Annotated in this window: 44 protein-coding genes and 2 pseudogenes (2 of these 46 running past the window's edge); 25 read left to right on the top strand and 21 right to left on the bottom strand. The window is 72.2% G+C overall.

The window, feature by feature from the left end; genetic code table 11:
- Positions 1 to 2777: the 3' portion of a putative bifunctional diguanylate cyclase/phosphodiesterase gene (locus tag J421_RS22630; RefSeq protein WP_025413461.1), read on the top strand. It extends 10 nt beyond the left edge of the window; only the last 2777 of its 2787 coding nucleotides appear in the window; its start codon lies beyond the left edge, outside the window; its stop codon occupies positions 2775 to 2777.
- Between the two features lie 16 nt (positions 2778 to 2793).
- Here J421_RS22630 and pdxH read toward each other — a convergent pair whose 3' ends face one another.
- From pdxH to bioF, 5 genes are read right to left on the bottom strand one after another with little or no spacing between them, the layout of a single operon-like run.
- Positions 2794 to 3450, bottom strand: coding sequence for a pyridoxamine 5'-phosphate oxidase (gene pdxH / locus J421_RS22625; RefSeq protein ID WP_025413460.1), 657 nt, complete (start codon positions 3448 to 3450; stop codon positions 2794 to 2796).
- Complete coding sequence (gene bioB, locus J421_RS22620) at positions 3443 to 4498, bottom strand: biotin synthase BioB (protein WP_025413459.1); 1056 nt, start codon at positions 4496 to 4498, stop codon at positions 3443 to 3445. The genes pdxH and bioB overlap by 8 nt, the downstream gene beginning before the upstream one ends.
- A gap of 27 nt (positions 4499 to 4525) precedes the next feature.
- A complete protein-coding gene (gene bioD / locus J421_RS22615) occupies positions 4526 to 5245 on the bottom strand; it encodes a dethiobiotin synthase (protein ID WP_025413458.1) in 720 nt (239 codons plus the stop codon).
- Positions 5242 to 6528 (bottom strand): adenosylmethionine--8-amino-7-oxononanoate transaminase, encoded by a 1287-nt coding sequence (locus J421_RS22610; RefSeq protein ID WP_025413457.1) that lies wholly within the window; start codon positions 6526 to 6528, stop codon positions 5242 to 5244. The genes bioD and J421_RS22610 overlap by 4 nt, the downstream gene beginning before the upstream one ends.
- Positions 6528 to 7754 (bottom strand): 8-amino-7-oxononanoate synthase, encoded by a 1227-nt coding sequence (bioF, locus tag J421_RS22605; protein WP_025413456.1) that lies wholly within the window; start codon positions 7752 to 7754, stop codon positions 6528 to 6530. The genes J421_RS22610 and bioF overlap by 1 nt, the downstream gene beginning before the upstream one ends.
- Before the next feature lie 127 nt (positions 7755 to 7881).
- On the opposite strand from bioF, the gene J421_RS22600 reads away from it, so the two are divergent.
- Positions 7882 to 8955, top strand: a complete 1074-nt coding sequence (locus J421_RS22600) for a DUF4097 family beta strand repeat-containing protein (RefSeq protein WP_025413455.1) — start codon at positions 7882 to 7884, stop codon at positions 8953 to 8955.
- 124 nt (positions 8956 to 9079) lie between these two features.
- Here J421_RS22600 and J421_RS22595 read toward each other — a convergent pair whose 3' ends face one another.
- From J421_RS22595 to J421_RS22585, 3 genes are all read right to left on the bottom strand, one after another.
- Positions 9080 to 9322 (bottom strand): type B 50S ribosomal protein L31, encoded by a 243-nt coding sequence (locus tag J421_RS22595; RefSeq protein ID WP_025413454.1) that lies wholly within the window; start codon positions 9320 to 9322, stop codon positions 9080 to 9082.
- A gap of 164 nt (positions 9323 to 9486) precedes the next feature.
- Positions 9487 to 9951, bottom strand: coding sequence for an OsmC family protein (locus J421_RS22590; RefSeq protein WP_025413453.1), 465 nt, complete (start codon positions 9949 to 9951; stop codon positions 9487 to 9489).
- Entirely contained in the window at positions 9948 to 10835 is an 888-nt protein-coding gene (locus J421_RS22585) for a sulfurtransferase (RefSeq protein WP_025413452.1), read from the bottom strand. Before J421_RS22585 ends, J421_RS22590 begins: the two co-directional genes overlap by 4 nt.
- Positions 10836 to 10909: 74 nt before the next feature.
- Here J421_RS22585 and J421_RS22580 point away from each other — a divergent pair, with 74 nt between their 5' ends.
- Together J421_RS22580 and J421_RS22575 are read left to right on the top strand one after the other, a co-directional pair.
- Entirely contained in the window at positions 10910 to 11227 is a 318-nt protein-coding gene (locus tag J421_RS22580) for a hypothetical protein (protein WP_025413451.1), read from the top strand.
- 26 nt (positions 11228 to 11253) lie between these two features.
- Positions 11254 to 11583 carry a (2Fe-2S) ferredoxin domain-containing protein gene (locus J421_RS22575; RefSeq protein ID WP_025413450.1) on the top strand — a complete coding sequence of 110 codons (330 nt, stop codon included), beginning with the start codon at positions 11254 to 11256 and terminating at the stop codon, positions 11581 to 11583.
- A gap of 52 nt (positions 11584 to 11635) precedes the next feature.
- On the opposite strand, the gene J421_RS22570 is transcribed toward J421_RS22575, so the two are convergent.
- Both J421_RS22570 and J421_RS34685 read right to left on the bottom strand, forming a co-directional pair.
- The gene (locus J421_RS22570) at positions 11636 to 12472 is read right to left on the bottom strand and encodes a zinc metalloprotease HtpX (RefSeq protein WP_025413449.1); all 837 of its coding nucleotides are present in this window, start codon (positions 12470 to 12472) and stop codon (positions 11636 to 11638) included.
- Positions 12473 to 12704: 232 nt separating this feature from the next.
- Complete coding sequence (locus tag J421_RS34685; protein WP_343123359.1) at positions 12705 to 12938, bottom strand: HNH endonuclease; 234 nt, start codon at positions 12936 to 12938, stop codon at positions 12705 to 12707.
- A gap of 285 nt (positions 12939 to 13223) precedes the next feature.
- On the opposite strand from J421_RS34685, the gene J421_RS34680 reads away from it, so the two are divergent.
- From J421_RS34680 to J421_RS22545, 4 genes are all read left to right on the top strand, one after another.
- Complete coding sequence (locus tag J421_RS34680) at positions 13224 to 13403, top strand: hypothetical protein (RefSeq protein ID WP_104022959.1); 180 nt, start codon at positions 13224 to 13226, stop codon at positions 13401 to 13403.
- A gap of 114 nt (positions 13404 to 13517) precedes the next feature.
- Positions 13518 to 15161 (top strand): amidohydrolase, encoded by a 1644-nt coding sequence (locus tag J421_RS22555; RefSeq protein WP_025413446.1) that lies wholly within the window; start codon positions 13518 to 13520, stop codon positions 15159 to 15161.
- The gene (locus J421_RS22550) at positions 15158 to 15826 is read left to right on the top strand and encodes a hypothetical protein (RefSeq protein ID WP_025413445.1); all 669 of its coding nucleotides are present in this window, start codon (positions 15158 to 15160) and stop codon (positions 15824 to 15826) included. The genes J421_RS22555 and J421_RS22550 overlap by 4 nt, the downstream gene beginning before the upstream one ends.
- 26 nt (positions 15827 to 15852) lie before the next feature.
- Complete coding sequence (locus J421_RS22545) at positions 15853 to 16401, top strand: DinB family protein (RefSeq protein ID WP_025413444.1); 549 nt, start codon at positions 15853 to 15855, stop codon at positions 16399 to 16401.
- Here J421_RS22545 and J421_RS22540 read toward each other — a convergent pair.
- On the bottom strand, positions 16398 to 16688 hold the full coding sequence (locus tag J421_RS22540; protein WP_148306472.1) for a hypothetical protein: 291 nt from the start codon (positions 16686 to 16688) through the stop codon (positions 16398 to 16400). The genes J421_RS22545 and J421_RS22540 overlap by 4 nt on opposite strands.
- 58 nt (positions 16689 to 16746) lie before the next feature.
- On the opposite strand from J421_RS22540, the gene J421_RS22535 reads away from it, so the two are divergent.
- The 3 genes from J421_RS22535 to J421_RS22525 all read left to right on the top strand — a co-directional run bounded on the left by J421_RS22535 (position 16747) and on the right by J421_RS22525 (position 19705).
- A complete protein-coding gene (locus tag J421_RS22535) occupies positions 16747 to 17820 on the top strand; it encodes a hypothetical protein (RefSeq protein WP_025413442.1) in 1074 nt (357 codons plus the stop codon).
- Positions 17821 to 18005: 185 nt separating this feature from the next.
- A complete protein-coding gene (locus tag J421_RS22530) occupies positions 18006 to 19031 on the top strand; it encodes a DUF4412 domain-containing protein (protein ID WP_025413441.1) in 1026 nt (341 codons plus the stop codon).
- On the top strand, positions 19031 to 19705 hold the full coding sequence (locus J421_RS22525; RefSeq protein ID WP_025413440.1) for an outer membrane beta-barrel protein: 675 nt from the start codon (positions 19031 to 19033) through the stop codon (positions 19703 to 19705). The genes J421_RS22530 and J421_RS22525 overlap by 1 nt, the downstream gene beginning before the upstream one ends.
- An 83-nt stretch (positions 19706 to 19788) precedes the next feature.
- Here the strand turns inward: J421_RS22525 and J421_RS22520 are convergent, their stop codons facing one another.
- Positions 19789 to 21927 (bottom strand): alpha-ketoacid dehydrogenase subunit alpha/beta, encoded by a 2139-nt coding sequence (locus J421_RS22520; protein WP_025413439.1) that lies wholly within the window; start codon positions 21925 to 21927, stop codon positions 19789 to 19791.
- A gap of 129 nt (positions 21928 to 22056) precedes the next feature.
- Here J421_RS22520 and J421_RS22515 point away from each other — a divergent pair, with 129 nt between their 5' ends.
- The 4 genes from J421_RS22515 to J421_RS22500 all read left to right on the top strand — a co-directional run bounded on the left by J421_RS22515 (position 22057) and on the right by J421_RS22500 (position 27515).
- Entirely contained in the window at positions 22057 to 23508 is a 1452-nt protein-coding gene (locus J421_RS22515; protein WP_025413438.1) for a S41 family peptidase, read from the top strand.
- Positions 23509 to 23738: 230 nt separating this feature from the next.
- Positions 23739 to 26153 (top strand): zinc-dependent metalloprotease, encoded by a 2415-nt coding sequence (locus tag J421_RS22510; protein WP_025413437.1) that lies wholly within the window; start codon positions 23739 to 23741, stop codon positions 26151 to 26153.
- A gap of 99 nt (positions 26154 to 26252) precedes the next feature.
- Positions 26253 to 26753, top strand: coding sequence for an HIT family protein (locus J421_RS22505; protein ID WP_025413436.1), 501 nt, complete (start codon positions 26253 to 26255; stop codon positions 26751 to 26753).
- 348 nt (positions 26754 to 27101) lie between these two features.
- Positions 27102 to 27515 carry an HNH endonuclease gene (locus J421_RS22500; protein WP_104022958.1) on the top strand — a complete coding sequence of 138 codons (414 nt, stop codon included), beginning with the start codon at positions 27102 to 27104 and terminating at the stop codon, positions 27513 to 27515.
- 151 nt (positions 27516 to 27666) lie between these two features.
- Here J421_RS22500 and galK read toward each other — a convergent pair whose 3' ends face one another.
- Both galK and J421_RS22490 read right to left on the bottom strand, forming a co-directional pair.
- Positions 27667 to 28830 (bottom strand): galactokinase, encoded by a 1164-nt coding sequence (gene galK / locus J421_RS22495; protein WP_025413434.1) that lies wholly within the window; start codon positions 28828 to 28830, stop codon positions 27667 to 27669.
- Positions 28831 to 29901 carry a UDP-glucose--hexose-1-phosphate uridylyltransferase gene (locus J421_RS22490; RefSeq protein ID WP_025413433.1) on the bottom strand — a complete coding sequence of 357 codons (1071 nt, stop codon included), beginning with the start codon at positions 29899 to 29901 and terminating at the stop codon, positions 28831 to 28833.
- Between the two features lie 344 nt (positions 29902 to 30245).
- Here J421_RS22490 and J421_RS22485 point away from each other — a divergent pair, with 344 nt between their 5' ends.
- The 7 genes and pseudogenes from J421_RS22485 to J421_RS34675 all read left to right on the top strand — a co-directional run.
- Positions 30246 to 31328: a LacI family DNA-binding transcriptional regulator gene (locus J421_RS22485; RefSeq protein ID WP_025413432.1), complete on the top strand. Its 1083-nt coding sequence runs from the start codon at positions 30246 to 30248 to the stop codon at positions 31326 to 31328.
- A gap of 103 nt (positions 31329 to 31431) precedes the next feature.
- Positions 31432 to 34563, top strand: a complete 3132-nt coding sequence (locus J421_RS22480) for a SusC/RagA family TonB-linked outer membrane protein (RefSeq protein ID WP_025413431.1) — start codon at positions 31432 to 31434, stop codon at positions 34561 to 34563.
- A gap of 19 nt (positions 34564 to 34582) precedes the next feature.
- Positions 34583 to 36094: a RagB/SusD family nutrient uptake outer membrane protein gene (locus tag J421_RS22475; protein WP_025413430.1), complete on the top strand. Its 1512-nt coding sequence runs from the start codon at positions 34583 to 34585 to the stop codon at positions 36092 to 36094.
- Positions 36095 to 36299: 205 nt separating this feature from the next.
- Complete coding sequence (locus tag J421_RS22470) at positions 36300 to 37346, top strand: glycoside hydrolase family 43 protein (protein WP_025413429.1); 1047 nt, start codon at positions 36300 to 36302, stop codon at positions 37344 to 37346.
- Positions 37337 to 38416 (top strand): glycoside hydrolase family 43 protein, encoded by a 1080-nt coding sequence (locus tag J421_RS22465; RefSeq protein ID WP_025413428.1) that lies wholly within the window; start codon positions 37337 to 37339, stop codon positions 38414 to 38416. Before J421_RS22470 ends, J421_RS22465 begins: the two co-directional genes overlap by 10 nt.
- 13 nt (positions 38417 to 38429) lie before the next feature.
- Entirely contained in the window at positions 38430 to 41246 is a 2817-nt protein-coding gene (locus J421_RS22460; protein WP_025413427.1) for a glycoside hydrolase family 2 protein, read from the top strand.
- Between the two features lie 60 nt (positions 41247 to 41306).
- Positions 41307 to 41432: pseudogene (locus tag J421_RS34675) on the top strand (phytanoyl-CoA dioxygenase family protein); the annotation flags it as partial.
- A 176-nt stretch (positions 41433 to 41608) separates the two neighbouring features.
- Here J421_RS34675 and J421_RS22455 read toward each other — a convergent pair.
- From J421_RS22455 to J421_RS34665, 6 genes and pseudogenes are all read right to left on the bottom strand, one after another.
- Positions 41609 to 42727 carry a glycoside hydrolase family 43 protein gene (locus J421_RS22455; protein WP_236646328.1) on the bottom strand — a complete coding sequence of 373 codons (1119 nt, stop codon included), beginning with the start codon at positions 42725 to 42727 and terminating at the stop codon, positions 41609 to 41611.
- A gap of 31 nt (positions 42728 to 42758) precedes the next feature.
- Positions 42759 to 44696, bottom strand: a complete 1938-nt coding sequence (locus tag J421_RS22450; protein WP_025413425.1) for an SGNH/GDSL hydrolase family protein — start codon at positions 44694 to 44696, stop codon at positions 42759 to 42761.
- Between the two features lie 1105 nt (positions 44697 to 45801).
- A complete protein-coding gene (locus J421_RS22445; protein ID WP_201773067.1) occupies positions 45802 to 47916 on the bottom strand; it encodes a VPS10 domain-containing protein in 2115 nt (704 codons plus the stop codon).
- Positions 47917 to 48060: 144 nt separating this feature from the next.
- Positions 48061 to 48864 carry a L,D-transpeptidase family protein gene (locus J421_RS22440; protein ID WP_025413424.1) on the bottom strand — a complete coding sequence of 268 codons (804 nt, stop codon included), beginning with the start codon at positions 48862 to 48864 and terminating at the stop codon, positions 48061 to 48063.
- 186 nt (positions 48865 to 49050) lie between these two features.
- Entirely contained in the window at positions 49051 to 49836 is a 786-nt protein-coding gene (locus J421_RS34670; protein WP_343123358.1) for an NAD+ synthase, read from the bottom strand.
- 396 nt (positions 49837 to 50232) lie between these two features.
- Positions 50233 to 51141: pseudogene (locus J421_RS34665) on the bottom strand (nitrilase-related carbon-nitrogen hydrolase); the annotation flags it as partial.
- A 166-nt stretch (positions 51142 to 51307) separates the two neighbouring features.
- Between J421_RS34665 and J421_RS22430 the strand changes: the two are divergent.
- On the top strand, positions 51308 to 53356 hold the full coding sequence (locus J421_RS22430; RefSeq protein WP_025413422.1) for a transglycosylase domain-containing protein: 2049 nt from the start codon (positions 51308 to 51310) through the stop codon (positions 53354 to 53356).
- 33 nt (positions 53357 to 53389) lie between these two features.
- Positions 53390 to 54001 carry a nucleoside deaminase gene (locus J421_RS22425; protein WP_025413421.1) on the top strand — a complete coding sequence of 204 codons (612 nt, stop codon included), beginning with the start codon at positions 53390 to 53392 and terminating at the stop codon, positions 53999 to 54001.
- A gap of 73 nt (positions 54002 to 54074) precedes the next feature.
- On the opposite strand, the gene lon is transcribed toward J421_RS22425, so the two are convergent.
- Positions 54075 to 56669 carry an endopeptidase La gene (gene lon / locus J421_RS22420; RefSeq protein WP_025413420.1) on the bottom strand — a complete coding sequence of 865 codons (2595 nt, stop codon included), beginning with the start codon at positions 56667 to 56669 and terminating at the stop codon, positions 54075 to 54077.
- A gap of 276 nt (positions 56670 to 56945) precedes the next feature.
- On the opposite strand from lon, the gene J421_RS22415 reads away from it, so the two are divergent.
- Positions 56946 to 57671, top strand: the 5' end (the start) of a protein-coding gene (locus J421_RS22415; RefSeq protein ID WP_025413419.1) for a serine/threonine-protein kinase. It continues 1290 nt past the right edge of the window; the window shows 726 of its 2016 coding nt (coding positions 1–726); it begins with the start codon at positions 56946 to 56948; its stop codon lies off the right edge, out of view.

Below are 57671 nucleotides of genomic sequence, written 5' to 3'. Positions count from 1 at the left end.
TCCCCAACCTGACCCACCGCTACCTCGCGGTCTTCGCGATCGCGTCGGCGGCGACGATCGGGGGGCAGGTGCTCGTGCATGCGGCGCAGGCGCGCCAGCTCGGCCACTACGCGCTCATCGCGCGCTGGAGCCGGGAGCGGCTCGCGTCCGAGCGTCTCGCGGGGGCGGCGACGCTGCTGGAGCAGACGCCGGTCGGCTCCGCCGCCCGCGACGGCGCCCGCCGCACGCTCGCCGCCGCCGCCGCGGAGCTGCGCGACGAGGGGACGCACGACACGCCGGCGGCGCTCGCCACCGCCCCGGCCGGGGTGGCCGACGAGGTACGCGCCCGCTTCGACTCGCTCGTCCCCGTCCGCGTCCGGCTCCTCGCCGACGCCGCGGCCCTCGGCGCGGACGCGCCCGACGCCGCCCTCGGCCACCGCATTGTCGCGGGCCAGCTGACGCTCGCCCGGCTCCTCGCCGCGGCGCGGCGCGACGTGCTCGCCGGATCCGAGGCCGAGATCAGCGCGCTCCGCGTGCAGGAGATCGCGCTCGTCCTCGCGATGCTCGCCGCGCTCGCCGTCGGCGCGGTCGCCGTGGTGCGCCCCGCGTCGCGGCACGCCGACAGTCTGGTGGCCGAGGTGGTCGCGTCGCGCGAGCAGCTCGCGCGCGCCTACGCGACCACGTCGCACGAGCGCGAGTTCGCGACGTCGCTCGTCGCGTCGGTGTCCGACGGGATCTACGCGTTCGACGACGACCAGCGCGTCACCGAGTGGAACCCGTCGATGGAGCGATGGACGGGCGTCGAGCGCCGCGACGCGCTCGGCCGCCGCCTCGACGACTTCGACGCGGAGATCGACTGGGGCGAGCACGGCAAGCCGTACGAGCGCGCGATCGGGGGCGAGCCGACGCACGTGCACGAGTGCCGCGGCCGCGCGTCGCGCGACGCCGAGTGGCGCTTCTTCGATGCCGTGTGCGTGCCGGTGCGCTCGAGCGACGGCCGCATCGCCGGCGGGTTGTGCACCATCCGCGACGTCACGGAGCGCGTCGCCACCGTGGCGCGCGTCGTCTCCAGCGAGGCGCGCTTCCGCGCGATGTTCGACCAGGCGGCGATCGGCATCACGTTCATCGACGACGACGGGATCATCCACGCGGTGAACCCGGCGTTCGAGCGGCTCGTCGGATGGTCGGCCGCGGAGCTGATCGGCCGACGCGCATCGGAGTTCTCGCCGCCCGAGGACGCGATCATCACACGCGGCCCGGTGGCCGAGCTGCGCGCCGGCCGGCGCGACAGCGTCACCGTGGAGAAGCGGTTCGTGCATCGGGAGGGCGCGCAGATCTGGTGCAGCCTCACGATCTCGCGCTTCCGCACCAACCACGACGACGCGGTGACGCTCGTCGGCATGTGCTACGACGTCACGGCGCGGAAGGAGCTCGAGACGCGTCTCAGCCACCAGGCGTTCCACGACCCGCTCACCGGGCTCGCGAACCGCGCGCGTCTGCTCGACCGCATCCACCACACGCTCGCCGCACCGGACCGGCTCCCGTCGAACGTCGCGATCATCTACGTCGACCTCGACGACTTCAAGAAGGTGAACGACTCTCTCGGCCACGCGGCCGGCGACACCCTGCTGCGCGCCGTGGCGGAGCGGCTGCTGAACGCGACGCGCGGCAGCGACACCGTCGCGCGCCTCGGCGGCGACGAGTTCGCGATCCTGCTCGAGAACGTGCGCAGCGACGACGACGTCCTCGTCGTCGCCGACCGCGTCGTGCGCGCGATGCGCGCGCCGGTCACCATCGACGGCAAGGAGATCTTCGTCGGCGCGAGCGTCGGCGTGGCGCGCGGCGGCGTGGGCGACGAGACCGAGCGCCCCACGGCGGACGTGCTGCTGCGCAACGCGGACGTCGCGATGTACCGCGCGAAGGGCGCCGGGAAGGGACGGCACGTGATGTACGAGCGCGGCATGCAGGAGGCCGCGCTGGAGCGGCTGGAGCTCGAGGCGGCGCTGCGCACCGCGGTGAGCGGCATGCCGACGGGCGACGAGCTGCTGCTGCACTTCCAGCCGATCGTGGAGCTCGACGGCGAGCGCGTCGTGGGCGTGGAGGCGCTGGTGCGGTGGGCACACCCGCAGCTCGGCGTGCTGCCGCCCGCGCGGTTCGTGCCGCTCGCCGAGGAGACGGGCCTCATCGTGCCGTTAGGCCGCTGGGTGCTGCGCGAGGCGTGTCGCCACGGCGCGGGCTGGGTCGGCGGCCGCCGCTCGCTCGACCGCATGCGCTCGCTCACGCTCACCGTGAACGTCTCGCCGCTGCAGCTCCGCGACCCGGGCTTCGTCGACGACGTGCGCGACGCGCTGCGCGACAGCGGCTTCCCGCCGCATCTGCTGCTGCTCGAGCTGACCGAGACGGTGTTCCTGCAGGAGGACGAGGGGACGCTGGAGACGCTGCGCGCGCTGAAGGCGCTCGGCGCGCGGCTCGCGATCGACGACTTCGGCACCGGCTACGCGAGCCTGAACTACCTGCAGCAGTTCCCGCTCGACGTGCTGAAGATCGACCGCCGCTTCATCGACGCCATGTGCCGCGGCGGCAGCGAGGCCGCGCTCGCCCGCACGATCATCGCGCTCGGCGACTCGCTGGCGCTGCGCACGGTGGCCGAAGGCGTCGCGCGTCCACAGCAGCAGGAGCAGCTCCGCGCGCTCGGCTGCGAGTACGGACAGGGCTTCCTCTTCGCGCACCCGGTGCCGCCGGAGGAGATCACGCGGATGCTGAACGAGGGAATCGGGCACGGCGCGGAGGCCGCCTGACGACTCCCTCGCGCCGTCAGGGAGACAATCGATCCAGCGTCCATCCCCCTGACGTCAGGCGGTAGCGGATCCGGTCGTGCAGTCGGTCCGGCCGCCCCTGCCAGAACTCGATCGCGTCCGGCACGACGCGAAAGCCGCCCCAGTGGTCCGGCAGCGGTACGTCGTCGACGCCGGCGAATCGCTGCTCCACCGCCGCCAGCTCGCGCTCCAGCGCCGCGCGGTCGGGGAGCACGCTCGACTGCCGCGACGTCCACGCGCCGAGGCGGCTGCCGCGCGGCCGCGTCGCGAAGTACGCCGCGGACTCCTCGCGCGACGCGCGCTCCACGCGCCCCTCCACGCGCACCTGCCGCTCCAGCGGCTCCCACCAGAACGCGAGCGCGGCGCGCGCGTTCGCGTCGAGCTCCTGGCCCTTGCGGCTGCGATAGTCGCAGAAGAACACGAAGCCCCGCGCGTCCACGCTCTTCAGCAGCACCACGCGCGCCGACGGACGGCCGTCGGGCGTCGCCGTGGCCAGCGTCATGCCGTTCGGCTCCGGCACCTGCGCGTGCTGTGCCTCGGCGAACCACGCCGCGAACTGCGCGATCGGGTCGTCGGCGACGTCGGACTCGCCCAACGCGGCGCGGGCGTACGTGCGGCGCAGCAGCGAGAGGTCGAGCGCCGATGGATCAGACATGGATCATGGGGAGCGGCGCGCGCGGATAGCTCTCCGGCAGGTCGGCGAGCGGATCCCCCGCGTACGCGGAGCCGTCGGGCGCCTCCAGGACGAAGCCCGCGTCGCGGATCATCTCGAGGTCCGCGCGCGCCGCGGCCCCCTGCGTCGTGAGGTAGTCGCCGATGAAGATCGAGTTCGCCGGGTAAAGCCCCATCACCTGCATCGACCGCAGGTGCACCTCGCGCCCGCCGGCGATGCGGATCTCCTGCGACGGCAGCAGGAAGCGGTACAGGCACAGCACGCGCAGGCAGCGGCGGGGATCGAGCGCGCGCACCGTCTCGAACGGCGTCCCCGGCACCGGGATGAGGAAGTTCACCGGCACCGAGCGCACCTCCAGCTCGCGCAGCGACAGCGCGAGGTCGATCACGTCGTCGTCGGTCTCGCCCATGCCGACGATGCCGCCCGAGCACGTCTTGAGGCCCGCCGCCTTCACGTGCTCCACCGTCGCCACGCGGTCGTCGAACGTGTGTGTGGTGACGACGTCCGGCGTGTAGCGGCGCGACGTGTTCAGGTTGTGGTTCACCTGCGTCACGCCCGCCTCCTTCAGCGCCACCGCCTGCGCCTCCGAGAGCAGGCCGAGGCACGCGCACACGCGGAGGTCGTGGCGCGCCTTCACCTCGCGCACCGCGTCGAGCACCTTCTCGAACACGCGCCCGCCCGGCGTGCGCCCCGAGATCACCATGCAGAACGTCCCCGCCTTCAACCGCGCGGCGCGCTCGGCGGCGTCGAGGATCTTCTCGCGCGCGAGCATCGGGTACTTCTCGATCTCCGCCGCCGACACCTTCGACTGCGAGCAGTAGCCGCAGTCCTCGGGGCACAGTCCGCTCTGCGCGTTCAGCAGGAAGTGCAGCCGCACGCGGTTCCCCCAGTGCTGCCGCCGCACGCGGTACGCGGCCGCGAGCTGGTCGAGCAGCGCGTCGTCGGGGGCGGCGAGGACGGCGCGCGCCTCGTCGCGCGTGAGGGGCTCGCCGGCGAGTGCGCGGTCGGCGAATTCGCTCCAGTTCGGCATCGGATCGTGGCTACGGGGTGCCTGAATCTAAGGGGCGGTCGTCGGGGCGATGCGCCCCGCCACCAGGTCCGCCAGCGCGGCGCCCGCGTCGGCGAGCGCGCGTGCGTCGTGCAGCGCGCGCTCGTCGAGCCGCGGCACGCGCACCACCGGCACGGGAGCGACGAGCGCCGCGAGCGCGTCGGGGTTCGTGCGCTCGGCCACGCCGCCGTCGTCGGCCGCGTCGACGAGCGCCACGGCGCGCACGACGAGGCCGCGGCGCGTCGCCTCGCGCACCGTGAGCAGCGTGTGGTTCAACACGCCGAGTCGGTTCGCCGCGACGACGATCACGTCGAGCGCCCATCGCGACACGAGGTCGGCGAACGACAGCTCGCGCGTGAACGGCACGAGCAGGCCGCCGGCGCCCTCCACCACCACGACGTCGCGCACGCGTCCGACCTGCGCCAGCGCGACGTCGAGCGTCGCGATGTCGAGCGGCCGGCCGGCGCGCTCCGCAGCGAGCCACGGAGCGAGCGGCTCCTCGAACGTGTGCGGGCAGACGAGCGCCAGCGGATCCGTCTCGCCGGCCGCCCACCGCAGCCGCTCGGCGTCGGTGCTCCCGTCGCGCGCGGCGACACCGGTCTCCACCGGCTTCATGACGCCCACCGCGAGCCCGCGCGCCCGCAGCGCGGCGACGAGCGCGCACGCCGTCACCGTCTTGCCGACGCCCGTGTCGGTGCCCGTCACCGCGAGGCGGACGACGCGGCTCACGGGCGCGGCTGGTCGAGGAAGCGCGCGACGACGTCGTACGCGTGCGCGAGGTCGTCGTCGCTCGTGCAGTACGGCGGGAGCAGGTAGCAGGTGTCGCCTAACGGCCGCAGGAGCACGCCGTCCGCGAGGGCGAAGGCGCCGAGCGCGCGCCCGACTCCGGCGAGGTAGCCGCGCTCGGGGCTCGCGATCTCGAACGCCGCGATCGTGCCCGTCAGGCGCGTGCCGGACACGCGCGGGTGCGCGGCGAGCGCCGCGAGGCCACGCCGGTGCGCCGCCTCGATGCGCGCGCGCGCCGCGGTGCACGCCGGCGCCTCGAGCAGCGCGAGGCTCGCGAGCGCGGCGGCGCAGGCGATCGGGTTCGCCGTGTACGAGTGTCCGTGGAACAGCGTGCGCCGTCGGTCGTCGCTCAGGAACGTGTCGAACAGCGCGTCGGTGGCGAGCGTCGCGCCCAACGGCAGGAAGCCCCCGGTGATCCCCTTCGACACGCACATGAGATCCGGCGTCACGCCCGCGCGCTCGCACGCGAACAGCGGTCCCGTGCGCCCGAAGCCCGTCATCACCTCGTCGGCGATGAGCGGTATCGCGCTCGCGCGGCATCGTTCCGCGATCGCGCGCAGCGTCGCCTCATCCCACATCCGCATGCCGCCGGCGCCGAGCACCAGCGGCTCCACGATGACGGCGGCGAGCTCGCGGCCGCGGGTCCCTAACAGCGCGTCGAGCGCGTCGATCGTCGCCGCGCCTCCCTCGCTCGGATCGGGGAGGCGCGCGACGTCGAACAGCATGGGATCGAACGACGCCGTGTACACCGAGCGCGCGCTCACGCTCATCGCGCCGAACGTGTCGCCGTGGTACGCGTTCTCCAGCGCGGCGACGAGGCGGCGCGGCTCGCCGCGGTTCTCCCAGTACTGCAGCGCCATCTTCACCGCGACCTCCACCGCCGTCGAGCCGTCGTCGGAGAGGAAGACGCGGCGAAGGCCCGCCGGCGCGACGCGCGCGAGCTCCGTGCACAGACGCACCGCCGGCTCGTGCGTGCACCCGGCGAAGATCACCTGCTCCAGCGTGCGCGCCTGCTGCCCGATCGCGTCGGCGATCTCCGGCGTCGCGTGCCCGTGCAGCGTGACCCACCAGCTCGAGATGGCGTCGAGGATGCGGCGCCCGTCGGTCGTGTAGAGGTACGCGCCCTCGGCGCGCGCCACCGGGATCGGCGTCGGCGCGCCGCGGTGCTGCGTGTACGGGTGCCACACGTGCCGCGCGTCGAGCGCGAGCAGCGCGTCGGTCTCCATCACGCCGGCACCGGATCGGCGTTAGGCACGCCCGGCACCGCGGCGAGCGCCTCCAGCAGCGCGTCGATCTGCTCCGGCGTGTGCGCGGCGCTCACGCTGAGCCTCAGGCGCGCGCTCCCGGGCGGCACCGACGGCGGCCGGATCGCGCCGACCGCGAAGCCGTCGGCGAGCAGCCGCGCGCCGGCGTCCACCGTGCGCGTCGGGTCGCCCAACAGCACCGGCACCACGTGTCCGTCCGCCTCGCCCGGCGCCGGCCGGCCGAGGGCCGCGAGCCCGGCGCGCAGTCGGCGTGCGTTGTCGCGCAGCCGGTCGCGCCGCCATGGCTCGTCGCGCGCGATCGCGAGGGCGCGCAGCGTCGCCGCGGCCACCGCCGGCGGGCTGCCCGTCGTGAACACGAACGACCGCGCGCGGTGCAGCAGCAGGTCGCACAGCGCCGCCGACCCGGCGACGAACGCGCCCGCCGTGCCGAACGCCTTGCCTAACGTGCCGACCGTCACGTCGATCGCGCCGTCGACGCCGAAGTGCGACGCGGTCCCGCGACCGCCGGTGCCCAACACGCCGCTCGCGTGCGCGTCGTCCACCACCGTGTACGCGCCGTGCGCACGCGCGAGGGACACCAGTCGGTCGAGCGGGAACAGGTCGCCGTCCATCGAGTACACGCCCTCCACGACGATCCACCGCCGGCGGAAGCGCGCCCCGCCCGCGTCGGCGCGCAGCATCGCGTCGAGCGCGTCGACGTCGCCATGCGGGAACACGCGCACCGCGGCGCGCGACAGCCGGCAGCCGTCGACGATCGACGCGTGGTTCAACGCGTCGGAGTAGATCGCATCGTCGCGCCCGGCGAGGGCGGGGAGCACGCCGACGTTCGCCGCGAAGCCGCTCGCGAACAGCAGCGCGCGCTCCGTCCCCTTCAGCGCCGCGATCGCCGACTCGAGCCGCTCGTGCAGCGGGTCGTCGCCGGTGACGAGCCGCGCCGCGCCGGCGCCCACCCCGACGTCGTCGAGCGCGTCGCGCAGCGCGCCGGCGAGCCGCGGGTCGGCGGCGAGGCCGAGGTAGTCGTTCGACGCGAAGTCCACGACCTCACGGTCGTCCACGAGCAGCGTGGCTCCCTCGCGCCGACGCATCGGGCGCAGGGTGCGGCGGAGCGCCGCGCGGTCGATGGCGGCCAGCTCGTCGCGCAGCAGGGCGTCGAGCGGTCGGGCGGTGGGGTCGGGCGAGGACGGCACGCGCGGAAGGTAACGACGGGCAAACCCTGCGGCCGGCTCCCCCGTCGAATCCCTGGTCCCGACGACCTCGTACGTCCCGGCGAACCCCCTTTCGACCGCCCGTCGGGCTTCCCCCATCCCGCGCCCCATGTCCACGCTGCCCCGCGCCCGCACGCTCCTCCGCGCCGCCGTCGTCGGCGGCGCCACGATCGCCACCGCGGCCGTCGCCGGGGCACAGGGTGGCGAGCGCCACGCGCTCCGCGGCGCGGCCGCCGTCTGGAACCTCGTCGGCACCGTGCGCGTCGTCGCCGGCTCGGGGAGCGACGTCACCGTCGACGTCGTCCGCCGCGGCCGCGACGCCTCGAAGCTCCGCGTGGAGGCCGGCGACTTCCGGGGCACGAGCGCCGTGCGGGTGATCTACCCGGACGACGACATCGTGTACCCCGACCTCCCGCGCGGCTCGCGCATGCGCACGCGCGTGCGGAGCGACGGCACGTGGGGCGGCGGCAACTACGGCGCGTTCGGATCCGGCGACACCCAGATCCGCAGCTCCGGCAGTGGCACCGAGGCGTGGGCCGACGTGACCGTCGCGGTGCCGAGCGGCGGCAAGGTGGCCGTGCACCTCGCGGCGGGCGAGGCGACCGTCACGAACGTGAACGGCGACCTCGATCTCGACGTCGACGCGGCGTCGGTGACGGCGGACGGCACCCGCGGGCGGCTCGCCGTCGACGCGGGCTCGGGGCGCGTGCGCGTCAGCAACGCGCAGGGCGACGTGGACCTCGACCTCGGCTCCGGCCCCGTCGAGCTGCGCGACGTGAGCGCCACCCGGCTCAAGGTCGACGGCGGATCCGGCAGCCTGACCGGCGCCAACCTCAGCGCGTCCTCGATCGACCTCGACCTCGGCTCGGGCTCGGCGCGGCTGTCGAACGTCACGTCGAAGGACGTGAAGATCGACAACGGCAGCGGCTCGGTCGACCTCGATCTCGCGTCCGACATCGACGCCGTGCGCATCGACACCGGCTCCGGCTCGATCACGCTCCGCATCCCGGCCACGCTCGGCGCCCAGGTCGACATCGACTCCGGCAGCGGCGGCATCGAGAGCGACGTCCCGATCCAGGTGACCCGCAAGGAGAGCGACCACCTCCGCGGCCAGATCGGCGACGGCCGCGGCCGCATCGTGATCGACGGCGGGTCGGGCGGGGTGCGCATACTGAAGCACTAGGGCAGGAGGGCAGGAGGGCAGGAGGGCAGGAGCGCAGGAGGGCACGAGAGAATCGGAATCTCTCGTGCCCTCCTGCGCTCCTGCCCTCCTGCCCTCGCTGGCGCGCGAAGCGCGCTCAGCGCGCTCAGCGCGAGTAGCGCTTCTTGAACTTGTCGACGCGACCCTGCGTGTCCACCAGGCGCTGCTCGCCGGTGAAGAACGGGTGCGACATGTTCGTGATCTCGAGCGGGACGACCGGGTACTCGTTGCCGTCGCTCAGGCGGATCTTCTGCTCGCTGGTCATCGTCGACCGGGTCACGATCAGCTGCCCGTTCGAGAGGTCCTTGAAGACCACCGGGTGGTACTGGGGGTGGATGTCGTTCTTCATCGCGTCTTTGGCGTGGTGGAGTCCGTCGCATGGGGCCGATCCCGACCGGCCCCGGAGTCGCGCCAACGGCGCGGAACTACTGAAGCTACACGGGCTTGGGCGGGAATCCAACCCGTCGGGACTCGGGACTCGGGACTCGGGACTCGGGACTCGGGACTCGGGAACTACTCCCCCACGAGTCCCGAGTCCCGAGTCCCGAGTCCCGACTCCCCGTTCAGCTCCAGTGTCCACTCCACCGGGATCTTCGGGTCGAGCGAGTCGCGCACCGAGCAGTACTTCGTGACGGCGAGCTCGATCGCCCGCTCGGCGTGTACCCGCTCGATCTTCTCGCCGGTGATGCGGTAGACGAGTCGAGCGTGCACCAGGCGGCGCGGTGCGAAGCCGCCTTCGTGGCGCTCGCCGACCACTTCGACGGAGAGCGACTCCACCGGCGTCCGCCGCTTCGCGAGGATGTCGACCACGTCCACCGCGGTGCAGCTGCCGAGGGCGATGAGCATCGCGTCCACCGGGCCGGGGCCCGTCTTCGCGTCGGCGTCGATGCGCACCGTCGGGCCGCCGGTCGCGCGGCCGGCGTCGAACCGGTGCTCGCCGGCCCAGTTCACGGTCACGCGATTCGGTGGGCGCGTCATCGCGGCGCCCCCTTCTCGATCGGTGCGCGCACCGCGTTGCCCCATTCGGTCCAGCTCCCGTCGTAGTTGCGCACGCGGTCGAATCCCAGGAGGTACGTGAGCACGAACCAGGTGTGGCTCGACCGCTCGCCGATGCGGCAGTAGGTGACGACGTCGTCCGAGCGCTTCAGCCCCTGCTCCTGCTCGTAGATCGCGCGCAGCTCGTCGGCCGACTTGAACGACCCGTCGGCGTTCGCGGCGCGGGCCCACGGCACCGAGCGCGCGCCGGGGATGTGGCCGCCGCGCAGCGTGCCTTCCTGCGGGTAGTCGGGCATGTGCGTCCGCTCGCCGCTGAACTCCTGCGGTGAGCGCACGTCGACGAGCGGCTTGCGCGCCTGCATGTGGCCGCGCACGTCGTCCATGAACGCGCGGATCGCGGCGTCGCTCCGCTCGGGGGCCTCGTAGGTCGTCGGCGCGTACGACGGCCGGTCGGTGACGAGCGGCCGTCCCTCCTGCTCCCACTTCGTGCGGCCGCCGTCCATCACGCGCGCGTCGGGAAAGCCGAACAGCTTCAGCACCCAGAACGCGTACGTCGCCCACCAGTTGTTCTTGTCGCCGTAGAGCACCACGGTGTGCGAGGCGTCGATGCCGCGCGCGCGGAGCACGGTCTGGAACTGCGCGCGGTCGACGTAGTCGCGCACCGTCGCGTCGTTGAGGTCCTCGTGCCAGTCGAGCTTCTGTGCGCCGGGGACGTGGCCGAGGTCGTAGAGCAGCACGTCCTCGTCGCACTCGAGGATGCGCACCGTCGAGTCCTGCAGGTGGTCGGCGACCCACTGCGTCGAGACGAGCACCTCGGGGTGCGCGTAGCCCTTCGCGGCGATCGTCGGGTCTCGGTCTTCGGGCATGGTCGAGAGGTGAGGGTACGGTACAGCGGTAAGATAGTCGGGCGGGGGAGCCCCCGACCCGTTATGTTCCGGCCATGCCCGTCACCGTCTCCCTCGGTCGCGAAGCGGTGCTGCACGCGGTCGTGAGCGGCGGCGGCGCGATGCTGCTCGCGTACGCGTGGTTCGTGTGGGCGACCGACCGCGCATCGGCGCCGCAGGTGCGCGGGCTCGCCGCGGCGGGCGCCGGGTTCCTCATGAGCGCCGCGGCGTCCGTCTACCTCCGCGAGCGCCCGATCGCCGGGCCCGTGGTCTCGCTCGCCGGGTGTGCGCTCGTGATCTCCGGCATGCGCATGCTGCTCCGCGACCGGCTCGAGCGTCAGGCGGCCGAGCGCCGCCGGGGCACGGGCGAGTAGCTCCCTCGGAGCGGCCGATCCCGCCGGTGCCGTCGCCGACGCCGGAGATGGAGCGCTACACCCGCCACGTGCTCGTCTGCACGGGCGGGTTCTGCTCCCCCGACCGCCGCGGGCGCGAGATCTACGCGGAGCTCGCGCGCCTGCTCCAGCGCGAGGGGTTGCTGTTCGGCCCCACCCGCGTGAAGCGCGGCGAGACCCCGTGCCTCGGCGTCTGCACCGGCGGCCCGATCGTCGTCGTGTACCCGGAAGGCGTCTGGTACTGGAGCGTGACGCCGAAGCTGCTCGAGCGCATCGTCGTCGAGCACCTCAAGCACGGCCGCGTCGTCGAGGACGCCGTCTTCCACAGACTGCCGTAGCTGCGTGGCGGCGTGACGGTCGTACACGCAGCCACGCAGCCACGCAGCCACGTTAGGCGGCCATCGCCGTTAGGCGCGCCACCCGCTCCGCCGTCGGCGGGTGCGTCGAGAACAGCTTCGCGATGCCGCCGCCGGCGAAGGCGAGCGGGTTCACCTGCGCGAGCGGCGCGACCGCCGGCGACACCTGCATCGGGATCCGGTGCGCGCCGAGCTCCAGCTTCTGCAGCGCGTTCGCGAGCGACAGCGGGCGGCCGCTGATCTCGGCGCCCACCGCGTCCGCCTTGAACTCGCGCTGACGGCTGATCGCGAACTGGATCAGCATCGCCGCGATCGGCGCGAGCAGCATCGTGAGCAGCCCCGCGATCGGGTGCGACTCGCCGTCCTCGTCGCGCGCGCCCCCGAACAGGAAGCCGAACTGCGCGAGGTTCGCCACCGCGCCCGCCATCGTCGCGGCGATGGTCTGCAGCAGCATGTCGCGGTTCTTGATGTGCGCCAGCTCGTGCGCGATCACGCCTTCCAGCTCGTCGCGCGACACGAGGCGCACGATCCCCTCCGTCACGCACACCACCGCGTGCTCGGGATCGCGTCCCGTCGCGAACGCGTTCGGCTGCGCGTGCGGCGCGATCGCGACCGTCGGCATCGGCAGCCCGGCGCGCTGGCGCAGGCGGTCGACCATCGCGTACAGCTCCGGCGCCTCGCTCGCCCCGACGACCCGCGCGCCGTACGCGCGCAGCACCATCGACGACGAGCCGTAGTAGGCCACGAAGTTCATGACCGCGCTGAGCGCGAGCGCGATCGCCGCGCCGGTGGACCCGCCGATCGCGCCGCCGATCGCGACGACGAGCGCCGAGAGACCGGCCATCAGCACGAACACCTTCACGTTGTTCACCGCATCCTCCCTGAGCCGTGGCCGTTCCGGACGCACGAAAGGCGAGCCCCTCGCGCGCCGGATCCGTTCCGGTGCACGAGAGTCTCGCCTGATCGAATCCTCGACCCCGCCGGACCGCGCCGCGCGCCCACTCACTGGCGCTCGGCGGTCTTGACGACCCGGCAGCGCGGGCCCTGCGCCCGCGTGGCTACTCCCTCTCCGAGCGAATGATACCCCGGCGCGCGCCGCAGGTTCAGGGGGGGCGCTTCGACGGGCGGCCCGCCTCCCGCTCGCGGATTTCCTCCTCCACGGCGCGCAGGTGGCGCGGCCAGACGTGGCGGGCGAGGCGGAAGAAGTGCGCGCGCGCGTCGGGCTCGTCGGCGAGGAAGTGGGCGAGGTGGCGGTGTCCTTTACGCGTGTTGCACCCCCCACAGGCGGTCACTACGTTTCCGGCCGAGTTGTCGCCGCCCCGGGCGCGCGGCTGCACGTGATCGACGCTCAGCGCCTCGGCGGGGAAGACCTCGCCACAGTACACGCAGCGGTACGCGTCGCGCGCGAAGATCTCGGCCCGCTTCACCGGACGTCCGCGCCCCTCGACCCGTCGTTTCCCGGTCCGTCGCTCTCCGGTGTCGCCGTGCCCAACCCGCTCGATCCCCGCCGCTTCCTGCTCGACACCGCCAAGCGGCTGTTCGACGACGAGGTGATGGGCACCGCCGCGGATGCGCCGCCGCGACTCACCGGCCAGGCCCTGCAATCACTCCACTCCCTGCGCATGTCCCGCTCCCGCGACAAGATCCTGGAGAACCTCGACGAGATGTATCGCGAGGCGTTCGAGCGCGCTCAGACGACGGGCGACAGCTCGCAGATGGCCACGCTCGACTTCGCGTACCGCCGCGAGCAGCTCTACTTCGAGATCCTGCTCGACATCCGCGACGCGATGGAGCGGAGATAGGACGCATCCGCTCCCGTGCCTTGCCATCATCGTCGTACCGCACTCGATGGAGATGATGGTAACGCAATGGAAATGATGCGTCCGGTTCTCGCCTCGCTCCTCGCCCTCGCGACCATGACGAGCATGGCCCCCGCGCAGGAGCCCGTGTCGCTCGCCGTCGTCAACGCGCGCGTGTGGACGGGCGACCCGCGCCGTCCGTGGGCCGACGCGCTCGCCGTGCGCGGAGAGCGCCTCGCCGCGGTGGGGTCGAGCGCCGAGGTGCGCAAGCTCGCCGGCAGCGCGGCGCGCGTCGTGGATGCGAAGGGCGCGCTGGTCGTCCCGGGCTTCATCGACGCGCACGTGCACTTCATCGACGGCGGCTTCCGGCTCTCGTCGGTGCAGCTCCGCGACGCGGCCACGCCGGCGGAGCTCACGAAGCGCATCGCGGCGTTCGCCGCCACGGTGCCGCCGGGAGAGTGGATCACTGGCGGCGACTGGGACCACGAGCGGTGGGGCGGGGAGCTGCCGCAGCGCGCCTGGATCGACTCGGTGACCCCCGACCGCCCGGTGTGGGTGAGCCGTCTCGACGGGCACATGGCGCTCGCGAACGGCGCCGCGCTGCGCGCCGCCGGCGTCACGCGCGACACGCCCGACCCGCCGGGCGGCACGATCGTGCGCGACGCGGCGGGCGAGCCGACGGGCGTGCTGAAGGACAACGCGCAGGATCTCGTATGGCGCGTCGTGAAGGAGCCGTCGGACGCGCTGAAGGACCGCGCGCTCGACGCGGCGATGGCGTACGTCGCGTCGCACGGCGTGACCGCGGTGCACAACATGGGGTCGTGGGACGACCTCGCGACGTTCGAGCGCGCGCACGCCGCGGGCCGCCTGCGCACGCGCATCTACGCGGCGGTGCCGTTAGGCACGTGGGAGCGGCTGCGCGACACGGTGGCGGCGCGCGGGCGCGGCGACGCGTGGCTCCGCATCGGCGCGCTGAAGGGATTCGTCGACGGGTCGCTCGGCTCGCACACCGCGGCGATGCTCGAGCCGTTCACCGACGCGCCGACCGACCGCGGGCTGCTCGTCACGCCGCCCGAGAGCCTGTACGCGTGGACGAAGGGCGCCGACGCGGCGGGACTGCACGTCATCGTGCACGCGATCGGCGACCGCGCCATCCGCACGCAGCTCGACGTCTTCGAGCGCGTGGAGAAGGAGAACGGCCCGCGCGATCGGCGCTTCCGCATCGAGCACGCGCAGCACCTGTCGGCGCCCGACGTGCCGCGGTTCAGGCAGCTCGGCGTGATCGCGAGCATGCAGCCGTACCACGCGATCGACGACGGGCGATGGGCCGACCGCGTGATAGGCCCCGAGCGGGCGCGGCTCACCTACGCGTTCCGGTCGCTGCGCGACGCCGGCGCGACGCTCGCGTTCGGGAGCGACTGGTTCGTCGCGCCGCCGACGCCGCTGGAGGGGATCTACGCCGCGGTCACGCGCCGCACGCTCGACGACAAGCACCCCGGCGGCTGGGTGCCGGAGCAGAAGATCGGCGTCGAGGATGCGCTGCGCGCGTACACCGCGGGCTCGGCGTACGCGGGCTTCGCCGAGGGCGACCTCGGGCGGCTGGAGCGTGGGCGGCTCGCCGACTTCGTGGTCGTGGACCGCGACCTCACGCGCGTGCCGCCGGAGACGATCCGCGATGCCCAGGTGCTGATGACGATCGTCGGCGGGCGGGTGGTGTACGAGCGGGCGAGCGATTCCGCCGTGCGCAAGGACCGCCCATGAGACGCATCCTCCTGACGTTAGGCACCCTCGCCGTCGCCGGCTGCTCGACGACGCGCTCCGGCGCGGACAGCTCGGCCGCCGCGCCGGACAGCGCGGTCGCCACGCCGCCCGCCACGGCGGCGCCTGCTCCGGTACCTCCCGCCGCCGCGACGCCGGACACCGCCGCGCGCGACACCGCGCCGCACGCACCGCAGACCCAGGTGCCCGCGGGGCGGCCCGCGCCGTCGGACTCGCCGTCCCGGCCGCGGCTCACGCCGCGCCCGCCGCGTCCCGTGCCGCACCGCATGCCGCCGCAGGACGCCTCGGCGCAGCCGGGGAACCAGGCGAGCGACCAGGCGGCGATCGACCGGCTGATGCGCGAGGCGAAGGCGCTCGCCCACGTCACCGGCTGCACCGCCGCCGACCAGTGCACCGTGCTGCCCCTCGGCGCGAAGGCGTGCGGTGGGCCGGCGGACTACGTCGTCTACTGCCCGCGCAGCACCGACGTCGCCGCGCTGAAGGCCAAGGCCGCGGAGCTCGAGCGCGCGCAGAAGGCGTTCAACGCGAAGTACGAGATCATGTCGACGTGCGAGCTGCGGCAGCCGCCGCGCCCGTCGCTGGTCGGCGGCTCGTGCCGCGCGGCCTACGTCGGCGACGCCCCCGTGGTCCCCGCCGTTCCGCGGTGAGCCGCGACTCTCTCGATCCCCCGACCATGCCGCTCTCCACCCTTCCGTCGTACGCGACGCGCCCGGCGACGGGCGAGTACCTGCCGTACTACCAGAAGTACATCGACCAGGTGCCGGAGGGCGATCTGCTCGCGGCGCTCGAGTCGCAGCTCGAGACGACGGTCGCGCTGCTCGACCGCTTCGGCGAGTCCGGGGGCGGGCTGCGCTACGCGCCGGGCAAGTGGAGCGTGAAGGAGGTCGTCGGCCACCTCGCCGACGCGGAGCGGGTGTTCGCGTACCGCGCGCTCTGCGCGGCGCGCGGCGAGCCGGCGTCGCTCCCGGCGTTCGACGAGAACGCCTACGTCGTGGAGGGCGGCTTCGACGCGCGCGCGCTGAACAGCCTGATGGGCGAGCTCACCGCCGTGCGGCGCGCCACGCTGGCGCTGTTCCACAACCTCGACGAGGCGCGGCTCGCTCGACGGGTGACGGCGAACAACGCTCCGATCACCGCGCGGGCGTTAGGCTGGATCATCGCGGGGCACGAGCTGCACCACGCGATGCTGCTCCGCGAGCGGTACTTGCCGCTGGTCGTCTAGCGCCCGTCGTCCAGCAGGTGCCGCCCCTCGCGCACGTCGCGCGCACCGGCGGCCACACCGGTGCCGATGGCGAGGGCGAACGCGACGGCGGTGCCGACGCTCAGGCCGGGGATGAGCGCGACGACGACCGCGCCCAGCACGAGCGCGCCGATCCCCGCGAGCCAGGGCGCCGAGGTGCGCTGCGCGGCGTCGACGAACCGCAGCCGGTCGCGCACGAAGCGGCGGCTCAGTCGGAAGCCGACGAAGGCGATGGCGAGGGCGATGAGGATGGAGAGCATAAGCAGCATGGCGCACGCGGGAGAGGGTCCTGCCCCCCTTACGCTACACCGGCGGCGAACGTTTCGCGTGGGGGCGGCGCTCCTGCTCGCCGCGGCGACGGCGTGCGCCCCGCACCGCGGCACCGTTCCCGAGCCGGGGCGGTTCTACGCCGGGCGGACGTACGGCTCCGAGGCCGAGTTCAACCCGTTCACCGAGATCGTGAACGAGGGCTTCGACATGCTGCGCACCGACTTCGCCGACCGGCGCATCCTGCGCTTTCCGTACGACGTGGCGCTCGGCAACGTGGCGCGCTCGCTCGCCCGGCCGGACCGCGCGTGGAAGCGCTTCGGGCTGCACTACGTCGTGCGCGGCGAGCTGCTGCCGCTCTCCCTCTCCGCCGGCGGGGGCGGGCAGTGGCTGCCGAACTACGAGTTCCACCTGCTCGGCAGCGGCATGATCTCGGCGCGCATGACGGAGTGGTACGCGTGGCACGGCGCGTCCCATCCGGCGCTGCTCTCCGGCGTCACGATGATGAGCGCGCATCTGCTGAACGAGATGATCGAGAACGGCGACTCGCGGCTGCCTAACGAGGACGCGGTCACCGATCTCTACGTGTTCGACGTCGGCGGCATCCTGCTCTTCCGGTCGGCGCGCGTACAGCGGCTGTTCTCGGACCGGCTCGAGCTCACGAACTGGCCCGGCCAGCCGTCCTTCGACTTCGCCCGGCGCACGATCGAGAACGCGGGACAGCAGTACGTGCTGCGGGTGCCGCTGCCGCGCACGCGCCGCGCGCGGCTGTTCTACGCGTTCGGCGTCTCCACCCTCGGCGGCGTGTCGATCGGCCGGCGCGGCGGCACGAGCGTGTCGATCGCCGCCGGCGCGGACGCGGTCGACAATCCCGTGATCGACCCGGCGACCGGACGGCGCACCGTCGTGCTGCGCCCGAACGCCGGCGTGTTCGTGGACCGCGGCGGGTCGCTGCTCGTCTCGCTCGTGCGCACGAGCCAGTCGGACGCGCTGCTCGCGGCGAACGTGTACCCGGGCGTCGTGCGCGTCGGCGGCGTGTCGCCGGGACTGTTCGCGCAGGCGCTGCGTGGAGGCGGCGTGCGGCTCGGGCTCGCCGCGCCGCTCGGCGTCGGGATCGCGACGGCGGCGCGCTGACGGCCGGGCGCGTGATCGGCGCGCCACGGGGACCGCGTATGGATCCGGCTGAGGAGCCGAAGCGGCGCGCCCGGACGGGGGGCGAGAACGCTTGCCTGAATTGGGGTGACCCCTACTTTGGCTCCAGTCGTAGGTAGCCGCCGCCTGTTTCCCGCCGTTTGCGTCCCGCTCGAGGAGGACCCACCATGCGCATTCGATCGTTCCCGCCTCTGCTCGTTCCCGCCGCCCTCGTGCTCGCCGCGTCGGCCGCCGGCGCCCAGCAGGGTGTCACGTTCACGTACGAGATGCACAGCTCGGCCGCGCGCGACGCACGCGCGCAGGGCGGCACCGTGCCCTACATGGCGATGACCGTCCGCGCCGCCGGCTCCAACATGCGCGTGGAGTTCCGCCAGGGCGCCGAGGGGATGCCGATGATGAAGCCGGGCGGCTACATGCTGATCCGCGGCGCCGACAAGACCTTCGCCATCGTCGATCCGACCCAGAAGGTCGCGATCACCATGAGCGGCGAGGGCTTCGGGAGCGGCGAGCGGATGGGGATGGGCTACGGCAGGGCGACGAACAACTCCGTCGTGAAGGTCTCGCAGAAGGACGCGAAGTTCGACTGGGACGACCTCGGCTCGGGGGACAAGATCCTCGGCATCCCGACGCGCCACGTCCGCGTCCACTCCAGCGGCACGTCGGAGGTGAAGGTCCTCGGCAGGACGCAGACGTCGACCGACGAGGGCACCGCCGAGATGTGGATCGCCACCCGCCTGCCGGGCGTCGACGCCGAGGCGCTGCGCGCGTGGTCCAACTCGTTCGGCCGCGGCCTCGCCCGCACGAACCCCGGCCTCGCCACGTCGCCGCGCGCCGCCGACTTCGAGCGCCAGTTCGGCGAGGGGATGCCGTTGCGCACGATCGTCTACGCGACCGGCACCGACGAGAAGGGCCGCGTGCGCACGGACACCGCGCGCATGGAGATCACGGAGCTGAAGAGCGGGAAGCTCGACGCGTCGCTGTTCGAGATCCCGAAGGACTACCAGGTGACCGACATGCGCCAGGTCGGCGCCTCGCTCGACTCGGCGATGAAGGCGAACGGGCTCGACACGCTCAACGCGGGCAAGGTGGTGAAGGACGCCGCGAAGGACGCGGCCAAGGACGCGGGGAAGGACGCCGCGGTGGACGCGATCAAGGGCAAGCTGGGCGGCTTCCTCAAGCGGAAGAAGCCGTGATGCCGGCGCGCCTGACGATCCTCACGGGCGCGGCGCTCCTGACGTCGCTCGCCGCGGCGTCCGCAAGCGCGCAGCGAGCCGACCCGACGCAGCGCCCGATCCGCATCGGCATCGGTGGCGGCGTGTCGATGCCGGTCGGCGACTTCAAGAACGGCGGCGACGCCACGGCCATCAAGCGCGACTTCAAGCAGGGCGTGGCCGGGCAGGGGTACGTGGAGTTCCGCGCGCCCGGCACGCCGTTAGGCTTCCGCGCCGCGGTGAGCTACAACCGCTTCGGCGCGGGCCAGGTGCAGTTCTCGCGCATCGGCACCGGCGGCACCACGACGACGACCACGACGAGCGACGGCTACAGCCAGATCCTCGGCGGGCTCGCGAACCTCACGCTGCAGCTCCCGACGGGCCCCATCCGCCCGTACGTGCTCGCCGGCGTGGGCGCGTTCAACCTGAAGAACACCGCGAACGTCACCGTGACGCCGGCCGGCACCGTCACCGCGGCCGCCGAGCAGTCGACGACCGACTTCGGCATCAACGGCGGCGCGGGCCTGCTGCTCAAGCTCGGCGGCATCGAGGCGTTCGCCGAGGCGCGACTGTCGAACGTGTACACGAAGGCCGACAAGTTCGCGAACCTGAAGACCGTGCAGTACGTGCCGATCACGTTCGGCCTGTCGTTCTGAACTGAGAGGGCAGGAGGGCAGGAGCGCAGGAGGGCAGGAGAGCCACAAGGACTCCTGCCCTCCTGCGCTCCTGCCCTCCTGCCCTAGAACTTCACGATCTCCTCGTACGCGCGCCGGAACGTCTCCTGCTGCGGCAGGATCGCGTCCTCGAGGCTCGGCGCGTAGCCGACGAACGTGTCGGTGCTCGCCACGCGCTTCACCGGCGCGTCGAGCCACGCGAAGCAGTCGTCGGCGATGCGCGCCGCGATCTCGGCGCCGTAGCCCCACGACAGCGAGTCCTCGTACGCGACGATCGCGCGCGACGTCTTCTTGACGCTCGCGTAGACCGCCTCCTGGTCCCACGGGCTGAGCGTGCGGAGGTCGATCACCTCGACGTCGGGCCCGCCCGCCTCCGCGGCCTGGTTCGCGGCGGCGAGCGCGCGCTGTACCGTCGCGCCGTAGGTGATCACCGTCGCATCGGTCCCCTCGCGCACCACGCGCGCCTTGCCGAACGGGATCATGAAGTTCGGCCCCGGATACCGTCCCTTGTTGTACGTCTGACGGTACAGGTGCTTGTGCTCGAGGAAGATCACCGGGTCGTCGCAGCGGATCGCGGTGCGCAGCAGCCCCGCCGCGTCGACGGCGCCGCTCGGGCAGACGACGCGCAGTCCCGGGCAGTGCGTGAACAGCGACGCGCCCGTCTGCGAGTGGTAGATCGCGCCGCGGATGTAGCCGCCGTACGTCGTCCGCACGACCAGCGGCGAGGCGAACATGTCGTTCGACCGCCACCGCATCGTCGCGAGCTCGTCGCGCAGCTGCATGTACGCGGTCCAGATGTAATCGAAGAACTGGATCTCGACGACCGGCTTGAACCCGCGCTGCGCGAGCCCGATCGCGCGGCCGACGATGTTCGCCTCCGCGAGCGGCGAGTTGTACACGCGCGCCGAGCCGAACTCCGTCTGCAGGCCGTGCGTCGCCTTGAAGACGCCGCCCTTGCCCTTCACCTTGCCGATGTACTCCTCGCGCGACACGTCGGCGACGTCCTCGCCGAAGACGACGATGCGCTCGTTGCGCCGCATCTCGTCCTTCATCACGGTGTTGATCTGCTCGATCATCGTCGTGTCGCCGCCGGAGAACTGCGGGTCGTCCTCGGTGTCGAACTGCTCGCCGGTGGGGTCGACGTCGGGCGAGTAGACGGCGTAGTACACGGTGCTCGGATCGGGCTGCGACTGCTCGAGCGCGTCGTCGGTCGCCGCGAGCACCTCGGCGTCCACGCTCTCCTGGATCTCGGCGAGGTCGCGCTCCGTCGCATGGCCCTCGGCGAGAAGCCACGCGGGGAGCGTCGTGAGCGGGTCGCGCGCGGCCTCGGCGTCGCGCTCCTCGGCCGGCCGGTACAGCGTCTCGTCGTCGGACAGCGAGTGCGAGTACGGCCGGATGACCTTCGCGTGCACGAGCGCGGGGCCCTTGCGCTCGCGCGCGTGGCGCACGGCGCGCCACAGCGCCTCGTAGCTCGCGATCACGTCGCAGCCGTCGACGCGCTCGACGTGCAGATCGGGGAAGCTCGACACGAGGTCGGAGATGGAGCCGCCCGCGGTGTTCACCTCGACCGGCACCGAGATGGCGTAGCCGTTGTCCTCCACGAGGTAGACGGCGGGGAGCTTCAGGTTGCTCGCCGTGTTCAGCGACTCCCAGAACTCGCCCTGGCTCGTCGTGCCGTCGCCGGTGGAGATGAACACCACCTCGTCGTCGTGGAAGCCGTCGGTGAGGCCTAACAGCTTCGCGCGCAGCGATCCCTCGGCCGCGCCGACGCCCTGCAGGAACTGCGTGCCGGTCGGCGACGACGTCGTGACGATGTTGAGATCCTTGCGCCCCCAGTGGCTCGGCATCTGCCGCCCGCCGGAGTTGGGATCGGTCGCGGCGCCCACCGCGGAGTAGAGCATCTCGGCGGCCGTCATGCCGAGCGCGAGGCAGAGCGCGCGGTCGCGGTAGTACGTGTAGAACCAGTCGTAGCCGCCGCGGAACACGAACCCCGCGGCGACCAGCACCGCCTCGTGGCCGGCTCCCGAGATCTGGAAGAAGATCCGGTTCTGCCGCTTGAGCTGGATCTCCTTGTCGTCGAGGCGGCGCGACAGGAGCATCGTGCGGTATGCGGCGAGGAGCTGCTCGCGCGTGAGCGCCGGGGCGCCCGCTGGGGCCGGGGCGGCCTTGTCGCTCTTGCGCGTGGGGCGGGTCTGGGTAGCCATGGCCGAAAGATAAGGGGCCCGCGGAGGCCCCGGGTAGCGACGCCGCGGAGCGCGTCCGCCCCGCGGGCAAACGCTGGCGTCGCTCGCGCTGTCGGACCTCCGTCGACGACACCGATCCCGAGGCCGCCCATGCTCCACGTCGCGCCGCTGCTCGCCCTCCTCGCCCTCGCCGAGCGTCAGCCGACGCCGAGCTGCACCGCGCAGCTCGCGTGGACCACCGCCTTCGCGGCGCGCAACTACGCCGGCTTCGACGACAAGGTCACCGCCGCCCGACGACCGGCGTACGACGCGCTGCTCGACACGCTGCGCGCATCGTCGGCGCGGGCGGCGACGTCGGCCGACTGCGACGCGGTGCTCCGCCGCTGGACCGCGTTCTTCGGCGACGGACACCTCGGGTTCACGCGCCGCGCCGCCGCACCCGCGTCGCCGGCCGCGTCGCCGAGCGACGACGAGGTGCGCGCACGGTACGCGTCGTGGGAGCAGCGCGCCCTCGACGAGCCGACGGCGCGCGCCCGGCTCACCGCGTCCGGCGCGCGGCGCGACGCGGCGGAGGGAGTGTGGGAGTCGCTCGACGGTCGCTATCGCGTGGCCGCGCTGCGCGACGCGACGAGCGGCGACGTGGTGATGACGGTCCTCGCCGCCGACTCGGTGTGGTGGATGCCGGGGCAGGTGAAGGCGCGGCTCGCGCGCGACACGGGCGGCGTGTACGCGGCGCGCTTCTACATGCGCGACCACTCGGAGCAGCGATGGACGGCACGCGTCGTCGGGAACGTGCTCACGTTCTCCGGCGGCGGGACGTGGGTGCGCCGCTGGCCGGTGGGCGCGGGCGATCGCACGCCGGAGCAGCTCCGCGCGTCGCTCAACACGCGCTTCGCCGCGCGCGAGCTGTGGCCGGGCACGGTGCTCGTGCAGATCCCGACGTTCAACGATCCCCGCGGCATCGACTCGCTGTTCGCCGCGGAGGGCGCGCGGATCCGCGCGGCGGAGCGGCTCGTCGTCGACGTGCGCGGCAACGGCGGCGGCTCGGACTACAACTATCGCGAGCTGCTGCCGCTGGTGTACACCGGCCCGATCAAGGTCGTCGGCATGATGGCGCTCGCGACCGACGACAACATCCGCGCGAACGAGGCGCTCGCCGCCGACACCACGTTCCCCGAGGGGCAGCGCGCGGGGCTGCGGGCGAACGTCGCACGAATGAAAGCGAGCCGCGGCGGATGGTGGATCGGCAACGACGGCGAGACGACGTTCGACTCCGTGCGTACGCTGCCGCGCCGCGTGGCGATCCTCGTCGACCGGGGCTGCGCCAGCTCGTGCGAGCAGTTCCTGCTCGCCGCGCGGCAGAGCGCCAAGGTGACGCTCTACGGCGAGCGCAGCGCGGGGATCCTCGACTACGCGAACGTGCGCCGCGCGGAGATGCCGGGCGGGGATCTCGTGCTGAACTACCCGACGACGAAGTCGAAGCGCGTGGCCGCGGGGCAGGGGATCGACGGCGTGGGGATCGCGCCGCAGGTGCGGATCCCGGTGGCGGAGTGGGAGGCGATCGAGTGGGTCAGACGGGAGATCGAGCGCGGCCGACCCTGAGGCGGGGCGCTCCGTGGACGGCTCCACGTACGTGTTCTTGGAGGACTGAAGAAGGACTGAAGGAGGACCAACAACTCTGTTGGTGTTCTCCTTCTTCAGTCCTCCTTCAGTCCTTCTTCAGTCCCGCGACCACACGTACGTGGAGCCGTCCGAGGCGGAGCCGAGCGGGCCCGCTTGCGCGCGCGCGCGCGCGGCGCGAAAGACTCCGCCGATCCTCTCCTCTCCGACGCATGCCCAAGCGACTCGCTTTCCTCTCGTTCCTCGTCGCCGCCTCGGCTGCCGCGCAGCCCGCGCCGTTCGGCGGCAAGACCGCCGGCTACGAGCGGCTCGACGGCTTTCTCCCCGTCTACACCGACGCGCGCACGGGCAAGCTGCTGCTCGAGCTCCCGGCCGACTCCATGCGCGCGCTGCTCACCACCGCGCTCGCCACGGGCCTCGGATCGAACCCGGTGGGGCTCGATCGCGGCGCGAGCGGCGACAGCTACGTCGTGCGCTTCGACCGCAACGGCGAGCGCGTGCTCGTCGTGCTGGAGAACTGGAACTACCGCTCGTCCGACACGGCGAACGCCGCGCACCAGCGTAGCGTCGCCGAAGCGTTCCCGTCGAGCACGATCGCGTCGCTGCCGCTGTTAGGCACCGAGGGGGGCCGGCTGCTCGTCGATGCCACGGACCTGTTCGTGCGCGACTGGATGGACGTCTCGCGCACGCTCGAGCGCACGCAGCAGGGGAGCTACTCGGTGGCGCGCGACCGCTCGGGGATCAACCGCGCGCTCACGCGCAACTTCCCGACGAACACCGAGGTCGACGTCGCGCTCACGTTCGCGACCGGCGGACGCCCGGGCGGCATCGTGAGCGCGGTGGTGCCCGACGGCTCGGCGTTCACGCTGCGCGAGCACGTCTCGCTGCTGCCGCTCCGAACGGGCTACCGGCCGCGCGAGTCCGACCCGCGCGTCGGCTACTTCGGCATCTCGTTCCGCGACTACGCGCAGCCGATCCAGCGCCCGCTCGTGCAGGAGTGGATCGCGCGCCATCGGCTCGAGCGCGTGAACCCGAACGATCCCAACAGCCCGATCAAGAACCCGATCGTCTACTACGTCGATCCCGGCATCCCGGAGCCGATCCGGACGGCGACGATGCAGGGCGTGAAGTGGTGGGAGCAGGTGTTCGCGCAGGCCGGCCTCGCCGGCGGCTTCCGCGTCGAGTGGCTGCCGGCGGGCGTCGACCCGATGGACGCGCGCTACAACGTGGTGCAGTGGGAGAACCGCAACGAGCGTGGCTGGTCGGTCGGCGGCTCCATCGTCGATCCGCGCACGGGCGAGATCCTGAAGGGGATGGCGCGCCTCGACTCGCACCGCGCGCGCACCGACTACAACCTCTACGCGGGGCTCAAGGGGGCCGACGCCGCGGCGGCCGACACGGCGTTCGTGCTCGCGCGCGTGCGGCAGGTGAGCGCGCACGAGACGGGGCACACGTTAGGCCTGTCGCACAACTACATCGCGTCGACGTACGAGCGCGCATCGGTGATGGACTACCCGCCGCCCCGGGTCACCGTCGACGGCCGCGGCGACATCGACATCTCCGCCGCGTACGCGCCGGGGCCCGGGCCGTACGACGTGTGGGCGATCCGCTGGGGCTACGGCATCTTCCCGCCCGCGCAGGAGCAGGATTCGCTGCGCGCGATCGTGGCCGAGGGGCTCCGGAAGGGATACCTGTACCTGAGCGACATCGACGCGCGCCCGGACTACGCGAGCGACCCGCGCACCGTGCTGTGGGACGATGCGGCGACCGCGGAGGAGTTCTTCCGGCGCGAGCAGGCGGTGCGGCGCGTGGCGATGGCGCGGTTCGGCGAGCGCGCGGTGCGACCGGGCGATCCGCTCGCGCTGCTGCAGGAGCGGTTCGCGCCCGTGTACTTCATGCACCGCTTCGCGATCAACGCGCTGTCGCGCGCGCTCGGCGGCATGGAGTACGCGAACGCGGTGCGCGGCGACGCGCAGCAGGCCACGCGGCCGATCGATGCGGCGCGTCAGCGTGCGGCGCTCGGCATGCTCGCCGCCGCGCTCGCCCCGTCGGAGCTGAACATCCCCGACACGGTGCGCACGCTGCTCGGGCCCAACGCGAACGCGGTGACGCCCGACGTGGAGCTGTTCCGCACGCGCACGCGCCCCACGTTCGACGCGCTCGGCGCCGCGCGCACGCTCGCGCAGATGATCGTCGATGCGACCCTTCAACGCGAGCGCGCGGCGCGCCTCGTCCAGCAGCGCGTGTTCGACCCGCGGCAATTGTCGCTCGCCGAGACGATCGACGCGCTCGCGCGCGCCGTGCGGTGGCCGGGCACGAGCGCCGAATCGGAGCCGGAGCGGGACGCCGCGCTGCGCCGCGTGGCCCAGCGCGCGCTGTTCGATCGTCTGCTCACGCTCGCGTCGGACTCCGACGCGTCGCCCGAGGTGCGCGCGATGGCGGACCTCAAGATCGCCGCGCTCGGCGCGAGCGCGCGTCGCGCCGCGGACGGCGTGGGGCCGGTGGAGAGCCGCGCGCACTTCCTGCAGCTCGCCGGCGACGCCGACCGGTGGCTCACGCGGCGCGAGGTGCCGCATCCGTCGCCGGCGCTCGTCGCGCCGCCGGGAGATCCGTTCGGCGAGCCGTGACCTCGGCGGGAGGCAGGCGCGGCGGCGGACCGCCGCCGCGCTGGCCCGTCGAATGCACTTTTCCTTCCTCCGCACAGCTCAACCAGGCCGAGGACTCGCATGTCGAAGACACCCCCGCACTGTCCGTTCTGCGATCTCATCCACGGCGCGGCGGAGGTCTCCGTCTGCTACGAGGACGCCGACGCGCTCGCGTTCATGGACATCCAGCCGGTGAACGACGGGCACGTGCTGGTGGTGCCGCGCGAGCACTACGAGCGCCTCGAGGACGTGCCGCGCGACGTGGGGCGGCACCTCTACGACGTGACGCTCCAGCTCATCCCGGCGATCCAGCGCGTCACGGGGCTGCACGACCTGAACATCGTCGTCAACAGCGGCTCGGCCGCGGGGCAGGACGTGTTCCACTATCACATCCACATCATCCCGCGGCGCGCCGGCGACGGCTTCGACGTGCCGCTGCCGTTCGGCGGCTCGGAGATGCCGGACCGTCTGCGGCTCGAGGCGATCGCCGCGCGCATCATCGCCGACCTGCGCGATCCGATGCGCGAGTCGCTGCGCCCCGAGCCGCCGCGCCGCCGCGTCACCGACTCCGCCGGGGTTTGATGAGGCGGCGCTGCTCAATCGGCGCTGGTGAGGCGGCGCTGAACCTCCGGCGCTGAAAACGCGCGGGATCAGCGCCGGGTTCTCAGCGCCGCCCCATCGGCGCCGTAGTATTAGCGCCGCCGTATCAGGCCCCCTGCAACATCTGGCACGCCCGCTGCGTTAGTCACGGTAGGCAGCGTGACGACCCGACATCGGAGGACGCGGGATGGCGCAGCGGGGGAGACCGAGACGACCGACGAGCGCGACCCGTAGGCGCCGCACGCTGAGCAGCGACCGTCTGACGCCCCGCATCCGGGCCCTGGCCCGGAGCGGGGCGTCGCCGTTGTAGCCCACTTCCGACGAGGTCTCATGCCCCGACCCGCCGCGATCCGCCGCAACGTTCCTCGCCACATGCTCGCCCGCTCGCCGCGCCGCGGCTTCCGTCGGCCGCGCGAGATGGCCGAATTGTTCGCCAAACGCGCCTTGAAGGCCGCCGCGCTGCGCGACTGCGGCCGGCGCTGCGTCTACTGCGCGGCCGCGCTGTGCATCGAGTCGGCGACGCTCGACCACGTGTACCCGCGCGCGAAGGGCGGGCCGGACGTCGCCGGCAACGTCGTCGCCGCGTGCGGACCGTGCAACCGCATGAAGGCCGACATGCTCCCGCTCGAGTTCTTCCTGCGCAATCCATGGGCGGGGCAGAACTTCGTCCGGTACGCGCGCACCGTGCATCGCGCGCTGAAGCGGAGCGCCAAGCGGGCGGTGAGCCTCGCGTACGCCGCGTGAGGACCGACGAGACTCCACGTACGAGTGACTGAAGGACTGAAGAAGGACTGAAGAGAGACTGAAGAAGGACCAACACTTTCTTGCTGTGTTCTCCTTCTTCAGTCCTTCTTCAGTCCCACACAAACACGTACGTGGAGTCGTGCATGGCGCGCTAGACCCGCTCCAGGCTCGCCCCGTCGGACGGCGTGCAGACGTAGACGGCGGGCTTCAATCCCACTTCCGCCTCGTACCGCCGTGCCACCTCGGCCGCGATCGTCTCGGCCCGACCGGCCTCGCCGAGCGCGACGGCGCACCCGCCGAAGCCGGCGCCGGTCATGCGCGCGCCCCAGCAGCCGGCTTGCGCGCGCGCGATCTCCACGATCGCGTCGAGCTCGCGGCGACTCACCTCGAAGTCGTCGCGCAGGCTCGCGTGGCTCGCGTCCATGAGGCGTCCCATCTCGGCGAGGTCGCCGCGCGCCAGTGCGTCGGCGGCGGCGAGGGTGCGCGCGTTCTCGGTGACGACGTGGCGCGCGCGCCGCCGCGTGACGTCGTCCAGCTCCGCCTCGCGGGCCTCGAACGTCGCGACGTCGACGTCGCGCAGCGCCTTCACACCGAAGAACGCGGCGGCCCGCTCGCACTGCGCGCGGCGCTCGTTGTACGCCGACGTCACGAGCTCGCGCCGGGTCGCGGTGTCGAGCACGACCACCGCGGCGCCCGGCGGCACGGGCACGTGGCGCGTCTCCAGCGTGCGGCAGTCGAGCAGCAGCGCGTGGCCGGCGCGGCCGGACGCGGAGATCATCTGGTCCATGATGCCGCTCTTCACGCCGACGAACGCGTTCTCGGCGCGCTGCGCGATGAGCGCCATGCGCGCGGGATCCCACGGCAGCTCCGACGTCGCGGCGAGCGCGCGCGCGACCGCCAGCTCCAGCGCCGCGCTCGACGAGAGCCCCGCGCCCTGGGGCACGTCGCCCGACATCATCCCCTCGAGCCCGCGCCGCGGCGCGAGCCCCGCCTCGCCAAGCGCCCACGCCACGCCGACGGCGTAGTCCACCCACGAGCCCTCGCGCTGCGCCGGGAGATGCGCGAGCTCGATGGCCGCCGCGCTCTCCGTGTCGAGCGACTCGAGGCCGAGGAGCGCGTCGTCGCGCGGCTGGAACGCGATCCAGCACGCGCGGTCGATCGCCACGGGGAGCACGAACCCGTCGTTGTAGTCGGTGTGCTCGCCGATGAGGTTCACGCGACCGGGCGCGCGGGCGAGCAGCGGCGGCGCGTGGTCGAAGTGCGTCGCGAACGCGTCGACGACGCGCGCGCGCGGGTCTGCGGATTCGTTAGGCACTTACGGGAGCGGTTCGGCCTTGTCGGCGAGCGGCGTCTCGGGGAGCGCACGGAGCCGCGCCGCCGCGGTCTCCGCCGTGAGGTCGCGCTGCGGCTCGCCGAGCATCTCGTAGCCGACGAGGAACTTGCGCACGGTCGCGGAGCGCAGCAGCGGCGGGAAGAAGTGCAGGTGCAGGTGCCACTCCGGATGCGCCTGGCCGTCGGTCGGCGCCTGGTGGATGCCGGCGGAGTACGGGAACGACACGTCGAACAGGTTGTCGTAGCGCCGCGTGACCCGCTGCACGATGTCGGCCAGCCCGTCGCGCTCGGCGTCGGTGAGCTCGCCGAGGTGCGCGACGGGACGGCGCGCGACGACGAGCGTCTCGAACGGCCACACCGCCCACCACGGCACGACGACGACGAACGCGTCGTTCGCGACGACGATGCGCTCGTCGCGGCGCAGCTCCTCGGCGAGATAGTCCGCGAGCAGCGTGCGGCCGTGGCGGTCGTGGTGCGCGCGCTGCCGCTCGTGCTCGCGCGCAACGTGCAGCGGCAGCGACGCCTGCGCCCAGATCTGCCCGTGCGGGTGCGGGTTGCTGCACCCCATGATCTCGCCCTTGTTCTCGAAGATCTGCACGTGGCCGATGGCCGGGTCGCTGCCTAACAGCGCGTACTGCTCGGCCCACGTGTCGACGACGCCGCGGATCGCCGGCAGCGCCATGTCGGGGAGCGTGAGGTCGTGGCGCGGCGAGAAGCAGATCACGCGGCAGCGTCCCGGCTCGGGCGACGCGACGAACAGATCCGCGTCGCTCGGCGGCTCGGCGTCGGGCGCGGGGCCCGGGCGCAGCGCGGCGAAGTCGTTGTCGAAGACGAACGTGCTCGTGTACGTCGGGTTCTCCGCGCCGCCCGCGCGCGCGTTGCCGGGGCACAGGTAGCAGGTCGGGTCGTACGCCGGGCGGTGCGACTGCGCGTGCTTCTCGACCTGTCCCTGCCACGGCCGCTGGTTGCGATGCGGCGAGACGAGCACCCACTCGCCGCTCAGGGCGTTGCGGCGGCGGTGCGGGTGCTCGGCGAGGGCAGCGAGGTCGGTCACGGGCAGGTCTCCGTCGGCTCCGTCGGTGGTGACTGGCGGCGCCCGCGTGCTGCACGGTCCGCGCCCGGGTGGCGTCGCCCGCGCTCGGTCGCCGAACCGGTTCGGGAGCGTTCGGCGCGTTCACTGAGTACAGGAGGAAGCGCCCCGCTGTCAAGGCGGCGCCCGGTCGACCGGGCGACCCGGCCGGCGCGGTCGAGTGCGGTGACGACGGCCCGCTCGGCGGGGTCCCACAGCTTGACACGGGCGTGGACGCCGAGCACGTTCCGCCTCGCTGAACCGAGTCGAACCGGCCGAACTTGTTCGGACGTTCGGACGAAACGCTGCTGCCCCGCTCCCGTACCGCGATGGCCGCCAAGCGTCCCACGATCAGCGACGTCGCCGCGTCGGCGGGCGTCTCGAAGGCCACGGTGTCCGCGGTCCTCAACGAGTCGGACACCGTGAAGGACGCCACGCGCGACCGCGTCCTCGCCGCCATCGAGCTGCTGAACTATCGCCCGACGCAGCTCGCCGGCCGCGCCGTCGCCCGACGCGACCGCTCGATCGCCGTCGTCATCAAGGAGTACGACAACCCGTACTACGCCGACGTCATCGCCGGTGCCCGCGCCGCCGCCATCGCCGCCGGCTACACGCTCCTCGTCGTCTCGTCCGAGGGCGACTACGGCGCCGAGCACCGCGCGGTCGCCATGCTCCGCGGCAAGGACGTCGACGGCATCATCGCCACGCCGGTGCTCGACGAGCACGCCGACCTCTCGCACTTCTTCGAGCTGAAGCGGCGCAACGTGCCGTTCGTCCTCCTCGAGGCGGTGCGCGGCGTGCGCGCGAGCATCGTCGACGTCGACAACGTCGAGGGGTCGCGCCGCGCCGTCGAGCACCTGTTCGCGTTAGGCCACGCGCGCGTCGTCCACCTCGCCGGCCCCGCGTACTCCGCGCACTCCGAGGAGCGCGTCGCGGGCGTGCACCGCGCGTTCAGCTCGTCGCACCTCGCGTTCACCGACGACGTCATCGTCCCCGCCGGCGCGCACCTCGCCGACGGCTACCGCGCCGGCCTCGCGCTGTTCGGCGACGACGCGCGGCCGCGTCCCACCGGCGTCACCTGCTACAACGACCTCGTCGCCATCGGGCTCTGTCGCGCGCTGCGCGAGCTCGGGCTGCGCGTGCCGGAGGACGTCTCGGTGGTCGGCTACGACGACGTGCCGCTGTGCGAGTACCTCGCCGTGCCGCTCACGTCGCTGCACGTCCCGAAGCACGAGATGGGCGACCGCGCCGCGCGCATGCTCATCCGACAGATCGAGTCGCAGCAGCAGCTCGCGCCCGAGAAGGTCTACCTCGACGCGGAGCTCGTCGTGCGCGGCTCCACGGCGGCGCCGGCGGCCGCGCTTCCCGCCGCCCTTCCACGTCCCCGCCGCGGCACCGCGGCGCGGGCCTGACGCCGAGCGCCGTGCGGACCATGCACACCATCACGCCTCGTCTCTCTCAGACCCGCGCCGTTAGGCGGGCTCGTTCACCCCGTTTCTCGCGGAGGATCGTCTCGTGATCTACCCCTTCTACCGCTCGGCGCGGGCGACCGCAGGGCTGCTGACCGCCCTCGGGCTCGCGTGGGCGCCGGCTGCGCTGGCCACCACCGCGCTCGCCCCCGCGGCGGGTGCGCAGCAGCCGCGCGGTACGGCACGCGTCACCGGCACCGTGCGCGGCGACAACGGCCAGCCGCTCGTCGGCGCACAGGTCGCGCTCACCGGCACCGGCTACGGCGCGGTGGCCGGCGACGACGGCCGCTACTCCATCAGCGGCGTCCCCGCCGGCACGTACACGCTGCGCGCCGCGCGCATCGGCTACACGCCCGTCACCCAGCAGGTCACCGTCGGCGACGGCCAGACGCTCACCGTCGACGTCACGCTCACCGCGTCGGCCACCACGCTCACCGCGGTGTCGGTCGTCGGCTACACGAACGAGCAGCGCCGCGACATCTCCGGCGCCGTCTCCACCGTCACCTCCTCCGACATCCAGGACCAGAAGGTGGCCACGGTGGAGGAGGCGCTGCGCGGCCGCGCGCCCGGCGTGCAGATCGCCGCGAGCGGCCAGCCCGGTCGCCCCGCGTCGATCGTCGTGCGCGGGCAGAACGGCTTCGGCAACCCGTCGCCGCTCTACGTCGTCGACGGCATGTACGTCGGGCAGCAGAACCCGAACATCAACCCCGACGACATCGCGTCGATCAACATCCTGAAGGACGCCTCCGCTGCCGCGCAGTACGGCGCGCAGGCGTCGAACGGCGTCATCGTCATCACGACGAAGCGCGGCGCGAACGGGCCGAGCCGCTTCGCGCTGAACACGTACTACGGCTTCCAGCAGATCCCGAAGCGGATCCCGCTCATGAACGCCGCCGAGTTCCAGAACGTGTTCAAGGCTGCGTACGCCGCCGCGGGGCAGACGCCGCCGGCGGGCGTGTCGGGCGGCGCGTCGATCAACACCGACTGGCAGGACGCGCTGTTCCAGCGGGGCGCGATCCAGAACTACAACCTCACCGCGTCCGGCGGCACGACGAGCGCGAGCTACCTGCTGAGCGGCTCGGTGCTCGACCAGAAGGGCACGGTCATCAACACCGACTTCCGCCGCTACAGCGTGCGCGTGAACTCCGACGCGACGCGCGGCCGCATCACCGTCGGTGAGGCGCTCGCCATCTCGCAGTCGAACCAGCGCGCGTACCCGAACGGCATCTTCGGCGGTCAGGCGCTGCCGCTCATCGACGTCGTGAGCCTGCTGCCGACGATCCCGATCCGCGATCCGAACAACCCGGGCGGCTGGGGCTACGGCAGCGACGCGAACCCGAACTACGGCGTGAACCCGGTCGCGGTGCTGACGAACAACTCCAACCGCACGCGCTCCAACCAGGTCATCGGCACCGCGTTCGGCGAGGTGAAGATCGTCGGCAACCTGCGCTACCGCCTCAACCTCGGTCTCGACTACAACGACCTGCTGCACCGCGTGTGGACGAGCTCCGCGCAGGTGCGCTACCTGACGCCCGTGCTCACCGGCGCGTCGCTGTTCCAGGAGCAGCCGAACACGCAGCAGCTCCTGTACGAGAACCTGCTGAACTACGACGGCACGTTCGGCGGCGGCAACCATCGCCTCTCCGCCGTCGCCGGCCAGACGTCGCAGAACAACAGCTACCAGCAGCTCTCCGCGTTCCGGCAGGGCTTCTCGAACGAGCAGCTGCAGCAGCTGAACGCCGGCTCGACGACCGGCTTCACGAACGGCGGCTTCTACACGCCGTTCCGCACGAACTCGGTGCTCGGCCGCGCGACGTACTCGTTCAAGGACCGCTATCTCCTCACCGGGAGCGTGCGCCGCGACTGCTCGTCGCGCTTCAGCCCCGGCAATCGCTGCGGCCAGTTCGGCGCCGGCTCGATCGGGTGGGTGGTGAGCGAGGAGGGCTTCTGGAAGGGTGTCCCGATGCTCGGCAGCGCCGACTTCTTCAAGCTGCGCGCGAGCACCGGCGTGCTCGGCGATCAGAACATCGGCGACCTCGCGTACTTCTCGCCGGTCTCGCAGAACATCAACTACGTGAGCAACGGGCCGAGCGGCGCGACGGTGATCTCCGGCGGCGCGACACAGACGGTGCTCGCGAACACCGACCTGAAGTGGCAGCGCAACCGCTCCACGGACGTCGGCTTCGACCTCGGGCTGTTCGACAACCGTCTGTCGCTCACGGCGGACTACTACGTCAACATCGCCGACCAGCTGCTCGTGCAGCTGCCGCTTCCCGGCTCGCTCGCGTCGGACCGCAACCCGTTCGTGAACGCCGGTAAGGTGCGCAACGCGGGTTTCGAGCTCGGGCTGACGCACCGCCTCGACCGCGGCGACTTCGACCTGAACACGACGCTGAACCTGACGACGACGGCGAACCGCGTCGTGTCGCTCGGCAACGGCGGCCAGCCGATCTCGTCGGGCTTCGGCGACGTGGGCGTCGCGCGCACGGCGGTCGGTCACCCGATCGGCGCGTTCTACCTGAAGGAGACGTGCGGCATCTTCCAGACGGCTGCGGACGTCACGGCGCACAAGGCGCAGCCGCGCGCGCAGCCGGGCGACCTGTGCTTCGTCGATCAGAACGCCGACGGCACGATCAACGACCAGGATCGCGTCTTCTTCGACAACCCGATCCCGAAGGTCACCGGCGGCCTGTTCTTCGACTCGCACTGGAAGTCGATCGACCTCGGCCTGAACTTCCGCGGCTCGTTCGGCAACAAGATCTTCAACGCGATCAAGTTCGCGACGGAGCGCACGACGGGGCTCAGCAACCTGCGCGCGGGCTACAACCCGTGGACGACGAGCAACACGAACACGTCGACCCCGCGCGCGGTGTTCGGCGACGCGGTGAACGGCGACCCGGCGAGCGACCGCTGGCTGGAGAGCGGCAACTTCGTGCGCATCCAGAACGTGGTGCTCGGCTACAGCATCCCGCAGCGGCTGCTCTCGAGCATGCGCATCTCGGGCACCGAGCGGCCGCGCGTGTACGTGAACCTCCAGAACCTCTACACGTTCACGAAGTACTCCGGCTACGATCCCGAGGTGCTCGGCTTCGGCGACCCGCTCGCGCGCGGCGTGGACGATGGCCTGATCTATCCCAACCCGCGCACGATCACGCTCGGCCTCGACGTCCGCTTCTGAGCGCCTAACACACACCGCCATGCGACTTCGCACATTTCTCACGGCGCTCGCCGGCGCCGCCGCCCTCGCGGCGTGCCGCAACGACGTGGACATCACCGACCCGAACGCGCCGAGCTCCGGCAACTTCTGGCAGACCGCGGCGGACGCGCAGGCCGGCGTCACCGCGACGTACAACACGCTGCTGCGCCTCGGCACGTTCCAGCGCTGGCAGGCGTTCTCGTACGACACGCGCTCGGACATCGGCACCACGAACACGAGCCCGTGGCCGGAGCTGAACTCGTTCTCGAAGTTCCAGTTCCCGTCGGGCTACGACTTCGACGTCAGCCGCGACACGTGGAACGACACGTACACGCTGATCAACCGGGCGAACCTGGTGATCGCGAACGTGCCGAACATCAACATGGACGCCGCCCAGAAGTCGAAGAACGTCGCCGAGGGCAAGTTCCTGCGCGGGCTCGGGTACTTCCACCTCATGACGCTCTACGGCGCGAACATCCCGCTCATCACGACGCCGCCGACGGCGACCGACCGCCCGGCGAGCTCGGACAGCGCGACGGTGTGGGCGCAGATCGAGAAGGACTTCACGGAGGCGGCGGCCGCGCTGCCGAAGCAGCTCATGTCGCAGTCCGGCGGCGCCGCGACGGCGGGCGCTGCGCAGGGCATGCTCGGCAAGACGCTGCTCCAGGAGCGGAAGTGGGCGCAGGCCTCGGCGGCGCTGGCGCCGATCATCGCGGGGCAGTTCGGTAGCTACTCGCTCGTGCCCGACTACGCGACGCTGTTCCGTCGTGAGGGGAACAACGGGCCGGAGAGCCTCTTCGAGGTGCAGATGGGCAACGTGGACCTCTGCGGCCAGGGGCTCTGCGGGCTGAACATCGCGAAGATGGCCGGCGCGTGCGGGCCGGGCTACTGCGACGGGCGGCCGACGCGCTGGTACTTCCAGCAGTTCTTCCTCGATTCCACGACGACGAAGCAGGTCGACCCGCGTCTCGACGCGACGATCTTCTACTACAAGGGGCCCAGCACGCCGGTGTACGCGAAGAGCTGGGCGCAGTGGGCGCGCGACGACCCGGGCAACTACGGCGACACGACGCGCCTCTACTTCAAGAAGTACGGCGAGTACTACACGGGCTCGAACGACCAGACGTGGGAGGCGCAGATCAACTTCAAGGTGCTGCGCTACGCCGACGTGCTGCTCATGCAGGCCGAGGCGCTGAACGAGCAGGGGCAGACGGCGCAGGCGATCCCGCTCGTGAACCAGGTGCGCGCTCGCGTCGGCCTCGCGCCGCTCGCGACGTCGCTGTCGCAGGCCGCGGCGCGCGCCGCGATCCTGAAGGAGCGCCTGCTCGAGTTCGGCCTCGAGGGGCAGCGGTGGCTCGACCTCGGACGTCAGAATCTGTTCACCGACATCGCGACGCTGCGATCACACGACACGGACTTCAACACGTTCGTGCCCGGACAATCGCAGGTGCTGCCGATACCGCAGCGAGAACGGAACCTCAACCCGAACGTGAAGCAGAATCCGGGGTGGTGAGGACCGTTTCGATCTGAACCGCAGAGGACGCGGAGGACCGTAGAGGACTGCCCTCTTCGTTTGAACCACAGAGGACACAGAGGACACAGAGGAAAACCCTTCAAGAGGTTTGGTTTCCTCCGTGTCCTCCGTGTCCTCTGTGGTTGAAGAAGTCGACGTTCTCTGCGGCCCTCTGCGTCCTCTGCGGTTCAATTCAAACAGCCACGTGTCGACCCGACCGCTTCTTCCCACGATCCTGCTCCTCGGCTGCGCGCCCACCGTCGCGCGCGCACCGGCGGTCGCGGCGTGCACGTTCACGAACCCCGTCATGCCCGGCGCGGATCCGTGGATCGTCAGGCGCGGCGACACGTACTACCTCGTGCAGTCGCACGGGCGCGCGATCTGGGTATACCGCTCGCGCGACCTCACGCACCCGGCGCGCGACAGCGTGCGGATCTGGTCCGCGCCGGATACGGGATGGAACCGCAGCAACGTGTGGGCGCCCGAGCTCCACTTCATCGACGGACGCTGGTACGTGTACTACGCTGCCGGCCGCTCCGGGCCGCCGTACCTGTCGCAGCGCGCCGGCGTGCTCGAGTCGGCGACCGACGACCCGCAGGGCGCGTACGTCGACCGCGGCATGCTCTACACCGGCGACTCCGTCGCCACCGGCGCGCACCCGTACTGGGCGATCGACCTCACGGTCGGGCGCGTGAACGGGCAGCTCTACGCGTTCTGGTCCGGCTGGACCGGCGACGCGGCGACCGACAAGACGCCGCAGCACCTCTACGCGGCGCGCATGACGAACCCGTACACCGTCGCCACGAACCGCGCGCGCATCTCGTCGCCCACCGCGGCGTGGGAGCGCGGCACCGAGCTCGATCTGCAGGAGGGGCCCGAGCTGCTGGCGCACGACGGCGCGACGTTCCTCGTCTACTCCACGCGCGAGTCGTGGCTGCGCGCCTACCGGCTCGGCCAGCTCCGCCTCCGCGCCGCCGACGCGGATCCCCTCGACTCCGCGAGCTGGGCGAAGTCGGGGCCCGTGTTCGAGGGCACCGACACCGTCTTCGGCGTCGGCCACGCGAGCTTCACGACGTCGCCCGACGGGCGCGAGGACTGGATCGCGTACCACGCGAAGGTCTCCACCACGCCGGGCTGGAACCGCGTCGTCCGGCTGCAGCGGTTCGGCTGGAAGCCCGACGGCGCGCCGGACTTCGGCACGCCGGTTCCCGATCGGGAGCCGTTGCCGGCGCCGTCGGGGACGTGCCGGTGAGCCGTATCGCGTTAGGCGCCGCCCTGGCCGCGGCCGTCGCGTGCACGCCCGTTAGGCAGCAAGCACCCGCGACGTACGCGAACCCGGTGCTCGACGCGGATTTCCCCGATCCCGCGGTGCTCCGCGCGTCCGACGGCTGGTACTACGTCTACGGCACGCAGACCGACCGCCGCACGGCGACCAGCGTCGAGTGGGTCAACATCCAGGCCGCCCGCTCGCGCGACCTCGTGCACTGGGAGCGGCTCGGCGACGCGCTCCCCACGAAGCCGACGTGGGCGCGTCGCACCCAGGACTTCTGGGCGCCGCACGTCGCCGAGCACGGGGGCACGTTCTTCCTGTACTACTCGGCCAAGCCGGACGCGGCGCTCACCGACAGCACGCGCGGCCTCTGCCTCGCCGTCGCGACGGCGCGCACCGCGGCCGGGCCGTTCACCGACGTCGGGCATCCGCTGCAGTGCGGCCCCGCGTTCCTGAACATCGACCCGATGCAGTTCGACGACCCCGCCACCGGCGCGCCGCTGCTGTACTGGGGCTCCGGCTTCGGGCCGATCCGCGTGCAGCGCCTCGCCGACGACCGCGTGTCGTTCGCGGCGGGGAGCGCGCCCATGCCGCTCGTGGGCATCGAGCGCAGCGACGACAGCACGCGCTACCAGCGGCTCGTCGAGGGGGCGTGGGTGACGTATCGGGCGCCGTGGTACTATCTGTTCTACTCCGGCGACAACTGCTGCGGCCCGCACGCGCACTACGGCGTGATGGTCGCGCGCAGCCGCGCCGCCACGGGGCCGTTCGAGACGCTCGCCGCGGCGACCGCGCGGCCGCAGAGCGTGATCCTCGAGAGCGGGGCGGGGTGGCGCGCGCCGGGACACAACTCCGTCATCCGCGACGCGGCCGGCGTCGACTGGATGCTGTACCACGCCGTCGACACGCTGCGGTCGCGCGGCGCCTCGGATGCGCCGAACACGCGCCGCGTGCTGCTGATGGATCCGATCGTCTACCGCGACGGCTGGCCCACGATCGACCGCGGCCATCCGTCGACCGGCAGCCGGCCGGCGCCCGCCGTACCACGATAACAACCTCGACGTCATGCGCCTTCTCGCCGCCCTCGCGCTCCTGTTAGGCACCGCCGCGTCGGCTCAGCCGAGCGACTCCATCCCGCTCCCCGAGCACCCGCGCCCCGACTTCGAGCGGGCCGAGTGGCTGAACCTGAACGGACGGTGGCGCTTCGCGTTCGACGCGCGCGACGAGGGCGAGCGGCTCGGCTGGCCGAGCGGAACCGCCACGTTCGCGCACCGCATCCTCGTGCCGTTCTCGTGGGGCGCGCCGGCGTCGGGCGTGCCGGACAGCGCCGACATCGGGTGGTACGCGCGCGAGGTCACGGTGCCCGAGGCGTGGCGCGGCCGGCGCGTCTTCCTCGTCTTCGGCGCGTCCGACTGGCGCACCTCGGCGTGGCTCGACGGCGTGAAGCTCGGCGAGTACCAGGGCGGCTACACGCCGTTCTCGCTCGAGCTCCCGCGCGACGTGTCGTTAGGCACCGCGCACCGCCTCGTCGTCCGCGTCGACGACACGCCGCACGACTTCAAGCTCGAGGGGAAGCAGGGCTACGGGAAGGCGCGCGGCATGTGGCAGACCGTGTACCTCGAGGCGCGCGGCGGCGATCCGCTCGAGGCGGTGCACTTCACGCCGCGCACCGACCTCGCCGGCGTGCGCGTCGACGCGCGGCTGCGCGAGCCGGCGCCGCGCGACCTCACGCTGCGCCTCACGTTCACGAACCGCGACGGACAGCCGACCGTCACGGCGCGCATCCCGCGCGGCGCCACCACGGCGCGCCTCGACGTGCCGCTGCCGAACGCGCACCGCTGGTCGCTCGACGACCCGTTCCTGCACGAGGTGACGGCGAGCGTGACCGGGGAGGGGATCGTCGAGGACCGCGTGCGCACGTACTTCGGCATGCGCACCATCTCCGTCGCGAACCTGCCGGGCACGACGTACCCGTACGTGGCGATCAACGGCAAGCCGGTGTTCCTGGAGCTCGCGCTCGACCAGGCCTACCACCCGACCGGCTTCTACACGTTCCCCACCGACAGCATCCTGCGCGACGAGATCCTGCGCGCGCGCCGCATCGGGCTGAACGGGCTGCGCGAGCACATCAAGGTCGAGGCGCCGCGCAAGCTGTACTGGGCCGACAAGCTCGGGGTCCTCATCATGGCCGACGTGCCGAACTGGTGGGGCCAGCCGGATTCGCTGGGCTTCCGCGAGCACGAGGTCGCGCTGCGCGGCATGATCGACCGCGACTACAACCACCCCGCGGTGTTCTCGTGGATCACGTTCAACGAGACGTGGGGGCTGCTCACGAAGGTCGACGGGCGCGACCGCTATCTGCCGGAGACGCAGCGGAAAGTCGCGAGCGTGTACCGGCTCGCGAAGTCGCTCGACTCCACGCGCCTCGTCGAGGACAACTCCGTGTGCTGCCGCCGCGGCCACACCGAGACGGACCTCAACTCGTGGCACGAGTACCAGCCCGGCTGGGAGTGGGAGCGTCTGCTCGACCGCTTCAGCGACAGCACGTTCGCCGGCTCGCCGTGGAACTTCGAGCGGCCGTGGACGCAGGGGCGGCAGCCGATGCTGAACTCGGAGTTCGGCAACGTGTGGGGCTACGAGGGCAGCACCGGAGACGTCGATTGGAGCTGGGACTATCACCGCGCCGTCGACGCGTTCCGCCGCCACCCGAAGCTCTCGGGCTGGCTGTACACCGAGCACCACGACGTCATCAACGAGTGGAACGGCTACTGGCGCTTCGACCGGTCGAACAAGGAGACCGGCTTCGGCGACCTCGTGTCGGGGATGACGCTGAACGATCTCCACGCGCCGCTCTACCTCGCGGTCGGCGCGCCCGATCTCAGCACCGCCGTACGGCCCGGCACGCGCGTCGACGTGCCGCTGTACGCGTCGTTCCTCACCAGCAGCACGGCGTACGGCGACTCGCTCCTGCTGCGCGCGGAGCTGTACGGCTGGAACGCGCTCGGCGAGCGCAAGAGCTACGCGACCACCACTCGGCGCGTGCCGTACCGGCCGTACCTGTCGCAGGCGCTGGCGCCGCTCCCCGTCACGATGCCTAACGAGCCCGCCGTCGCCGTGCTCGCGGTGCGGCTCGAGGACGCCGGCGGCACGGTGCTGCAGCGCAACTTCACGACGTTCATCGTCGAGGGCGAGCCGCCGGCCGACGCGACGCTCGCGACGGGCGAGCGCGTGCGCGTGGCGCGCGTCCCCGCGGCGCGCGTCGCCGACTCGCGCTGGTCGCTGAAGCAGTGGTCCATCCTCGACGGGCTCAAGATGGACGGGGCGGGGAGCGGCTTCTTCGAGTACCGCATCCCGTGGCCTGACGGGCTCGATGCGCGCCAGGTGGCCGGCGCCACGTTCCTCGTCGAGGCGTCCGCGAAGCGGCTGAACGGCAAGGACCGCGACTCGACGATGAAGCAGGCCGGCGACTACATGCGCGGCGGCGGCTTCCACGACCCGAGCGCGAACCCGAACAGCTATCCGATGACCGGCGACACGAAGTTCCCGAGCGCGGTGACCGTGCGCGTGAACGGCGAGCTCGCCGGCCGCTGGGAGCTCGCCGACGATCCGGCCGACAGCCGCGGCATCCTGAGCTGGCACTCGCAGCTGCGCGACCGCAAGCTGCGCGAGGCCGGCTCGTACGGACAGCTCGTGCGCGTCCCGATCCCCGCCGCGGCGCTCGCCGCCGCCGCGCGCACCGGCCAGGTCCTCGTTAGGCTCGAGGTCGACGATGCGCTGCCGGGGGGGCTCGCGATCTACGGCTCGCGGTTCGGTCGGTATCCCGTCGACCCGACGGTCCTCTTCCTGCTCCGCGATGCGCGACCGGCCGCGACGCCGCGCTGAACCTGGAGGTCTCCATGACGACGATGACCGCGCCCGAGACGCCGACCGCGAGGACGTTCGACGCGTGCCTACTTCGAGTCGCTGCCGGAGCAGACGCGCCGCCGTCTGAACGCCCGCATCGTCGACCGGCTCGAGCCGATCGTGCAGGCCCACACGATCGAGGGGCTCGTCATGGGCGAGGCGTGAGGCGTGCGGCGACGCGCCGCACCGGCGTTCGCGCTGAAGGCGCATCGAGACTGGAACGCGGATCGCGCGGATCGCGCCGATAGACTAACGGCTCAAGTCTATCGGCGCGATCCGCGCGATCCGCGTCCAACACACGAGGAGCGTCCCCGGGAGGGCAATCGTGAGCCGGCGCTCCCTCAAGGCGTCGGCCGCGTCTGCGGCGTCGCCGTCGGATTGCCCGCCGTGCCGACCACCGGCCAGCCGTTCGTCCACGTGATCCGATCCAGCAGCATCGGCCGCCGCGAGATGTCCGTGCGCCCGGGGATGAGGAACGGGTTCGCCGTGTTGATCGCGTGGTACAGCATCCAGTCCACGCCCGCCGCATCGGTGATCACCGCGTTGTGACCGGGCGCGGTCCACGTCCCCGCTCCCGTGAGCACCGGCTGCGCGGCGGCGCCGTTGCGCAGCACGTCGTATGGCCCCGTCGGCGACGTGGCGCGCGCCACCATCACGGCGTAGTGCGCCGCGGCGCCGCAGCACGCGTTGCCGGAGAAGAACAGGTAGTAGTTCGGCGCGTGGAACGTCACCCACGGCCCCTCGATCAGCCCGACGTCGTACGCGCTCGGGTCGTTCCCCGCGCGCGGCGACACGAGCGACACCGGCGTGCTCCCGGCGGTGAACGACGCGCGGTCGGCCGCGAGCTCCTGCACGACGATCGGCGCGCCGGCCGAGCCCCAGTACAAGTAGCGCTTTCCGCTCTGCGGGTCGTCGAACCCCATCGGGTCGATCGTCGTGAACGTCGGGCCGCACACCACCGGGTGTCCGACGTCGGTGAACGGTCCCGCGGCGGTCGTCGCCGTCGCCATCCCGACGCAGAAGCCGTCGCTCGGGTTCGTGCGCTTCGACGCGTCGATCTGCGCCGAGTAGTACATCACGAAGCGGCCCTCGCGCTCGTTCACGTCGGGCGCCCAGAAGTTCTGCGACTCGCTCGCCCACGACGGGCGGTTAGGCAGCGCCTCGCCGAGCGTGGTCCACTGCACGAGATCGCGCGACCGCGCGACCTGGATGCGGAGCCCCGTCGTCTGCGTCGCGTACGCGTAGTAGAAGCCGTCGCTCGACTTCGTCACCGCGGGGTCGGGGAAGTCGACGTCGAGCACCGGGTTCACGTACTGCTGCGCCGTGGGCGTGACCGGCGGCGGCGGCGTCACCACCCCGCCGCCGGCACCGCCGCCGCCACCGCCGCACGCCAGCAGCGCGAGTGCGGGGAGCGCCCGCAGCGCCCGCAGCGCCGGCAGCATCGTCATCGCGTATCGCATCGTCACGCTCGCAATATCGCCTCCTGCCGAGTCATCGTGGCAGCTCACGCGGTGGAAGCTCGCGCAGCAGCGCCTGCGCGTCGGTCGCGCCCGGCGCCACCGCGAGCAGCGCCGCGAGCGCGTCGCGCGCGCCGGCGTACTGCTGCGCGAGCGCGTACGCGAGCGCGAGCCGGTGCAGCACCGCCGTGTCGCGCGGCGTGCGCTGCCGATCCGCCTCGAGTCGGGGCAGCATGCGTGCCGCCGCGAGCGCGCCGCGCACGTCGCGGTCCTGCGGCGCGAGCGCCTCGGCGCGCTCCAGATACGGCACCGCGGCGGACACGTCGCCCGTGCGCAGCGTCAGCGTCGCCACCAGCTTCGCGCTCTCCGCCGTCTCGCGCCGCGCGTACGCCGCGCGCGCGAAGCCGAGCGCGTCGGCCGGCCGCCCCGCCGCGAGCGCGACGCGCGCCGCGTCCAGGTACGGCTGCGCGGCGTAGCGGTACTCGCTCGCGAGCGCCCGCGCCACGCGGATCGCGTCGTCGGCGTCACCGGCCCGCTCGTACTCGGCGCGCAGCCGGTCGGTGGCTTCCGCCCACGAGAGCTGGCCGTTCACCAGCCGTTGGGCGAGCGCCTCCAGCGGCGTGCGCGGGTGCAGCGTGTCCACGATGGCCGGCACGCGCACGCCGTGCGGCCGGAACGGCCACCCCGACGTGAGCCGGTCGGTGCGATAGAGCGCGGCGAGCGAGTCGAGCGGCGTCACCGGCACCGCCGCGCGCGCCGCGGCACGCTCGGCCGCCGGCGGCGCTGGCCACGGACCGAACGCGCGCACGGCGCGCAGCGCCTCGTAGAACGCGTCGGCGATCACGAAGTAGCCGTCGACGTTCGGGTGCAGGTGCTCGAGGATGAGCGAGTGCCCCGGTATGCCGCCCGGCGACGCGCGCTCCACCGCCTGCTGGGTCTCCACCACCGTCGCGCCGCGCCGCCGCGCGACGTCGCGGATCACCGCGTTCAACGCTTCGGGGGCGCGGAACCGCAGCGCGTCGCGCTCCTTCGCCTCGCGGTAGAGCGCGCGCGCCGCGGCCGTGTCGCCGTGCGCCTCGCGGTCGCGCGCCGCCGCGTACGCCGCGTTCGCGTCGGATCCGCCGCCGAGCGGCGGCTGGTCGCGCTCGTCGCTCACGAGCGTGCCGACGAACACCGGGATGTGGGCCGCCTGGTAGCGTGCGAGCAGCGCATCGAGGTTCGCGCGGAACTGCGCCACGCCGTCGTCGAATCGGCGCGAGCCGAGCGGCACGAGACGGTCGCCGGCCATCAGCTCCATCACCGTGCCCGGGTCGTCCGTCGCTACGCGGCCGCGGAGCGAGCTGGCGCCCGCCGCGACGAGCCGCTCCACGAGCTGCGCGAGACGCAGCCGCCGCACCGCGAGATACGCCAGCACCGCCGCACGCGAGTGGCCGAACGCGCCCGCCGACGCGGCCCCGAGCACGCCGTAGTACTCGTTGTGCCCCGTGTAGATCAGCACCGCGTCCGGGTGCAGCGCCGCGATCTCGCGCGCCTGGTCGAGCAGCACGTACGAGCTGACCGCGGTGAGCGCGGTGTTGATCACCTCGACGCTGCGTCCCGGGAACGCCGTCTGGAGCCGCTGCTCCAGCATGCGCGACGGCGCGCCGCCGTGGCCGTACGGAAACCCCGCGGCCGACGACTCGCCCTGGAACACCACGCGCAGCCCGCCGGCCGGCTTCGTCGCGTGGAAGAAGTCGAGGTGCGGCGACGGCACGAACGCGCCGTGGAAGTACCGGCGCCCGACGCTGTCGTTCTGGAACAGGAACCCCGGCGCGTCGCGGTACGGCACGAACAGCGGATACGATCCGCCGAACCCCGCGACGCGCAGCCCGAGCTCGACGAGCGCGAGCAGGACCCACGGGAGCGCCACCGTGATGCCTAACAGAAGGCGTCGGCGGCGCGGCGGCAGTGCGTCGGCAGTGTGACGTCTCACGACTCTCGCTGAAAGAGAACCCCTCGTGCTTGGATAGCGGATCGACGAATCCGCGGATCGGCCGATCCGCTACCCAACCGCGACGAACTGTCTCTCGGGAGGAGTCGTGAGATGGTGCGCCGACGCCGACCTCACCGCTCCGCCGACCGCGCGTCCGTGCCTAACCACCGACGGGCCTCGGCCTGTGCCGCGTCCACTTCCTTGCGGAGCTGCTGGTACCGCTCCACCGCGTCGCGGCCGATCTTCTGGTCCGCCTGCGTCGTCAGGCCGTAGAGGTACTGCACCTGCGCCTGCAGCCCCGGCTCGCTGTAGCGCACCGGCGGCGTGACGAGCTTCGCCTCGAGCGCCGAGAGCGCGGCGAGCGTGTCCGACGCGGCGTTCGCGCCGGCGAGCCGCGCCCGCGTCGACGAGACGCGCTGCACCAGCCGGTTCGTCTCCGACACGAGGTCGCGCACGCGCAGGTTGTGCAGGTACTGCTCGCGCAGCATCGCCGTCGTGACGCCGTCGCGCGCCAGGCGCGGGTCCGCGCGCACGACGAGCGGCTGCGACGTCTGCCACTGCGACGCGCTCGTCCCCGGGCCGCGCAGCGACAGCCGCACCGTGTACCGACCCGGCGGCACGAGCGGCCCGCCGCCCGCCGCGCCGTTCGCGCCCGGCACGGCGAAGTCCCAGATCACGCGGTGCATCCCGGGCGTCACGTCGAGCGCCGTCTCGCGCCGCGCGAAGCGGCCGCCGCCGCGGGCGCCCTCGTTAGGCGCCGCCGCCGCGCTCGACAGCGTGCGCAGCACCGCGCCCGCCGAGTCGACGATGTCGAGGGACAGCGTCCCCTCCGGGCGCTCGCGGATCCAGTAGTCGAGCATCGCGCCGGCCGGCGGGTACTGCGGGTCCACCGGGCTCACGCGGTCGCTCTCTTCGCCGCCGAACGCCGCACGGTAGCGGAAGCGCGTCGCCTCGCGCGGCGCGAACAGGTGCGCGGGTGCCGACGCGAACCGCGCGCGCTGCACCGAGTCGGCGAGCTGCTGCAGCGGCGTCACGTCGTCCAGGATCCAGAACGCGCGTCCCTGCGTCGAGATCACCAGGTCGTCGCGGTGCAGCACGAAGTCCGTCACCGGCGTCGCCGGGAGGTTCTGCTGGAGCGTCTGCCAGTGCCGCCCGTCGTCGAACGACACGAACATCCCGAACTCCGTGCCCGCGTACAGCAGCCCCGGACGCTTCGGGTCCTCGCGCACGACGCGCGTCGGGTGGTCGGCGGGGATGCCGTTGTCGCCCGGCGTGAGCAGGCGCCACGTCTTGCCGTAGTCGTTCGTCGCGTAGATGTACGGCCTGAAGTCGCCGAGCTGGTAGCGCAGCACCGCGACGTACGCGCCCCCGGGCGGTGCGGCGACGGCTCCACCGTCTGCACCCGTCCACCGGGCGGCAGATCCTTCGGCGTCACGTTCGTCCACGTCGCGCCGTTGTCGCGCGTCACGTACACCGGGCCGTCGTTCGCCCCCGTCCAGATCACGCCGCGCGCGATCGACGACTCCTTGATCGTGTAGAGCGTCGCGTACATCTCCTCGCCCGTCACGTCGATCGTGATCGGCTCGCCGGAGATCGTCTTGCGGTACCGTGGATCGTTCGCCGTGAGGTCGGGCGAGATCCGCGTCCACGTCTGGCCGCCGTCGACCGACTTGTGCAGGTACTGCGAGCCGTAGTAGACGACGCGCGCATCGTGCGGGCTCGTCGCCATCGGGCTGACGCGCTGGAAGCGGTAGATGAGATTCTCGTTAGGCATCCCGTACAGCGACTGCGCGCCGATCCAGTACTGCTGCTCCTGGCCGGTGCGCAGGGAGATGCGGCTGAACTGTCCCTTGCACGACCCGTAGACCGTGTCGGGGTTCGTCGGATGCGGCATCACGGGGCCCGTCTCGCACCCCGGCGCCTGCCGCCAGCTCTGGATCGGATCGTCGACGGCGAGCGTGCTCGTGGGCAGCGACGGCAGCATCACCGTGCCGCCCTCGTCCTGCTGCGCGCCGTACACGCGGTAGGGCCACTGCGAGTCCACCGCGACGTTGTAGATCTCCGCCGTCGGCTGGTTCATCTGCGTCGACCAGGTGCGCCCGCCGTTCAGCGACACGTTCGCGCCGCCGTCGTTCGCCTGGATCATGACGTTGCCGTCGCGCGGGTTGATCCACATGTCGTGGTTGTCCCCGTGCGGCGTGCGGAACGTCGCGAACGTGCGCCCGCCGTCCGTCGACTTGAAGAACCCTTCGGCGCCGCCGTAGATCACGTCCGCGTTCGTCGGGTCGGCGGCGAGCGTCGTGTAGTAGAACGGCCGAGTGAGCAGCTGCGCCGCCGGGTTCACCATCGTCCACGACTCGCCGGCGTCCTCGGAGCGGTAGAGGCCCATCCCCGGCTTCGCCTCGATCAGCGCGTAGACGCGGTTCGGGTTCGCCGCCGTGACGGCGATGTTGCTCTTGCCGAACAGTCCGTTAGGCAGCCCGCCGCCGAGCTTCTTCCACGTCGTGCCGCCGTCGGTGCTCTTGTAGATCCCGCCCTCGCGCGCGCCGCTGATGATCGTCCACGGCTTGCGCTCGCCGCGCCACATGGAGACGAACAGCACGCTCGGGTTGTCGGGCTTGAGCTCCACGTCCACGGCGCCCGTGCTGTCGGAGACGAACAGCACCTTCTCCCACGTGCGCCCGCCGTCCCGCGAGCGATAGAGCCCGCGCGCGGCGTTCGGCTTGAACGCGTTGCCCGCCACCGCGACGTACACGACGTTCGCGTCGCGCGGGTCGACGCGGATGCCGCCGATCTGCCCCGCGTCGCGCAGCCCGATGAACGTCCACGTGCGACCCGCGTCGGTCGACTTGTACACCCCGCGTCCCGTCGAGACGTTGCTGCGGATGTCGTCCGAGCCGGTGCCGACGTACACCACGTTCGCGTCGCTCTGCGCGACCTCCACCGCGCCGATCGACCCCTCGCCGACGAAGCGGTCGGTGACGTTGCGCCACGTCTGGCCGGCGTCCTCCGTCTTCCACACGCCGCCGCCGACGGTGCCCATGTAGAACGTGTGCAGCTGGCTCGGCACGCCGGCCACCGCGGTCACTCGGCCGCCGCGGCCGGGACCGATCATGCGATAGCGGAGTCCCGCGTACAGTGCGGGGTCGACCTGCTGCGCGGGGAGAGGGAGCGCCGCGAGCGCGAGCGCGGCGAGCGGGAGGAGGCGACGTATGCGCATTGAAGCGTTCGGTTGGAGACGCAGGAAGCTATCTCGCGAACGCAGAAACGGCGGAAACTGCTGAAAAAGCGGATGGCCTCAGGGGAAGCGCCGAGCTCCCACCTGAGGCCATCCGCCGTTTCGGACGTCTCCGCCGTTTCCCGCTCAGGGCTTGATGCGCACCACCGTGCCCACCGGCACCGCGCTCCAGATCTCCTCGATCTCCTGGTCCGTGACCGCGACGCAGCCGTTGGTCCAGTCGTAGTTGCGGTGCGCGACGCCCGCCGTCCCCTGGCCGTTAGGCAGGCCATGGATCATGACGTCGCCGCCCGTCGCGACGCCGAGCGTGCGGGCGCGCGCGAGGTCGTCCGCGTTGGGGTACGAGATGTGGAGCGCGAGGTGGAAGCGGCTCGTCGGGTTGCGCGCGTCGACGTGGTAGAGCCCCTCCGGCGTCTTCAGGTCGCCGATGCGCTCCTTCTTCCCGTCGCGCTTTCCGATCGCCACCTGATAGACGCCGAGCACCTCGGTGCCCGCGTAGAGCGTCATCCGGTGCTCGCCCTTCTCGACGACGATGCTGTCCGCTCGCCCCGCATGGCGGAGTCCCGTGCGCGTGCCGCTGACCCACGACGGCATCGCGACCATCCCGGGCGCGAATGCCCAGCCGCCGGCGGCGAGCGTCGGTGCCGCGAACGCGGCCGGAGCGGGGCTCACCGGCGTCGGCGCGGCGACCAGGGCCGTCTCCACCGCCGGAACGGCCGCGGCGTCGACGACCGGCGTCACGGTCGGCAGCGGCAGCGAGGCGGCGGCCGACGTGTCGGCCTTCGGCGAGATCACCGGGACGGTGAACGGCGCGACGACCGGGGTCGGCGCGGGGGAGGGGGTCGGACGGACGATCGTGCCGCTGTCACTGGGGGACAGCAGCGGGGCGAACGCGCTGAGGAGGACGCGCGCGAGCGGCAGGAACGTCATCGACGGTGTGCGACCCGGGGACGACAGAGGATTTTGGCGGGCACGACTGAGCGAGTCGCGTCCGCGGCGGGAACACTTGTGGTAGGACGATGTAACCTAGCGCGCGTTACGCACGCCGCAAGGCCACGTGACGCTCTATGTCGTTGTCTGGCTGAACGTTACCGGGCGCTACCGTCCGCCGGTCGGTCAGTAGTCCACCGGCCGCAGGTACGCCTCGCCGATCGCCGTGGGGCTCACCATCGCGACGGCCGGCAGCCGCCGCTTCCAGTGCGTCCCCGACAGTCGACGTCGGACGAGCTCGACCTCTGCAGGATCGAAGCCGCGGGCCACGAGATCCTCCGGCGAGTGGCCGTTCAGCAGCCAGTTCAGCAGCACGTCCGCCCGCGCGTAGCTGATCCCGAAGTCCCCCTCGTCCGTCTGCCCCTTGATGAGATCGGCCGAGGCCGGCTTGGAGATCACGATGTCCGGTACACCGAGCTGACGCGCCAGTGCCCACACCTGGCTCTTGTACAGATCGCCCAGCGGGTTGATCGGCGGTGAGTCGTCGGCGTGCCACGTGAAGTAGCCGAACAGCCGCTCCGTCTTGTTCCCGGTGCCCACCGGCAGCGCCCGGTACCGCGACGAGAGGTCGAACAGGATGATCATCCGCATGCGCGCCATGACGTTGCCTCGGCGCGCCGGGTCCGCATCCGGCTCGAACGCGAGATAGCCGTCCACCGCGTTCGTGATCTCGATCGTCCGGAGCTCCATGCCGAGCGCGTCGCCGACGAGCTGGGCGTGCTCCAGGCTCTCGGGGCTCGACGTGCGGTACGGCATCCGCACGCCGATCACGTTCTCCGGGCCGAGCGCCCGCGCGCAGAGGAACGCCGTCACGGCGGAGTCCACGCCGCCGGACAGCCCCACGACCGCCTTGTTGAAGCCGCGCCGGGCGAACTCGTCCTGCAGGAACGTGACGAGCCACCGCTCGGTCATCGGGCCGTCGACGTCGAGCGGGGGCGGCGTGCCGTTGTCGACGAGGCGCACGTGCGTCACCGGGATCCCGCAGGCGAGCTTTCCGTTATGTGCCGCGGGACCGGACGTGGCCTGTTGCGGGTGGGGGGGGGGCCCCCCAGTACCTAGTCCCTGCGCCGGGTCCGACGGCGACGGCGACACCGCCGCCCCGGGCGAGCCGACTTCCGGCGTCCCCGCGCCGGCCGCACCGTCGCCGCGCTCGTCGGCCGACACCAGGCCATGCGCGTGCTCCGTCGACGCCGGATCGTACTCCAGCCGCGCTGGCTCGCCGCGCTCCGCGCGGTCGAGGTTCGCGAGCAGATGGGGCAGGGTCACGCGCAGGTCGTTCAGCAGCGGCGCGTCCGCCCGTGCGCGCGTGAGATCCTCCAGGTCGATCGTGATCGACAGGATCGCCTCGTCCCACACCGGCAGCCGGCACCGCACGTCGCCGCGCGGCCCGATCACGCTCGACGCCCCGAAGAACCCTTTGCCCCCCTCGCTGCCGACGAGGTTCACGTACGACACGTACACGCCATGCTCCTCGGCGATGTCGCGCACGAGCCGCTCCCACCGGCTCACGCTCGCCGGGCCCGGCAGGCCGTCGTCGCGCGGCCAGATCCCGCGCGCCGGCGCCGCCGAGCAGACGAACACGAGCTGCGCGCCGTCGAGCGCCACGATCGTCCCCGTGAGCGAGTGCCACGCGTCCTCGCAGACGAGGATCGCCGCCCGCCCCCACGGCGCGTCGAACGCGCGCAAGTCGAACCCACGCTCGACGAACCGCTCCTCGTCGAACAACCCGTAGGTGGGGAGGAAATGCTTGCGATGGACGTGGTGAATGACCGGACCGCCCTCCACGCTCCGCGCTCCACGCTCCACGCTCGCGTCGTCGTTCGGGGATGCCGAGCGTGGAGCGTGGAGCGTGGAGCGCGGAGCGGGACCGTCACCGACGGTGACGTACATCGCTGCGTTGTGCAGCGTGTTCCGCCACACCTCGTAGAACCCGACCACGACGTCGAGCGGGTCGGCGGCGTGGCCGCGGCGGGCGGCGGCGGCTCGGTAGGCGGTGTCGAGGTCGGCGGCCACCGTGCCGGACGTGACGGCGAGGTCGCGCACCCCACCTTCCACGAAGTACCCGGTGAGCGCCGTCTCCGGCAGGTGCACCACGTCGGGGCGCGGCTCGAGCGTCGCGCACTCGGCCAACAGCTCGGCGATGCGCGCGAGGTTCGCGTCGTAGTCGCCCTTGCTCGGCTTGAACTGCACGAGCGCGATCGTCAGCGGTCGGAGCATGTGCGAAACGTGATCACCCGTCCCGCTCGTATCAACGGTTGACGGCGTGACGACGGTCACCGCGCGTCGTCGCAGAGCAGGCGCACTCATGCGGTCCCGCTCGCGCATCCTATCGACCGGGCCGGTGTATCTTCCGCCCGGACGCTCGAGGACCATCGCTCTCGTCATGTCAGCCACTCTCACGCGCCGCCCTGCCTTCACGCGCGCGGCGCTGCTCCTCCTTCTCGCCGCCGGGTCGCTCGGCGCGCAGCCGCCGCAGGCCTCCACCGGCGAGCCGTGGCGCATCGTCCCGCTCACGCAGTCCACCGTCGTGTACGCGCGCGACGGTGCGATGCTCGGCGAGATCGGCCGCCAGGTGCGCACGAGCGTGTCGCTGCGCACCATCCCGCGCTACGTGCCCAACGCGTTCATCGCGGTGGAGGACAAGCGCTTCTACCAGCACAACGGCGTCGACGTCGTCGGCATCGCCGGAGCGTTGAAGGATGCCGTCACCGGCGACGTGCGCGGCGCGAGCACCATCACGCAGCTGCTCGTCGGGAACATGCACCCCGACGCCATCGACCGCCGCGACCGCTCGCCCGCCCGCAAGCTGCGCGAGCAGAAGGCCGCGCTGGAGATGGAGCGCCACTACAACAAGGAGCAGATCCTCGAGGCGTTCCTCAACACGCTCGACTTCGGGCACGGCTGGTTCGGCATCGACGCCGCGGCGCGCCACTACTTTGGCCACCCCGCCGCGCAGCTCACGCTCGCCGAGGCGGCGTCGCTCGCGTCGATGCCGAAGAGCCCCGTGCTCTACGACCCGAGCCGGCATCCCGACCGCAACCGCGAGCGGCGCAACACGGTGCTCGCGCTCATGGCGGAGCAGGGGATGATCACCCGCGCGCAGGCCGACGCGGCGATGGCCGAGCCGCTCCGGACCGCGCCTAACGGCGGCATGGCAGCGACCGCGCCGTGGGTGCTCGACGTCGTGCGCATCCAGGCGGAGCGTGCCGGCGTCCCCGTGCGCGAGGGCGGCTACCGTATCGTCACCACGATCGATCCCAAGCTGCAGCAGGCCGCCGTCGACGCGCTCGCCGAGCAGACTGCGGCGATCGAGAAGCGCCCCGGGTACCGGCACGCAACGTACGCGCAGGCCAAGGCGAAGAACACGAGCGCCGGCGCGCGCGAGACGTCGTACCTGCAGGGCGCCGTCGTCGCGATCGAGCCGTCGACCGGCGAGGTGCGGGCGCTCGTCGGTGGACGAGACTACGAGGATTCGCCGTTCGATCGCGCGATCGACGCGCAGCGGCAGCCGGGGTCGTCGTTCAAGCCGATCGTCTACGCGGCCGCCGTCGCCGCGGGGCTCCCGCCTAACGCGCCGGTCGGCGACACGGCCATCGCGGTGCCGCTCCCCAACGGGCAGCTGTACCGGCCGGAGAACTCGGACGACTCGTACCTCGGCATCATCCCGCTGCGCGAGGCGCTCGCTCGCTCGCGCAACCCGGTCGCCGTGCAGCTCTGGACGCAGCTCGGTCCCGATTCCGTCATCGCGCTCGCGCGCCGCATGGGGATCCGCTCGCCCATCGCGCCGTATCCGTCGAGCGCGATCGGGGCGTCGGTCGTGCAGCCGCTCGACTTCGTCACCGCGTACGCGACGTTCGCGAACCTCGGCGTCGCCGTCGAGCCGCGCTTCGTCACGAAGGTCGAGGACCGCGCGGGTAAGGTGGTGTGGGCGCCCGCGAGCCCGCCGCCGCAGCTCGCGCTCGACCCGCGGGTCGCGTTCATCGTGCGCGACATGATGCGCGACGTCGTCGACCGCGGCACGGCGACCAGCGTGCGCAAGTGGCTGCCCGCGCGCGTGCCGATCGCCGGCAAGACGGGCACGACGAACGACAACGCCGACGTGTGGTTCGTCGGCGTCACGCCCGATCTCGTGATGGGCGCGTGGCTCGGCTTCGACAAGCCGAAGACGATCACCGCCGGCGCCGTCGGCGGCACGCTCGCCGCGCCCGTCGTGGCACAGGCGCTCGGCCGCTGGTACGCCGGACGCGAGCCCGCCACGTGGTCGCCGCCCGCCGGCCTCGTGACGATGGAGCTCGACCGCCAGACGGGCCTCCCCGCCGACGCCGCGACGCCCCCCGAGCGCCGCTACACCGAGTACTTCATCGACGGCACGCAGCCCGGCGCGCAGAAGTTCGACGCGTGGTCGATCTTCCGGCATCCCGGGGCGCGCTGACGCGCGAGACGACTGAAACGACGGAAACGGCGGATGGCCTCCGAGTCCCGAGTCCCGAGTCCCGAGTCCCGAACATCGCATCCGCGCGAGCTCACCGTCGCCCTCCCCGACTGGGTCGACGCCGTCGTCGACTGGGAGCGCCCGTACGCGACCGACGAGGACAAGATGCGCCTCGCCATCGCGCTCTCCCGCGAGAACGTGCAGCGCGGCACCGGCGGCCCGTTCGGCGCGGCCATCACGGAGCAGGGCACGGGTCGCCTCGTCGCCGTCGGCGTGAACAGCGTCGTGCGGCTGGGGAACTGCACGCTCCACGCGGAGATGGTCGCGTTCCAGCTCGCGCAGGCGGCCGTCGGCACGTTCACGCTCGCCGCGGCGGGCATGCCGGTGCACGAGCTGGCGACATCCTGCGACCCGTGCGCCATGTGCCTCGGCGCCACGCTGTGGAGCGGCGTTAGGCGCGTCCTCTGCGGCGCCACCCGCGACGACGCCATGCTGCTGCGCTTCGAGGAAGGCCCCGTCTTCGCCTCGTCGTGGCGCTACCTGTCGCACCGCGGCCTCGAGATCCGCCGAGGGCTGTTGCGCGAGGAAGCGGTCGCGGTGTTCGACTTGTACCGGCAGAAGGGCGGCGAGATCTACAACGGCTGAAACGCGGCGTGGCTGCGTCGCTGCGTGTGATCGCAGTGACGCAGCCACGCCGCCACGCAGCTTGCAGCGGCCGTCAGGCGACCGACGCGGCCTCCTCCTCGGCCACCTCCATCTCCGTCTTCCGCGTCTGCACCGGCTTCGCGGCCGGCAGCAGCGCGATGTCGAACACCTCGTCGAGCGTCTCCACGCAATGGAACGTGAGGACGTTCCGCACCTCGTCCGGGATGTCCTCCATGTCGGCCTCGTTCGCCTTCGGGAGGATGATCGTCGTGATCCCCGCGCGGTGCGCGCCGAGCACCTTCTCCTTCACGCCGCCGATCGGCAGCACGCGGCCGCGGAGCGTGATCTCGCCGGTCATCGCGACGTCGCGCCGCACGGGGCGGCCGCTCATCGCGCTCACGATCGCGGTGGCGATGCCGGTGCCCGCGCTCGGCCCGTCCTTCGGGATCGCGCCCTGCGGCACGTGCACGTGCACCTCGATGCTGCCCAACCGGTCCTCCGGGATCTGCAGCCCGCTCGCGTGCGTCGCCGCGTACGTCAGTGCCGCGCGCGCCGACTCCTTCATCACGTCGCCGAGCTGCCCCGTGAGGATGAGCGACACGTTGCCGTAGCCGCTCACCTGCGTGTGGTCGTCGCTGTCCGACGCGCGGCGCGCGCCCGTGAGTCGGCGGATCGCCGCCTCCACGAACATGATGTCGCCGCCCATCGGCGTGTAGTACATCCCCGTCGCCACGCCGACCTCGTTCTGCTCGCCCGCCTTCTCGGGGTGCACGCGCGGCCTGCCGAGCAGCTCGCGCACCTCGCCGGCGTCGATCTTGTTGTCGGCGAGCATCGAGCTGTCGCCGGTCGCGACGCGGCGCGCGACCTTACGCGCCACCGCGCCCACCTGCCGCTCGAGCTGGCGCACGCCGGCCTCGCGCGTGTACTCGGAGACCACCTTCATCACCGCCTCGTCGGTGAACGACACGTTCTTGTCGCCCAGACCGCTCTCCTCGAGCTGCCGCGGGATGAGGTACTTCTTCGCGATCTCCGCCTTCTCGCGCTCGGTGTAGCCGGCGAACTCCACGACCTCCATGCGGTCCATGAGCGGCCCCGCGATGTTCTGCGGGAAGTTCGCCGTCGCGATGAACAGGCACTCGCTGAGGTCGAACGGCACGCCGAGGTAGTGGTCGACGAACGAGTTGTTCTGCGCCGGGTCGAGCACCTCGAGCAGCGCGGCCGCCGGGTCGCCCTGGAAGCCGTGTCCGAGCTTGTCGACCTCGTCGAGCAGGAACACCGGGTTCTTCGTGCCGGCCTGCTTCATCCCTTGGATGATGCGCCCGGGCATGGCGCCGACGTACGTGCGCCGGTGGCCGCGGATGTCCGCCTCGTCGCGCGCGCCGCCCAACGCCACGCGCACGTACTCGCGGCCTAACGCCTTCGCGATCGACTTCGCGATCGACGTCTTGCCGACGCCCGGCGGGCCGGTGAAGAGCAGGATCGGGCCACGCGCCATCGCGCGCGCCTTCGCCTCCTTCTTGTCCGTGATCTGCCGCTCGCCGTCGTTCGTGCTCGACGCGAGCGTCGGCGTCGCGTCGTCGCCGTCGGGCATCAGCTTCGCCGCCGCGACCTCGCCGGTCTTCTCCACCTCCTCCGCGATCTGCTGCGCGCGGAGCTGCCTAACGGCGAGGAACTCGAGCACGCGGTCCTTCACGTCCTGCAGCCCGTAGTGGTCCTCGTCGAGGATCGTCGACGCGCCGTTGATGTCCAGCTTGTCGTCGGAGCGCGTGTTCCACGGCAGCTCGGCGATCCACTCGAGGTACGTGCGGATGACCTGCGCCTCCATCGACTCGCGCCCCGCGCGCTCGAGACGACCGAGCTCGCGCTCGACCTCCTGTCGCGCCTCGCGCGGCAGCTCGAGCTTGGAGAGCTTCTCGCGCAGCTCCTCGATCTCCTTGTTCTGATCGTCCTCGCCGAGCTCCTTCTGGATCGCCTTCATCTGCTCGCGCAGGAACATCTCGCGCTGGCGCTCGCCCAGCTCCTCCTGCACCGCGCTCTTGATGTCCTCCTGCGCCTCGAGCAGCCCGATCTGCCGCTGCACGTGCACGAGCACGCGACGCAGCCGCTCCTCGACGGAGAGCGTCTCCAGCAGTCCCTGCTTCTCCGGCACGGAGAGGTCGATGTAGCCGGCGACGAGGTCGGAGAACTTGCCCGCCTCGCTCACCGAGTCGAGCACCTGATGCACGACCTCCTCGGGCAGGCCGCGCCGCTCGCCGAGCTCCGCGGCCCGCTCGCGCGTCTCCTTGTGGAGCGCCTCGAACGCCGGGTCGCGCTCGTTCAGCGGCAGCATCTCCTCGGCGGGCATGATCACCGCCTGCAGATAGCCGTCGCCGGTGTTGTACTGCAGCGCGGTGGCGCGCTGCTCCCCCTGCAGCAGGAGCTGAACGCCGCCCAGCCCGCGCTGGATCTGGCCGATGCGCGCGATCACCCCCATCGAGTAGAGGATGTCCGGCGTCGGCTCGTCGGTGTTGTCGCGCTGCGCGACCGCGAAGACGACGCGATCGCCTTTCAGCGCCGCCTCGATGGCGCGCAGCGTGCCCGGGCGCCCCGCCGCGATCGGCTGGGTGACGCCAGGAAAGATGACCGTCCCGCGCAGCGGCAGGACGGGAAGCGTTCGGCGCTGTGCCATGCGTTCCGTTCCGTGTGGTATGTGGTGCGGTGCGAGCCGCACACTTCGTTCCGGGTCGTTCCGGTGCCGCGCCTCCGAATTGCACGTTCCGCACTCACCGGCCCCGCCATCGCGGCCGGGGGTTGCAACTTCTACATGCGCTCGTGTCGTAGGGCGTTCGCGGGGCTGCCGGATCGGCGCGGAGACCTCGCGGCCGGTCCGTGCGTCCCTGTTCTGGACCGACCCCTGGTGATACACTAGGGTTGCCCCCGTCTGGCCCCCGCAGCGGAACCTCGAGTGCCCGATCCCGCAGTCACTACCTCCGAAACCGAACTCCGACCGATCGTCGAGCGCGCGCTCTCGGCGTCGTACGAGTTGGATCGGGAGATCGGCCGCGGCGGCATGGGCATCGTCTACCGCGCGAAGGATCGCCGCCTCAAGCGGCCGGTCGCCATCAAGCTGCTCCCGCCGGAGCTCGCGTTCCGCTCCGAGATCCGCACGCGCTTCCTTCGCGAGGCGGAGACCGCGGCGCAGCTGAACCACCCGCACATCGTCCCGATCTACAGCGTCGACGAGCATGACGGGTTGGTGTACTTCGTCATGGCGATCGTCGACGGGGACAACCTCGGCAAGCGGATCCACGATCGCGGCCCGCTGCCGATCGACGACACGCGGCGCATCCTCGCCGAAGTCGCCGACGCGCTGGCGTACGCGCACTCGCGCGGCGTCGTGCACCGCGACATCAAGCCGGACAACATCCTGCTCGATGCCGCCGACGGGCACGCGCTCGTCACCGACTTCGGCATCGCGCGCGCGATCATCGAGGGGAGCGACTCGCGCCTCACGGCGACCGGCATGGCCATCGGCACGCCGGCCTACATGAGCCCCGAGCAGAGCGCCGGCGACCGCGAGATCGACGGCCGCAGCGACCTGTACTCGCTCGGCGTCGTCGCCTATCAGATGCTCGCCGGCGAGCTGCCGTTCCAGGCGTCGAGCACGCCGGCCATGCTCGTGAAGCACCTC

The organism is Gemmatirosa kalamazoonensis, assembly GCF_000522985.1.
GTDB lineage: Bacteria > Gemmatimonadota > Gemmatimonadetes > Gemmatimonadales > Gemmatimonadaceae > Gemmatirosa > Gemmatirosa kalamazoonensis.
This window is presented reverse-complemented; position numbering and strand designations above follow the sequence as displayed.

Coding starts and splice junctions, on each gene's coding strand:
- pdxH (WP_025413460.1), bottom strand. CDS start 3,450: ATGTCTGATCCATCGGCGCTCGACCTCTCGCTGCTGCGCCGCACGTAC.
- bioB (WP_025413459.1), bottom strand. CDS start 4,498: ATGCCGAACTGGAGCGAATTCGCCGACCGCGCACTCGCCGGCGAGCCC.
- J421_RS22610 (WP_025413457.1), bottom strand. CDS start 6,528: ATGGAGACCGACGCGCTGCTCGCGCTCGACGCGCGGCACGTGTGGCAC.
- J421_RS22600 (WP_025413455.1), top strand. CDS start 7,882: ATGTCCACGCTGCCCCGCGCCCGCACGCTCCTCCGCGCCGCCGTCGTC.
- J421_RS22595 (WP_025413454.1), bottom strand. CDS start 9,322: ATGAAGAACGACATCCACCCCCAGTACCACCCGGTGGTCTTCAAGGAC.
- J421_RS22590 (WP_025413453.1), bottom strand. CDS start 9,951: ATGACGCGCCCACCGAATCGCGTGACCGTGAACTGGGCCGGCGAGCAC.
- J421_RS22585 (WP_025413452.1), bottom strand. CDS start 10,835: ATGCCCGAAGACCGAGACCCGACGATCGCCGCGAAGGGCTACGCGCAC.
- J421_RS22580 (WP_025413451.1), top strand. CDS start 10,910: ATGCCCGTCACCGTCTCCCTCGGTCGCGAAGCGGTGCTGCACGCGGTC.
- J421_RS34680 (WP_104022959.1), top strand. CDS start 13,224: ATGTCCCGCTCCCGCGACAAGATCCTGGAGAACCTCGACGAGATGTAT.
- J421_RS22555 (WP_025413446.1), top strand. CDS start 13,518: ATGACGAGCATGGCCCCCGCGCAGGAGCCCGTGTCGCTCGCCGTCGTC.
- J421_RS22550 (WP_025413445.1), top strand. CDS start 15,158: ATGAGACGCATCCTCCTGACGTTAGGCACCCTCGCCGTCGCCGGCTGC.
- J421_RS22545 (WP_025413444.1), top strand. CDS start 15,853: ATGCCGCTCTCCACCCTTCCGTCGTACGCGACGCGCCCGGCGACGGGC.
- J421_RS22540 (WP_148306472.1), bottom strand. CDS start 16,688: ATGCTGCTTATGCTCTCCATCCTCATCGCCCTCGCCATCGCCTTCGTC.
- J421_RS22530 (WP_025413441.1), top strand. CDS start 18,006: ATGCGCATTCGATCGTTCCCGCCTCTGCTCGTTCCCGCCGCCCTCGTG.
- J421_RS22525 (WP_025413440.1), top strand. CDS start 19,031: ATGCCGGCGCGCCTGACGATCCTCACGGGCGCGGCGCTCCTGACGTCG.
- J421_RS22520 (WP_025413439.1), bottom strand. CDS start 21,927: ATGGCTACCCAGACCCGCCCCACGCGCAAGAGCGACAAGGCCGCCCCG.
- J421_RS22515 (WP_025413438.1), top strand. CDS start 22,057: ATGCTCCACGTCGCGCCGCTGCTCGCCCTCCTCGCCCTCGCCGAGCGT.
- J421_RS22510 (WP_025413437.1), top strand. CDS start 23,739: ATGCCCAAGCGACTCGCTTTCCTCTCGTTCCTCGTCGCCGCCTCGGCT.
- J421_RS22505 (WP_025413436.1), top strand. CDS start 26,253: ATGTCGAAGACACCCCCGCACTGTCCGTTCTGCGATCTCATCCACGGC.
- J421_RS22500 (WP_104022958.1), top strand. CDS start 27,102: ATGCCCCGACCCGCCGCGATCCGCCGCAACGTTCCTCGCCACATGCTC.
- J421_RS22485 (WP_025413432.1), top strand. CDS start 30,246: ATGGCCGCCAAGCGTCCCACGATCAGCGACGTCGCCGCGTCGGCGGGC.
- J421_RS22475 (WP_025413430.1), top strand. CDS start 34,583: ATGCGACTTCGCACATTTCTCACGGCGCTCGCCGGCGCCGCCGCCCTC.
- J421_RS22460 (WP_025413427.1), top strand. CDS start 38,430: ATGCGCCTTCTCGCCGCCCTCGCGCTCCTGTTAGGCACCGCCGCGTCG.
- J421_RS22455 (WP_236646328.1), bottom strand. CDS start 42,727: ATGCGATACGCGATGACGATGCTGCCGGCGCTGCGGGCGCTGCGGGCG.
- J421_RS22445 (WP_201773067.1), bottom strand. CDS start 47,916: ATGCGCATACGTCGCCTCCTCCCGCTCGCCGCGCTCGCGCTCGCGGCG.
- J421_RS22440 (WP_025413424.1), bottom strand. CDS start 48,864: ATGACGTTCCTGCCGCTCGCGCGCGTCCTCCTCAGCGCGTTCGCCCCG.
- J421_RS34670 (WP_343123358.1), bottom strand. CDS start 49,836: ATGACCGAGCGGTGGCTCGTCACGTTCCTGCAGGACGAGTTCGCCCGG.
- J421_RS22430 (WP_025413422.1), top strand. CDS start 51,308: ATGTCAGCCACTCTCACGCGCCGCCCTGCCTTCACGCGCGCGGCGCTG.
- J421_RS22425 (WP_025413421.1), top strand. CDS start 53,390: ATGGCCTCCGAGTCCCGAGTCCCGAGTCCCGAGTCCCGAACATCGCAT.
- lon (WP_025413420.1), bottom strand. CDS start 56,669: ATGGCACAGCGCCGAACGCTTCCCGTCCTGCCGCTGCGCGGGACGGTC.